The 54,113-nt window shown below is 72.8% G+C and carries 57 protein-coding genes (2 of these 57 cut by a window edge); 23 read left to right on the forward strand and 34 right to left on the reverse strand.

Annotated features, from left to right (window positions below):
- Positions 1-434: the beginning of a TadA family conjugal transfer-associated ATPase gene (locus AC3X7Z_RS02725; RefSeq protein ID WP_489974920.1), read on the reverse strand. It extends 832 nt beyond the left edge of the window; 434 of the gene's 1,266 nt are visible here — the first part of the coding sequence; its start codon is at positions 432-434; the stop codon falls past the left edge of the window.
- A 181-nt stretch (positions 435-615) separates the two neighbouring features.
- On the opposite strand from AC3X7Z_RS02725, the gene AC3X7Z_RS02730 reads away from it, so the two are divergent.
- Genes AC3X7Z_RS02730 through AC3X7Z_RS02740 form a run of 3 tightly spaced genes read left to right on the forward strand, consistent with a single transcriptional unit; the run spans position 616 to position 3,769 of the window.
- Entirely contained in the window at positions 616-1,926 is a 1,311-nt protein-coding gene (locus tag AC3X7Z_RS02730; protein ID WP_489974921.1) for a flavin-containing monooxygenase, read from the forward strand.
- Entirely contained in the window at positions 1,923-2,867 is a 945-nt protein-coding gene (locus AC3X7Z_RS02735) for a bile acid:sodium symporter family protein (protein ID WP_186340638.1), read from the forward strand. Before AC3X7Z_RS02730 ends, AC3X7Z_RS02735 begins: the two co-directional genes overlap by 4 nt.
- On the forward strand, positions 2,864-3,769 hold the full coding sequence (locus tag AC3X7Z_RS02740) for an NAD-dependent epimerase/dehydratase family protein (RefSeq protein WP_489974922.1): 906 nt from the start codon (positions 2,864-2,866) through the stop codon (positions 3,767-3,769). The genes AC3X7Z_RS02735 and AC3X7Z_RS02740 overlap by 4 nt, the downstream gene beginning before the upstream one ends.
- On the opposite strand, the gene AC3X7Z_RS02745 is transcribed toward AC3X7Z_RS02740, so the two are convergent.
- From AC3X7Z_RS02745 to AC3X7Z_RS02755, 3 genes are all read right to left on the reverse strand, one after another.
- Entirely contained in the window at positions 3,761-4,009 is a 249-nt protein-coding gene (locus AC3X7Z_RS02745; RefSeq protein WP_489975377.1) for a hypothetical protein, read from the reverse strand. The genes AC3X7Z_RS02740 and AC3X7Z_RS02745 overlap by 9 nt on opposite strands.
- A gap of 182 nt (positions 4,010-4,191) precedes the next feature.
- On the reverse strand, positions 4,192-5,445 hold the full coding sequence (locus AC3X7Z_RS02750; protein WP_489974923.1) for an RNA polymerase sigma factor: 1,254 nt from the start codon (positions 5,443-5,445) through the stop codon (positions 4,192-4,194).
- Positions 5,442-5,798: a YciI family protein gene (locus AC3X7Z_RS02755; protein ID WP_489974924.1), complete on the reverse strand. Its 357-nt coding sequence runs from the start codon at positions 5,796-5,798 to the stop codon at positions 5,442-5,444. The genes AC3X7Z_RS02750 and AC3X7Z_RS02755 overlap by 4 nt, the downstream gene beginning before the upstream one ends.
- A 194-nt stretch (positions 5,799-5,992) precedes the next feature.
- On the opposite strand from AC3X7Z_RS02755, the gene AC3X7Z_RS02760 reads away from it, so the two are divergent.
- The 4 genes from AC3X7Z_RS02760 to AC3X7Z_RS02775 all read left to right on the forward strand — a co-directional run bounded on the left by AC3X7Z_RS02760 (position 5,993) and on the right by AC3X7Z_RS02775 (position 7,883).
- The gene (locus AC3X7Z_RS02760; protein ID WP_206054407.1) at positions 5,993-6,136 is read left to right on the forward strand and encodes a hypothetical protein; all 144 of its coding nucleotides are present in this window, start codon (positions 5,993-5,995) and stop codon (positions 6,134-6,136) included.
- A 63-nt stretch (positions 6,137-6,199) separates the two neighbouring features.
- Complete coding sequence (locus AC3X7Z_RS02765; protein WP_186340633.1) at positions 6,200-6,607, forward strand: DUF3224 domain-containing protein; 408 nt, start codon at positions 6,200-6,202, stop codon at positions 6,605-6,607.
- A gap of 70 nt (positions 6,608-6,677) precedes the next feature.
- Positions 6,678-7,202 (forward strand): DUF3995 domain-containing protein, encoded by a 525-nt coding sequence (locus AC3X7Z_RS02770; protein WP_489974925.1) that lies wholly within the window; start codon positions 6,678-6,680, stop codon positions 7,200-7,202.
- A gap of 174 nt (positions 7,203-7,376) precedes the next feature.
- On the forward strand, positions 7,377-7,883 hold the full coding sequence (locus AC3X7Z_RS02775; RefSeq protein ID WP_186340631.1) for a DUF1269 domain-containing protein: 507 nt from the start codon (positions 7,377-7,379) through the stop codon (positions 7,881-7,883).
- A 27-nt stretch (positions 7,884-7,910) separates the two neighbouring features.
- On the opposite strand, the gene AC3X7Z_RS02780 is transcribed toward AC3X7Z_RS02775, so the two are convergent.
- The 4 genes from AC3X7Z_RS02780 to ligD (AC3X7Z_RS02795) all read right to left on the reverse strand — a co-directional run bounded on the left by AC3X7Z_RS02780 (position 7,911) and on the right by ligD (AC3X7Z_RS02795) (position 11,724).
- Positions 7,911-9,101 carry an NAD(P)/FAD-dependent oxidoreductase gene (locus AC3X7Z_RS02780; RefSeq protein ID WP_489974926.1) on the reverse strand — a complete coding sequence of 397 codons (1,191 nt, stop codon included), beginning with the start codon at positions 9,099-9,101 and terminating at the stop codon, positions 7,911-7,913.
- A gap of 22 nt (positions 9,102-9,123) precedes the next feature.
- Positions 9,124-9,816 (reverse strand): response regulator transcription factor, encoded by a 693-nt coding sequence (locus AC3X7Z_RS02785; RefSeq protein ID WP_186340629.1) that lies wholly within the window; start codon positions 9,814-9,816, stop codon positions 9,124-9,126.
- Positions 9,817-9,892: 76 nt separating this feature from the next.
- The gene (ligD, locus tag AC3X7Z_RS02790; RefSeq protein ID WP_489974927.1) at positions 9,893-10,795 is read right to left on the reverse strand and encodes a non-homologous end-joining DNA ligase; all 903 of its coding nucleotides are present in this window, start codon (positions 10,793-10,795) and stop codon (positions 9,893-9,895) included.
- Positions 10,792-11,724: a non-homologous end-joining DNA ligase gene (gene ligD / locus AC3X7Z_RS02795; protein WP_489975378.1), complete on the reverse strand. Its 933-nt coding sequence runs from the start codon at positions 11,722-11,724 to the stop codon at positions 10,792-10,794. Before ligD (AC3X7Z_RS02795) ends, ligD (AC3X7Z_RS02790) begins: the two co-directional genes overlap by 4 nt.
- 91 nt (positions 11,725-11,815) lie before the next feature.
- Here ligD (AC3X7Z_RS02795) and ku point away from each other — a divergent pair, with 91 nt between their 5' ends.
- Positions 11,816-12,802 (forward strand): non-homologous end joining protein Ku, encoded by a 987-nt coding sequence (gene ku / locus AC3X7Z_RS02800; protein ID WP_489974928.1) that lies wholly within the window; start codon positions 11,816-11,818, stop codon positions 12,800-12,802.
- A 44-nt stretch (positions 12,803-12,846) separates the two neighbouring features.
- Here the strand turns inward: ku and AC3X7Z_RS02805 are convergent, their stop codons facing one another.
- The 3 genes from AC3X7Z_RS02805 to AC3X7Z_RS02815 all read right to left on the reverse strand — a co-directional run bounded on the left by AC3X7Z_RS02805 (position 12,847) and on the right by AC3X7Z_RS02815 (position 16,427).
- Positions 12,847-13,746 (reverse strand): alpha/beta fold hydrolase, encoded by a 900-nt coding sequence (locus tag AC3X7Z_RS02805; RefSeq protein WP_489974929.1) that lies wholly within the window; start codon positions 13,744-13,746, stop codon positions 12,847-12,849.
- 156 nt (positions 13,747-13,902) lie between these two features.
- Entirely contained in the window at positions 13,903-15,099 is a 1,197-nt protein-coding gene (locus tag AC3X7Z_RS02810; protein ID WP_489974930.1) for a CaiB/BaiF CoA transferase family protein, read from the reverse strand.
- A gap of 8 nt (positions 15,100-15,107) precedes the next feature.
- The gene (locus AC3X7Z_RS02815; RefSeq protein ID WP_489974931.1) at positions 15,108-16,427 is read right to left on the reverse strand and encodes an SLC13 family permease; all 1,320 of its coding nucleotides are present in this window, start codon (positions 16,425-16,427) and stop codon (positions 15,108-15,110) included.
- Between the two features lie 122 nt (positions 16,428-16,549).
- Between AC3X7Z_RS02815 and AC3X7Z_RS02820 the strand changes: the two genes are divergently transcribed.
- Together AC3X7Z_RS02820 and AC3X7Z_RS02825 are read left to right on the forward strand one after the other, a co-directional pair.
- Complete coding sequence (locus AC3X7Z_RS02820) at positions 16,550-17,257, forward strand: FadR/GntR family transcriptional regulator (protein ID WP_186340623.1); 708 nt, start codon at positions 16,550-16,552, stop codon at positions 17,255-17,257.
- Positions 17,254-18,024 carry a sulfite exporter TauE/SafE family protein gene (locus tag AC3X7Z_RS02825; protein WP_186340622.1) on the forward strand — a complete coding sequence of 257 codons (771 nt, stop codon included), beginning with the start codon at positions 17,254-17,256 and terminating at the stop codon, positions 18,022-18,024. Before AC3X7Z_RS02820 ends, AC3X7Z_RS02825 begins: the two co-directional genes overlap by 4 nt.
- A 48-nt stretch (positions 18,025-18,072) precedes the next feature.
- On the opposite strand, the gene AC3X7Z_RS02830 is transcribed toward AC3X7Z_RS02825, so the two are convergent.
- Positions 18,073-22,944, reverse strand: coding sequence for an NAD-glutamate dehydrogenase (locus AC3X7Z_RS02830; RefSeq protein WP_489974932.1), 4,872 nt, complete (start codon positions 22,942-22,944; stop codon positions 18,073-18,075).
- A gap of 181 nt (positions 22,945-23,125) precedes the next feature.
- Between AC3X7Z_RS02830 and AC3X7Z_RS02835 the strand changes: the two genes are divergently transcribed.
- Together AC3X7Z_RS02835 and AC3X7Z_RS02840 are read left to right on the forward strand one after the other, a co-directional pair.
- Positions 23,126-23,599, forward strand: coding sequence for a DUF2505 domain-containing protein (locus AC3X7Z_RS02835; RefSeq protein WP_186340620.1), 474 nt, complete (start codon positions 23,126-23,128; stop codon positions 23,597-23,599).
- The gene (locus AC3X7Z_RS02840; RefSeq protein WP_489974933.1) at positions 23,596-24,237 is read left to right on the forward strand and encodes a maleylpyruvate isomerase N-terminal domain-containing protein; all 642 of its coding nucleotides are present in this window, start codon (positions 23,596-23,598) and stop codon (positions 24,235-24,237) included. The genes AC3X7Z_RS02835 and AC3X7Z_RS02840 overlap by 4 nt, the downstream gene beginning before the upstream one ends.
- Here AC3X7Z_RS02840 and AC3X7Z_RS02845 read toward each other — a convergent pair.
- The 4 genes from AC3X7Z_RS02845 to AC3X7Z_RS02860 are packed head-to-tail and all read right to left on the reverse strand — an operon-like array spanning position 24,230 to position 27,991.
- Positions 24,230-24,481 (reverse strand): hypothetical protein, encoded by a 252-nt coding sequence (locus AC3X7Z_RS02845; protein ID WP_186340619.1) that lies wholly within the window; start codon positions 24,479-24,481, stop codon positions 24,230-24,232. The genes AC3X7Z_RS02840 and AC3X7Z_RS02845 overlap by 8 nt on opposite strands.
- Positions 24,482-24,518: 37 nt before the next feature.
- Positions 24,519-26,147 (reverse strand): L-glutamate gamma-semialdehyde dehydrogenase, encoded by a 1,629-nt coding sequence (gene pruA, locus AC3X7Z_RS02850; protein WP_489974934.1) that lies wholly within the window; start codon positions 26,145-26,147, stop codon positions 24,519-24,521.
- Positions 26,148-26,189: 42 nt separating this feature from the next.
- Positions 26,190-26,534 (reverse strand): DUF6912 family protein, encoded by a 345-nt coding sequence (locus tag AC3X7Z_RS02855; protein ID WP_489974935.1) that lies wholly within the window; start codon positions 26,532-26,534, stop codon positions 26,190-26,192.
- Positions 26,531-27,991 carry a WS/DGAT/MGAT family O-acyltransferase gene (locus AC3X7Z_RS02860; RefSeq protein WP_186340616.1) on the reverse strand — a complete coding sequence of 487 codons (1,461 nt, stop codon included), beginning with the start codon at positions 27,989-27,991 and terminating at the stop codon, positions 26,531-26,533. Before AC3X7Z_RS02860 ends, AC3X7Z_RS02855 begins: the two co-directional genes overlap by 4 nt.
- Before the next feature lie 110 nt (positions 27,992-28,101).
- Between AC3X7Z_RS02860 and AC3X7Z_RS02865 the strand changes: the two genes are divergently transcribed.
- Positions 28,102-28,524, forward strand: coding sequence for a hypothetical protein (locus tag AC3X7Z_RS02865; RefSeq protein WP_241005174.1), 423 nt, complete (start codon positions 28,102-28,104; stop codon positions 28,522-28,524).
- Positions 28,521-29,864, forward strand: a complete 1,344-nt coding sequence (locus AC3X7Z_RS02870; protein WP_489974936.1) for a hypothetical protein — start codon at positions 28,521-28,523, stop codon at positions 29,862-29,864. The genes AC3X7Z_RS02865 and AC3X7Z_RS02870 overlap by 4 nt, the downstream gene beginning before the upstream one ends.
- On the opposite strand, the gene AC3X7Z_RS02875 is transcribed toward AC3X7Z_RS02870, so the two are convergent.
- From AC3X7Z_RS02875 to AC3X7Z_RS02885, 3 genes are read right to left on the reverse strand one after another with little or no spacing between them, the layout of a single operon-like run.
- Positions 29,827-30,726, reverse strand: coding sequence for a calcium-binding protein (locus tag AC3X7Z_RS02875; RefSeq protein ID WP_489974937.1), 900 nt, complete (start codon positions 30,724-30,726; stop codon positions 29,827-29,829). The genes AC3X7Z_RS02870 and AC3X7Z_RS02875 overlap by 38 nt on opposite strands.
- 58 nt (positions 30,727-30,784) lie before the next feature.
- A complete protein-coding gene (locus AC3X7Z_RS02880; RefSeq protein WP_489974938.1) occupies positions 30,785-32,098 on the reverse strand; it encodes a CpaE/TadZ family protein in 1,314 nt (437 codons plus the stop codon).
- 5 nt (positions 32,099-32,103) lie between these two features.
- Positions 32,104-32,832 carry a CpaB family protein gene (locus tag AC3X7Z_RS02885; RefSeq protein ID WP_489974939.1) on the reverse strand — a complete coding sequence of 243 codons (729 nt, stop codon included), beginning with the start codon at positions 32,830-32,832 and terminating at the stop codon, positions 32,104-32,106.
- Positions 32,833-32,932: 100 nt separating this feature from the next.
- Between AC3X7Z_RS02885 and AC3X7Z_RS02890 the strand changes: the two genes are divergently transcribed.
- Entirely contained in the window at positions 32,933-33,172 is a 240-nt protein-coding gene (locus tag AC3X7Z_RS02890) for a helix-turn-helix domain-containing protein (RefSeq protein ID WP_186340611.1), read from the forward strand.
- Positions 33,173-33,308: 136 nt separating this feature from the next.
- A complete protein-coding gene (locus AC3X7Z_RS02895; protein ID WP_186340610.1) occupies positions 33,309-33,974 on the forward strand; it encodes a hypothetical protein in 666 nt (221 codons plus the stop codon).
- 326 nt (positions 33,975-34,300) lie between these two features.
- Here the strand turns inward: AC3X7Z_RS02895 and AC3X7Z_RS02900 are convergent, their stop codons facing one another.
- Genes AC3X7Z_RS02900 through sigE form a run of 3 tightly spaced genes read right to left on the reverse strand, consistent with a single transcriptional unit; the run spans position 34,301 to position 37,049 of the window.
- Positions 34,301-35,929, reverse strand: coding sequence for a S1C family serine protease (locus AC3X7Z_RS02900; protein ID WP_489974940.1), 1,629 nt, complete (start codon positions 35,927-35,929; stop codon positions 34,301-34,303).
- Positions 35,926-36,450: an anti-sigma factor gene (locus AC3X7Z_RS02905; protein ID WP_489974941.1), complete on the reverse strand. Its 525-nt coding sequence runs from the start codon at positions 36,448-36,450 to the stop codon at positions 35,926-35,928. The genes AC3X7Z_RS02900 and AC3X7Z_RS02905 overlap by 4 nt, the downstream gene beginning before the upstream one ends.
- The gene (sigE, locus tag AC3X7Z_RS02910) at positions 36,450-37,049 is read right to left on the reverse strand and encodes an RNA polymerase sigma factor SigE (protein WP_241005176.1); all 600 of its coding nucleotides are present in this window, start codon (positions 37,047-37,049) and stop codon (positions 36,450-36,452) included. Before sigE ends, AC3X7Z_RS02905 begins: the two co-directional genes overlap by 1 nt.
- A 210-nt stretch (positions 37,050-37,259) precedes the next feature.
- Between sigE and AC3X7Z_RS02915 the strand changes: the two genes are divergently transcribed.
- On the forward strand, positions 37,260-37,919 hold the full coding sequence (locus AC3X7Z_RS02915) for an O-methyltransferase (protein WP_489974942.1): 660 nt from the start codon (positions 37,260-37,262) through the stop codon (positions 37,917-37,919).
- A 112-nt stretch (positions 37,920-38,031) separates the two neighbouring features.
- On the opposite strand, the gene AC3X7Z_RS02920 is transcribed toward AC3X7Z_RS02915, so the two are convergent.
- From AC3X7Z_RS02920 to AC3X7Z_RS02930, 3 genes are read right to left on the reverse strand one after another with little or no spacing between them, the layout of a single operon-like run.
- Complete coding sequence (locus tag AC3X7Z_RS02920) at positions 38,032-38,370, reverse strand: hypothetical protein (protein WP_489974943.1); 339 nt, start codon at positions 38,368-38,370, stop codon at positions 38,032-38,034.
- Positions 38,370-39,917, reverse strand: coding sequence for a leucyl aminopeptidase family protein (locus tag AC3X7Z_RS02925; protein WP_489974944.1), 1,548 nt, complete (start codon positions 39,915-39,917; stop codon positions 38,370-38,372). The genes AC3X7Z_RS02920 and AC3X7Z_RS02925 overlap by 1 nt, the downstream gene beginning before the upstream one ends.
- Positions 39,918-39,919: 2 nt before the next feature.
- Positions 39,920-40,087 (reverse strand): DUF3117 domain-containing protein, encoded by a 168-nt coding sequence (locus tag AC3X7Z_RS02930; RefSeq protein ID WP_121138412.1) that lies wholly within the window; start codon positions 40,085-40,087, stop codon positions 39,920-39,922.
- A gap of 177 nt (positions 40,088-40,264) precedes the next feature.
- Here AC3X7Z_RS02930 and AC3X7Z_RS02935 point away from each other — a divergent pair, with 177 nt between their 5' ends.
- A complete protein-coding gene (locus tag AC3X7Z_RS02935; protein ID WP_489974945.1) occupies positions 40,265-41,110 on the forward strand; it encodes an enoyl-CoA hydratase/isomerase family protein in 846 nt (281 codons plus the stop codon).
- A gap of 3 nt (positions 41,111-41,113) precedes the next feature.
- Here the strand turns inward: AC3X7Z_RS02935 and AC3X7Z_RS02940 are convergent, their stop codons facing one another.
- From AC3X7Z_RS02940 to ileS, 8 genes are all read right to left on the reverse strand, one after another.
- Positions 41,114-41,536 carry a hypothetical protein gene (locus AC3X7Z_RS02940; RefSeq protein WP_186340603.1) on the reverse strand — a complete coding sequence of 141 codons (423 nt, stop codon included), beginning with the start codon at positions 41,534-41,536 and terminating at the stop codon, positions 41,114-41,116.
- Between the two features lie 16 nt (positions 41,537-41,552).
- The gene (locus tag AC3X7Z_RS02945) at positions 41,553-41,852 is read right to left on the reverse strand and encodes a DivIVA domain-containing protein (protein ID WP_241005178.1); all 300 of its coding nucleotides are present in this window, start codon (positions 41,850-41,852) and stop codon (positions 41,553-41,555) included.
- Positions 41,849-42,640, reverse strand: coding sequence for an LOG family protein (locus tag AC3X7Z_RS02950; protein WP_186340602.1), 792 nt, complete (start codon positions 42,638-42,640; stop codon positions 41,849-41,851). Before AC3X7Z_RS02950 ends, AC3X7Z_RS02945 begins: the two co-directional genes overlap by 4 nt.
- The gene (dapE, locus tag AC3X7Z_RS02955) at positions 42,637-43,695 is read right to left on the reverse strand and encodes a succinyl-diaminopimelate desuccinylase (RefSeq protein ID WP_489974946.1); all 1,059 of its coding nucleotides are present in this window, start codon (positions 43,693-43,695) and stop codon (positions 42,637-42,639) included. The genes AC3X7Z_RS02950 and dapE overlap by 4 nt, the downstream gene beginning before the upstream one ends.
- Before the next feature lie 48 nt (positions 43,696-43,743).
- Positions 43,744-44,952 (reverse strand): hypothetical protein, encoded by a 1,209-nt coding sequence (locus AC3X7Z_RS02960; RefSeq protein ID WP_489974947.1) that lies wholly within the window; start codon positions 44,950-44,952, stop codon positions 43,744-43,746.
- A 4-nt stretch (positions 44,953-44,956) separates the two neighbouring features.
- A complete protein-coding gene (locus AC3X7Z_RS02965; RefSeq protein ID WP_489974948.1) occupies positions 44,957-45,643 on the reverse strand; it encodes a hypothetical protein in 687 nt (228 codons plus the stop codon).
- Positions 45,640-46,926, reverse strand: a complete 1,287-nt coding sequence (locus tag AC3X7Z_RS02970) for a hypothetical protein (RefSeq protein WP_489974949.1) — start codon at positions 46,924-46,926, stop codon at positions 45,640-45,642. Before AC3X7Z_RS02970 ends, AC3X7Z_RS02965 begins: the two co-directional genes overlap by 4 nt.
- A 68-nt stretch (positions 46,927-46,994) precedes the next feature.
- The gene (gene ileS / locus AC3X7Z_RS02975) at positions 46,995-50,210 is read right to left on the reverse strand and encodes an isoleucine--tRNA ligase (RefSeq protein ID WP_489974950.1); all 3,216 of its coding nucleotides are present in this window, start codon (positions 50,208-50,210) and stop codon (positions 46,995-46,997) included.
- A gap of 351 nt (positions 50,211-50,561) precedes the next feature.
- Here ileS and AC3X7Z_RS02980 point away from each other — a divergent pair, with 351 nt between their 5' ends.
- From AC3X7Z_RS02980 to AC3X7Z_RS02995, 4 genes are all read left to right on the forward strand, one after another.
- Positions 50,562-50,969: a hypothetical protein gene (locus tag AC3X7Z_RS02980; protein WP_186340593.1), complete on the forward strand. Its 408-nt coding sequence runs from the start codon at positions 50,562-50,564 to the stop codon at positions 50,967-50,969.
- Entirely contained in the window at positions 50,969-51,166 is a 198-nt protein-coding gene (locus AC3X7Z_RS02985) for a helix-turn-helix transcriptional regulator (protein WP_186340592.1), read from the forward strand. The genes AC3X7Z_RS02980 and AC3X7Z_RS02985 overlap by 1 nt, the downstream gene beginning before the upstream one ends.
- Before the next feature lie 106 nt (positions 51,167-51,272).
- The gene (locus tag AC3X7Z_RS02990) at positions 51,273-51,875 is read left to right on the forward strand and encodes a PepSY domain-containing protein (RefSeq protein ID WP_186340591.1); all 603 of its coding nucleotides are present in this window, start codon (positions 51,273-51,275) and stop codon (positions 51,873-51,875) included.
- Positions 51,876-51,929: 54 nt separating this feature from the next.
- A complete protein-coding gene (locus AC3X7Z_RS02995) occupies positions 51,930-52,502 on the forward strand; it encodes a mycothiol transferase (protein ID WP_489974951.1) in 573 nt (190 codons plus the stop codon).
- Here AC3X7Z_RS02995 and AC3X7Z_RS03000 read toward each other — a convergent pair.
- The gene (locus tag AC3X7Z_RS03000; protein ID WP_489974952.1) at positions 52,492-53,745 is read right to left on the reverse strand and encodes a hypothetical protein; all 1,254 of its coding nucleotides are present in this window, start codon (positions 53,743-53,745) and stop codon (positions 52,492-52,494) included. The genes AC3X7Z_RS02995 and AC3X7Z_RS03000 overlap by 11 nt on opposite strands.
- 126 nt (positions 53,746-53,871) lie before the next feature.
- On the opposite strand from AC3X7Z_RS03000, the gene dapD reads away from it, so the two are divergent.
- Positions 53,872-54,113, forward strand: the start of a protein-coding gene (gene dapD, locus AC3X7Z_RS03005) for a 2,3,4,5-tetrahydropyridine-2,6-dicarboxylate N-succinyltransferase (protein ID WP_489975379.1). It continues 697 nt past the right edge of the window; only the first 242 of its 939 coding nucleotides appear in the window; its start codon is at positions 53,872-53,874; its stop codon lies beyond the right edge, outside the window.

Below are 54,113 nucleotides of genomic sequence, written 5' to 3' on the forward strand. Positions count from 1 at the left end.
TCGACGAAGGGGGTGGAGATGTCCAGGCGGCGCCCGCTCGACTTCAGCATCCGCTCGACGAGCTCGTCGACCTGCGCGGCGTCGAGGCGCAGGTTGGTGAGCTCGTGGCGGCCGCGGCGGGCGATGAAGACCCGGCTGGGGTCGTTGATCCACACCTCCTCCACCTCGGGGTCGTCGAGATAGGGCTGGAGCGGGCCGAAGCCGGAGAGCCGGGCGACCAGCTCGCCGACCACCGCACCGTCGTCGGCGATCGGGGCCACCGCTCCGGTGAGGCTGAGCTCGTCGTGGGCGCGCACCACGTCCTCGGCGATGCGGCGCACGACGGCCGGCTCGCGCTGCGGGTCGACACCCTCGCGCCGCACCTGCTCGCGCACGCGGGCGTCGAGGGCCTCGACCATGCTGTTGTCTGCGGTGTCTGGACGCGCCAGCGTCATGGTGGTGCCCCCATCCCGAGAAGGTTGCCGGCACTCGGAAACTACCCGCACCGAGCGGGCGCAAAACAGAGGTCTGGACCAATCTGTGGAGAGCAGCCCCTCACGCGGGCTGTCGGCGTGGAGGGTGCGCGTGTCGCCCCGGAGTGGCGAGCACGGGGCGCATGCCGACATCATGCCCGGCGTGACCCACGACACCCGCGACACCTACGCCGTGATCGGGGCCGGCCCCTCGGGCCTGGCCGCCGCCCGTAACCTCCAGAAGGCCGGCATCCCCTGGTCGGGCTACGAGCTGGCGTCCGGCGTCGGCGGACTCTGGGACATCGGCGGGCCGCGGAGCACCGTCTACGAGTCCGCGCACCTGATCTCGTCGAAGACCACCACGCAGTTCGCCGAGCACCCGATGCGCGCCGACGTCGCCGACTACCCCTCGCACCGCGAGCTGCTCGGCTACTTCCGCAACTTCGCCGAGACCTACTCGCTGACCGACGGCTTCGCGTTCGGCACCGAGGTCGTCTCCGCGCGGCCGACCGGCGACGGCTCCTGGACGGTGGTCTCCACGGGTCCGGCGGGGACCGTCGAACGCCGCCACGCCGGCGTGATCGCCGCCAACGGGACGCTCAGCGAGCCGTCGGTGCCGGCGTTCGCGGGATCCTTCGACGGCGAGATGTTCCACACCAGCGCCTACAAGTCGCCCACGGTGCTCGCGGGCAAGCGGGTGCTGATCATCGGCGCCGGCAACTCCGGGTGCGACATCGCCGTCGACGCGGTCCACCACGCGGCCTCGGTGGACATGTCGGTGCGGCGCGGCTACTACTTCGTCCCGAAGTACCTGTTCGGCAAGCCCGCGGACACCCTCAACCAGGGCAGGCCGCTGCCGCCGCGGATCAAGCAGGCGATCGACTCCCGCGTGCTCAAGCTGTTCACCGGCGACCCGGTGAAGTTCGGCTTCCCCAGGCCCGACTACAAGATCTACGAGTCGCACCCGATCGTGAACTCGCTGGTGCTGCACCACCTCGGCCACGGCGACCTGGCCGTCCGACCGGACGTCCGCCGGTTCGCCGGAGGGGAGGTCGAGTTCGTCGACGGCAGCACGAGCGCGTACGACGTGATCGTGCTGGCCACCGGCTACCACCTGCACTACCCGTTCCTGGACCCCGCGCTGCTGCGCTGGAAGGGCCGAGGGAGCGCGCCGGACCTCTACCTCAACATCTTCACGCAGGAGGACCCCGACCTCTTCGTGCTCGGCATGATCGAGGCCTCCGGCATCGGCTGGCAGGGACGCTACGAGCAGGCCGAGCTCGTGGCGGCGTACCTGCGCGCGCGCAGCGACAACCCGGCCGCCGCACGCGACTTCGAGGCCCGCGTCGGCGGGCCCCGGCCGGACCTCTCGGGCGGATACCGCTACCTCGGACTGGAGCGGATGTCCTACTACGTCAACAAGGACGCCTACCGCTCCGCGGTGCGCGCCGAGATCGAGAGGCTCCAGGCATGACCCCCATGGCCACCGACGTCGACACCATCAGGATCGTCTTCGAGGAGGGCTCGCTGACGACGTTGAAGATCGTCATCGGCGCGATCCTCTTCGGTATCGCGCTGGACACGAGGCTCGAGGACTTCGCGGTCGCGCTCAGGCGCCCGTTCGCTATCACCGTCGGCGTGCTCGTCCAGTTCCTCGCCCTGCCGGCGATCACCTTCCTGCTCACGCTGGTGCTCGACCTGCGTGCCTCACTCGCACTCGGGCTGATCCTCGTGGCCTGCTGCCCGCCGGGGAACGTCTCGAACATCCTCACCCACCGCTCCGGCGGCGACGTCGCGCTGTCGGTGTCGATGACCGCGGTCGGCAACGTGCTCGCGATCTTCCTGATGCCGCTCAACGTCGCGTTCTGGGGCGGCCTGCACCCCACGGGCAAGGCGATCCTCGAGGACATCTCGCTCTCGGCGAGCGACATGCTCGTCGAGGTGGGGCTGGTCATCGGGGTCCCCTTCGCCCTCGGCATCACCATCGCCCGGCTGTGGCCCCGGATCGCGGCGGTCGGGCACCGCATCGTCGGACCGCTGTCCTACGTCGCGCTCGCCGGGATCATCGTCATCGGCGTCGCCAACAACTGGGACGTCTTCGTCGACTACATCGGGGTCGTGCTGATCGCGGTGTTCCTGCACGACGCGCTCGCCCTGGCGCTCGGGTACGCCGTCGGCAAGGGCGCCCGCCTGCCCGACGGCAGCGTCCGGGCGATGACCTTCGAGGTCGGCATCCGCAACGCCGGGCTCGGTCTGCTGCTGGTGTTCACCTACTTCGACGGCCTCGGGGGCATGGCGCTGGTCGCGGCCTGGTGGGGCATCTGGGACATCATCGCCGGGCTCACCGTCGCCGTCGCCTGGCGGCGGGTCCGCGGCACGGCACCCGCCACGACCTCGGCGGAGGTGACCGCATGAAGGTCCTGGTCACCGGAGGCGGCGGGTTCCTCGGCTCGTCGGTCGTGCGCGGGCTGGCCGCGGCCGGACACGAGGTGGTGAGCACCGACCTGCGGCCACCGAGCGTGGTCATGGACGTGACCTCGGCGGAGCAGGTCTCGCAGGTCATCTCGGCCGAGCGGCCGGAGGTGGTCGTCCACCTCGCGTCGATCGTCACCCCCGGCCCGGGCTCCACCCGCGAGCTCGAGCACGCCGTCGACGTCACCGGGACGCGCCACGTCCTCGACGCCTGTGTCGCCGCCGGGGTGCGGCGCGTGGTCGTCTCCTCCAGCGGGGCCGCGTACGGCTACCACGCGGACAACCCGGCCTGGATCACCGAGGACCAGCCCGTCCGCGGCAACGAGGAGTTCGCCTACAGCCACCACAAGCGGCTGGTCGAGGAGATGCTCGCGTCCTACCCCTCCCTGGAGCAGGTCGTGCTGCGCATCGGCACCATCCTCGGGCGGTCGGTCGACAACCAGATCACCGCGCTGTTCGAGCGCAGGCGGCTGCTGCGGATCCGCGGGTCGGAGTCGCCGTTCGTGTTCATCTGGGACGAGGACGTCGTCGCGATCATCCAGCGGGCCGTGACCGGGTCGGTCACCGGCGTCTTCAACGTCGCGGGCGACGGCGCGCTGACGATCACCGAGATCGCCGGACTGCTCGGCAAGCCGGTGCTGACCGTCCCCGAGCCGGTCCTGCGGGGCGCGCTCGCCGTGGCGTCGCGAATCGGCCTCTCCCCGTACGGACCGGAGCAGACGCGGTTCCTGCAGTATCGCCCGGTGCTCGACAACACGCGCCTGAAGGCGGTGTTCGGGTACACCCCGACCAGGACGTCGCGCGAGGCGTTCGACGAATGGAGGGCCGCTCGGCGGTCATCCTGACCACCCGGTCCGCACAGCGTCCCCGGCTGCGTACGAGCAGAGGGCCGTGCCAGTCAGGTGCGACGGTCGCATCGCACCCGGCGCTCGGCGTCGCAGGTGTCGCGCCCGCCGCGGCCGTTTGGTGGCGTCGCGGCCGCGGTCGCCGTCCAGGTGGTCGTCCCCCGGGGTGCCCTTGATCGTGTCGTCGCCCCGGCCGCCGTTCACGACCGCGCGGTACGTGCCGCACTCCGGGGTGCCCATCTCAGCGCCGTCGCGGTCGCCGGACTCGGCCTCGGCGATGACGAGGTCGTTGCCCGGTCCGGCGTTCACCGACGCCTTGCACGCCACGACCAGGATCGGCTCGCCGCTGTGGAACTCATCGGCGTCTGCTGACGAACCCTAGGACTTGACCGCGGCCCGAAAGGTCGTCGCGGACCGGGTCGTCACCGGTCCTGCGCGGTCGTGGGGCCGTGCCGCGCCTCCTCGAGCCGCCCGGCGAGGAATCGACGCTCCGCCTCGTTGTCGGTGAGCGCCAACGCCTCCTCGTACGCCTCGAGCGCCTTTCGGTGGCTGCCGAGGCTCAGGAGGAAGTGGGCCCGCGCGGCGCTGAGGTATCCGCCGTACGTCGCCAGTGCCGGCTCGTCCATCAGCGGCCGGAGCGCCTCGAGCCCGGCTCGCGGGCCGTCCCGGAGGCCGACGGCCACGGCACGGTTCAGCGCGACGACGGCGGAGGGGAAGCGGCGGATCATGACGTCGTAGAGGTCGACGATCTCCCCCCAGTCCGTCGCCTCCCACGTCGGCGCATCGGCGTGGACCGCCGCCACGGCTGCCTCCAGGGCGTAGCGGGACGGGGGGCCGCTCCGCAGCGCCGCGCTCAGCAGGCGCGTGCCCTCCGCGATCGCGGCCCGGTCCCACTGCGACCGATCCTGCTCGGACAGGACGCGGGGCCGGCCATCGGGGCCCACCCGTGTCGCACGCCGCGCGTCGTTGATGAGGAAGAGGGCGAGCAGGGCGGCGGCGTCCGGGTCGTTCGGCATGAGCGTGCGCAGCAACCTGGCGAGACCGATGGCGTTGTCGACCAGGTCGTGACGCACGAGCTGGGTCCCGACGGGTGCTGTGTGCCCGGTGGTGAAGATCAGGTGCACCACCTCGAGGACGGCTCCGACGCGTTCGGGCAGGTGGTCGGGGGTCGGCACCCGGTAGGGGATCGCGGCCACCGCGATCTTCTTCTTCGCCCGGGTGATCCGCGCGGCCATCGTCGACTCCTGCACGAGGAAGGCACGGGCCACCTCGACGGTGGACATCCCACAGACCAGCCGCAGCGTCAGCGCGACCTGCGCCTCGCGAGCGAGCGCAGGGTGGCAGCAGGTGAAGATGAGCCGCAGCCGGTCGTCGTCGAGACCGTCCTCCGGGCCCGGCACCGACGCGCTCTGCACCAGCTGCGGCAGCGAACGCCGCCACACGGAGTCGCGCCGCACGATGTCGAGCGCCCGGTTGCGGGCGACCTGCGTCAGCCAGGCGGCCGGCCGCGACGGAACGCCCGACTGCGACCACGTCTCCAGCGCGCGGGCGTAGGCGTCCTGCGTGCACTCCTCCGCGAGGCCGAGGTCCCCCGTCACCCGGGCCGTGGTCGCGAGGATCCGGGCCCAGTCGGTGCGGTGCGCGTCAGCGAGCGCAGCGAGGACCTCACCGCTCATCCGTGGTCCACCAGCGGGCGGATCTCGACGCCGCTGTGGTGGGCATGCACCTCCTGCAGCCCGGGGACCAGCGCGAGCACCTCGTCGAGGTCGGCGGCCTCGAGGACGTAGTAGCCGCCGAGGACCTCCTTGGTCTCGAGGAAGGGCCCGTCCGTCGTGACGATCCGACCGCCGGCATCCGAGCGCACCGTCGTCGACATGGGTGGGGGCTGGAGCTCGGCACTGTCGAGGATCCGGGGCCCCGCTGACGCCGCGAAGGCCGCGTGCGCCGCGTAGAGAGCCTCTTGCTCCTCGGGCGTCATCTCGTCCCACTGCTGCTGGTCGCCGTAGATCAGGATCATGTACTTCGCCATCGCGCGCGTCCTCTCGTGCTCTCTCCGGGGTCTGTCTACTCCTACGACGAACCGCCGGCGCCACGATCGACAGGACCCGGGTGGGATCGGCAGGTCGTCGACCGGTCTGTCGATGGTGGCGCCTCGGTCCTCGTCGGACGAGTAGACCCGGTTCCGGCGACAGCGGATCCGGACGACCCGAAGGAGTACCCCTGATGCCGCCGTTCCGAGATGCCTATCCCGAGATGTTCCTCGCCATCGCGCAGGACCACATCCGCGCAGCCGAGCACGCCGAACGAACGAGGCTCGCCCGTCGCCGGTGGTGGCGTGTCGTCCAGCGGGGCGCCGCATCGCGGTGACCCGTCGCACCAGCCCCCGGAAAGCAGGTGCGTGCCCGGCAGCCACGGCACTAGTCTCGCGCGATGCGTGCCGAAGCGACCTTCACGGTGGCGGAGTTCCAGCCCGCCTCGATCAGTCCGGAGCCGGCGATCACCGCGCGGCTGCCCATCGGTGTGGCGGTGATGCTGAAGGAGTTCGCCGGTGAGCTCTCCGGCCGCTCCGCCACCGTCTTCACCTCGGTGTTCGACGACACGACCGGTGTCGGCACCTACGTCGCGGTCGAGGCGTTCGAGGGATCGCTGGGCGAGCGGAGCGGGGCCTTCAACTTCGTCCACTCCGCCAGCACCTCCGGCACCGACCGCACCGCCGAGCACCTCGCCATCGTGCCGTCCAGCGGCTCGGGCGAGCTCAGCGCGATCTCGGGGACCGGCGGGATCACCGTGGACGACACCGGGGTGCACCGCATCTGGCTGTCCTACGATCTGGGCTAGCGACGCCGCCCCCGACCCCGCGGCTGCAATATCGATGGTCTGCGAGCACCCCCGTCGCGATCATGGTCGAGTGACGAGGAAGCCCATCGCGACACCGGCCGGGTCCGGCGCCGCCCCGCAGCCGGTCGACGAGCGGGCCGCCCGCACGGCCCACGGCGCGCTGGCGCTGTGGGCGCTGCTGTTCGCCGCGCCGCACCTCTACTGGGCGTTCGGGGGCCGTGGCGGTCTCGGCGCCGAGAGCGGGGCCGCCGACGCCGCGCTCGGGACGACCTGGTTCTCCGCCTACAACTGGGGCGTCACCGTCGCCTCGGTGCTCGGCGCCCTCCTGTGCGGCTGGCTCGCGCTGCGACCTCGTACGCACGTCCCCGGCTGGCGCCGCGTCCTGCAGGTCACGGCCGTCCTGCTGCTCGTCCGAGGCGCGATCGGGCTGCTGTCCCTGCTCCTGCTGGTGCCCGACGGGCCCATGCCGCCCTACCTCCTGGTCGCCGTCGAGCCGTGGTTCGTCATCGGCGGCCTGCTGTGCGCGCACGCCGCTCGCACCGCGGGCCCGGCCCGTGTCGGGCGCCGGCCGCGCCCGGCCACCGACACCGACTGAGACCGGCCCGACCAGCCCCCGGGACGCGTACGCCACCCGACCGGCACCGCCTCCGCACGAGCGCGCGGGGACCCGTGTCGTTGGCCCCTGTTCCCCCCCGTCGGCCGCACATAGCGTCGGGATCGCGACCACGACCCGTGGCCGACTCACTGGACCGAACTCGGAGGAGCAGACATGGCCACCTTGACCGTGTGGAAGTTCGACACCCCGGAAGGCGCCGAGCAGGCGGAGAAGGCGTTGTTCAAGCTCCAACGCCAGGAGCTCATCACGGTGCTCGACGCCGCCACCGTGTCGTGGCCCGAGGGGAAGAAGCGCCCCCGCACGCGCCAGGCCAACGACCTCTGGGGCCCGGGACTGTTGGGCGGGATGTTCTGGGGCCTGCTCTTCGGGATCATCTTCTTCATCCCGCTGATCGGCCTCGCCGTCGGCGCCGCCACCGGCGCCCTCATCGGCGCCCTGACCGACATCGGCATCGACGACAAGTTCATCAAGGACGTCCGCTCCAAGGTCACGCCGGGCACCTCGGCGCTCTTCGTGCTCAGCTCGGACGCCGTGATCGACCGCGTCCACAGCTCCCTGCGCGAGGAGGGCATCCGCGGCGAGCTGATCGAGACCAACCTGTCCGCCGAGGAGGAGGCCAAGCTCCGCGCGGCGGTCGAGGACGACCACCAGGACGCCTGAGCGACCCGGGCACGCGGCCGCGTCGCCTCAGACGCGGCCGCGCAGGATGCGGCGCCAGTAGACCTGCGGAAGGGCGTACCGGTCCACCCACCAGGTCACCGCCCGCGGCACGGTGAGGTCGGGGAACGGCACGCTCGGCCGCGGTCGGCCGTCGCGGTCCACCTCGACGAGCATGAGCCGGCGCCGCGCGGTCGTGATCGGCATGACGGTGTAGCCGTCGTAGTGCGCCATCGGCCCCCCGGTGCGGGCGGCGAGGAGGTTGGGCGCCAGCACGGCGACCTGCTTGCGCAGGGCTCCCCCCGAGGGCCGGGTGCGCAGGTCGGCGACATCGCCGAGCGACCACACGTCGGGGAAGCGGCGGTGCCGCATCGTCAGCGGGTCGACGTCGACCAGGCCCGCGGGGTGGCCCCCGGCGAGGCCGGAGTCGGCCACCCAGCCGGGCGCCCGGTAGTGCGGCACGACGTGCGCGAACGCGACGTCGTCGAGCCGGTCGGGCCCGGTCGGCGTGACCAGCGTGACCCGGCCGTCGTGGAGCCCGGTGACCAGCGACTCGCGGTGGACCGTGACGCCGTACGACGCCAGCGCCGCCTCGAGGCTGGCGTCCGGCCCGTCGAGGCCCAGCGGCGTGCGGCCGGGGAGCACCAGGTGGACGTCGACGTCGTGCAGCACGCCGGCACGGCGCCAGTGGTCGCAGGCCATGAAGAGCGGCTTGAGCGCGGTCGCGCCACACGGCGCCGGCTCGGGCGGGACCGTGAACACGACGCGCCCCGACCGCACCCCGCGCAGCGCCGGCCAGACACCCGCGGCGGTGTCGTCGTCGAACGTCGAGGCCGCCCACCCGCTGGCGTACGCCTCGCGCAGGCCCGGGGTCGCGTCCCAGTCCTCGTCGAGACCGGGGCACACCACCAGCGTCGTGCCGGTGAGGCGGCGACCCGAGCGGGTCTCCACCGACGGCCCGGACGGGTCGACCGCGACGACCTCGTCGCGCAGCGCCGTGCAACCCTCGGGCACGACCCGATCCGCCGGGCGGGAGAGCGACGCCATGGTCGCCTCGCCACCGCCGACGTAGTTGAGGAGCGGGCGGTAGCGGTGCACCGGGCGGGACTCGACCACGGCGACGTCGGGGGCCCCGTCACGCAGCAGGCGGGCGGCGAGCGAGATGCCGGCGTTGCCGCCGCCGACGATCAGGACGTCGTGGTGCTGGGGGGTGTCGGGCACCCTGCCACGCTAGCCCGCGGTGTCAGGTGCCGGTCTCGAGGCGGAAGCCGACCCCGCGGATCGCGACGACCTTCTCGCCGGCCGCGGCGGCCTCCAGCTTGCTGCGCAGGCGCCCGATCGTGACGTCGAGGGTCTTGGTCGAGCCGTACCAGTTCTGGTCCCACACCTCGGTCATCAGCGTCTCCCGCGACACGACCTTGTCGTGGTGGGTGGCGAGGACGGCGAGGACGTCGAACTCCTTGGCGGTCAGCGCGATCTCGCGCTCGCCCAGGTGCACGCGGCGCGAGCCCGCGTCGATGCGCAGGCCCGAGGACGTGGTGACGGTCGTGGCGTCGTGCGCCGGCGCGCCGCCGCTGCGGCGCAGCAGGGCCCGCACCCGCGCGAGGAGCTCGGCGAGGCCGAACGGCTTGGCGAGGTAGTCGTCGGCACCGACGTCGAGCCCGACGACGCGGTCGAGCTCGCCGGCGCGGGCGGTCACCATGATGATGCCGCCGAGGTAGCCGCCCGAGCGCATCTGGCGGCACACGTCGATGCCGTCCATGTCGGGCAGGCCCAGGTCGAGGATCACGAGCGCCGGCCCCGCGCCCACCGCGAACGACACGGCCTCGGAGCCCACGGACACCCGGTTGACCTCGTAGCCCTCACGCTCGAGCGTGCGCATGAGGGGGACGGCGATGTCTTCCTCGTCCTCCACCACCAGCACGTCGTGAGCCATGGCGAGAGCATAGAGGCGCTTCCAGCAAACGGTGGGGCGAATCGGACGGCCGTGGTCCGCCTCACCCCTGGGGGTGTCAGGCCTCGAAGACGTCGCCCAGCTCGGCGACCCGGCGGAGCACCTCGTCCATCGAGAGCTGCTCGAGCGCGAGGTCGTCGGCGGCCCCCTCCTCGACCTCCGCCCAGGTCAGCGGCGCCGCGACGGTGGGTCGCTCCCGGCCGCGCAGCGAGTAGGGGGAGATGGTCGTCTTGGAGCCGGAGTTCTGCGACCAGTCGAGGAACACCTTGCCCGGCCGCTTGGCCTTGGTCATCACGCTCGTGACCTGCTCGGGGTGCTCCCTCATCAGCTCCTCGGCGACCTCCTTGGCCAGGGCCGTCGTGCCGTCGCTGTCGAGACTGCCGCGCCCGGTGGGCAGCGGGGCGTAGAGGTGCAGCCCCTTGCTCCCGCTGAGGACGGGCGTGCAGCCGAGGTCGCGCTCGACCAGCGCGTCGCGCACCAGCAGCGCCACCTGCGCGCACTCGTGAAGCCCTGCGGGCTCGCCGGGGTCGAGGTCGATGACGAGCCGGTCGGGGTTGCGCGGCCGGCCCTTCGCGTCGACGGTCCACTGGTGGACGTGCAGCTCGAGGGCGGCGAGGTTGGCCAGCCAGGTGAGGGTGGCGAGGTCGTCGCAGATCGGGAAGCGGATGGTGCCGTCGCCCTTGCCCGAGCGCGAGCCCGTGGTCGGCACCTCGTGCGTGCGCACCCACGACGGCGTGCGGGAGGGCGCGTTCTTCTCGAAGAAGCTCGATCCCTCGACGCCGTGCGGCCAGCGGATGCGGGTGACGGCGCGGTCGCGCAGGTGCGGCAGCAGGACCGGGGAGACCTGCGCGTAGTAGTTGAGCACCTCCCCCTTCGTCGTGCCGGTGCGCGGGTAGAGCACCTTGTCGAGGTTGCTGATGGTGAGCGTGCGGCCCTCCACGTCGACCTGCACCTCGCTCACGCCTTCCGCTCCCCTCGGGAGAGGTCCTCGGGCGTCACGTCGTCCCGCACGCCCTGGAACGACGGCTGGCGCAGCCGGTCGTAGCCCAGCCCGTGGGTGTCGACGTCCACCACGACCCGCGGCTCCACCCAGAACGTGCCGGCCGCGTCGACCCGCGGCACCTCGTCGGCGAACGGCGACGTCCCGGTCGCGAGCGGGGCGAGCAGGCCGGCGAGCCGCGCGCTGGTGGCGCCGGCGATGCCGCTGCCCACCCGTCCGCGGTAGAGCAGGCCGTCGGGCGTCTGCTCGCCGACGAGCAGGGCCGCGAGTCGGTCGGTCGTGCCGACCTGGGGGCGCCAGCCACCGACGACGAACGAGCCACGGTGGCGGTGGGCGAGCTTGCGCCAGTCCTCGCTGCGGGCGCCGAAGCGGTAGCGCGACGAGCGGCGCTTGCTCACCACCCCCTCCAGGCCCTGCTGCAGGGTGGCCTCGAAGAGCATGTCGCCGTCGTCGTACGACGCCGGGACCTGCCACGTCGAGTCGGCCAGCGGCAGCCCTTCGAGCAGTGCCCGCCTCTCCTCCAGCGGTCGGGAGGTGAGGTCGTCGCCGTCGAGGCGCAGGAGGTCGAAGACCATCAGCGTGGCCGGCACCGCCGTGACGAGGCGGGCCACCTCCCGGCTGTTGCGCACGTGCATGCGGTGCTGGAGCACCCGGAAGTCGGGGACGCCGCGCTCGTTGAGGGCGATCACCTCGCCGTCGACGAGGACGTCGCGGTCGCCGAGCGGCGAGACGGCCAGGTCGGGCCAGGCCGGGGTGACGTCGTTGTCGTTGCGGCTGGTCATCCGCACGCCGCCGTCGCGGACGTCGACGAGCACGCGTACGCCGTCCCACTTGACCTCGTGCAGCCACTCGGCCCCCGCGGGCACGCGGTCGGTCTTGCTGGCGAGCATCGGGCGCACGGGGTGCAGTCTGGCACCAGGGCGCGCGGGCGGCACCCCGCGAGGGGAGACGACCGTCCGTGGCGGCGGCTATCGTCGGTGCATGCGTGCGATCTGGAAGGGTGCCGTCTCCTTCGGCCTGGTCAGTGTCCCGGTCAAGCTCTACGCCGCCACGGAGAGCCACGACGTGTCCTTCCGGCAGGTGCACGCCAAGGACGGCGGCCGGATCAAGTACCAGCGGGTCTGCTCCCTCGACGGCGAGGAGGTGGCCTACGCCGACATCGCCAAGGGCTACGAGACCGAGGACGGCGAGATGGTCATCCTCACCGACGACGACATGGCCGAGCTGCCCTCGACGTCGTCGCGGGAGATCGCGGTGGAGAAGTTCGTGCCTCGCGAGCAGATCGACCCACTGCTGTTCGAGAAGTCCTACTACCTCGAGCCCGAGGGCGCCGGCGCCAAGCCCTACGCCCTGCTGCGCCAGGCCCTCAAGGACGCCGACCGGATGGCGGTGGTGACCGTCGCGCTGCGCCAGCGCACCACCATCGCGGTGCTGCGGGTGCGCGAGACCGAGGCCGGGGAGGTCATCGTGCTCCAGACGATGATGTGGCCCGACGAGGTGCGCACCCCCGACTTCAAGGTCGAGGTCGACGACGCCAAGCCGCAGGAGGTCAAGATGGCCCACATGCTCGTCGAGACGCTGTCGGGCGACTTCGACGCCACCGAGTTCGAGGACGACTACGCCGGCGCCGTCGAGGCGCTCGTGAAGTCGAAGATCGAGGGTGGGGAGATCAAGCGCACCGAGACCTCCACCAAGACCTCCGGCGAGGTCGTCGACCTCCTGGCCGCGCTGCAGAAGTCGGTCGCCGCCGCCAAGAGCGCCCGCGGCGAGGACGCCGCCTCGTCCGACGACTCCGACTCCTCTGACGCCGATTCCGACGAGGACGAGAAGCCGGCGAGGAAGAGCGCCGCGAAGAAGCCCTCGGCCAAGAAGGCGCCCGCCAAGAAGGCGGCGGCGAAGAAGTCGAGCGCCACGAAGAGCACGACCAAGAAGACCGCGGCGAAGAAGCAGGCCAGGAAGGCCAGCTGACCCTCCCCTCAGGCCGAGGGCCGGGCCGTCAGGGGCCGGGGCCGTCAGGCGCTCGCGAGGTCGCGCAGGTCGGCGAGGATCTCCTCGAACCTCGCGACCAGCGAGATGTGTCCCTCGTCGTCGAACAGGTGCGCCCGTGCGCCGGGGATCGCGGCCGCGAGCCAGCGACCGTGCTCGAAGGGCACCATCTTGTCGTGGGCGCCCTGCCAGACCGAGGTGGGCACGGTGACCTCGGCGACGTCGAAGCCCCACGGCCGCACGATCTGCAGGGTGTCCTCCACCATGCCACCGGGTCCCTGCGCCATGGCGTGGCGGAAGGATGCGGCGACGTACCCGGCGAACCCGCCCGTCAGGGCAGCGGCGTCGACCTCGTCGACCAGGCCACCGAAGGCGGCGACGATGTCGTCGGCCGTCACGGCGCCCAGCTCGGCGGCCTGCTCGGTCGCGATCGGGAGGTAGGCCTCGCGACCGGACGCCGCGGCCGCGAAGTCGCGGACGTTCTCCGGACCCATGCCGGCGCTCCAGTCGAGCCCGGCGGCGTCGAACGGGGCGACGCCCGCGAGGAGGGCCACCGACCGGCACCGCTGCGGCATGGTCGCCGCGCACGCCAGGGCGCGCGGCCCGCCGCCGGAGTGGCCGAGCGTGACGAACTCGTCGATCCCGAGGTGGTCGAGCAGGGCCGCGGTGTCGTCGGCGTCGGCGACGAGCGGCACCGGCCATCCCTCCGGCGCGGGCCGGGGGGTGGAGGCGCCGTATCCCGGGCGTGAGCACGTGACCAGCCGGAGGCCGGCTCGCCCGGCGGCGTCGCACAGGGACGGGTCGACGACCGCGGCACTCGGGGTGCCGGAGTGGTGGACGAGCGCGAGGCCGTCGGGGGCGCCGCCGGTGAGGTACTCCAGCCGTCGTCCGTCGGGCAGGGTCAGCAGCTCAGCCGGGGAGGTCATGCCGGATCGTCGCACAGGTGCTCCGCGGTCAGGACGCGCCCACTCGACCCCGATGCGCGGTCAGGACGCGCCCACTCGGCCCCGATGCGTGGTCAGGACGCGCCCACTCGACCCCGATGCGCGGTCAGGACGCGCCCACTCGGCCCCTTCGCGCGGTCACGCGCCGCCCCCGCCGATCCACGAGCGGATCTCGTCGGCGTGCTGGTCGAGCAGCGGAGGGGCGACGTGGTCGCGCCGGGTGACCTCGGTGCCCTCGGCGTCGAAGAACCGCAGCGGCGGGCCGGGCAGGGTGATGTCGCCGAGCGTGGGGTGCTCGACGTCGACGAGCAGTCCCTGGCTGGCGACCTGGTCCCACACATAGACCTCGTCGAGCGTGCGCACCTTGCCCGCCGGCACGCCGACCTCGGCGAGGCGGGCGAGCAGGGGCTCGGCGTCCCAGTCGGCGAAGGCCCGCTCGACCACCTCGATGACCTCCTCGCGGCGGGCGACCCGCTCGCCGTTGGTGGCCATCCCCTCGGCCTCGGGGTCGAGCCCGAAGCCCTCGCAGAACCGCTTCCACAGCCCCTCGCTGCCCAGCGCGATCTGCACCGCGCCGTCGCGGCAGTGGAACAGGCCGTAGGGGGCGATCGAGGGGTGGTGGTTGCCCTGGGCGCGCCCGACCTCGCCGGCCACGGTCCAGCGGGTGCCCTGGAAGGCGTGCACCCCGACGACCGACGCGAGCAGCGACGTACGCACGACCGTGCCCTTGCCGGTGCGCTCGCGCTCGTGGAGCGCGGCGAGCACGCCGTAGGCGCCGTACATCCCCGACAGCAGGTCGGCGATGGGCACGCCGACGCGCTGCGGGTCGTCGGGACCCGACCCGGTGAGCGACATCAGGCCCGCCTCACCCTGGGCGATCTGGTCGTAGCCGGCGCGACCTCCCTCGGGACCGTCGTGGCCGAAGCCGGTGATGGAGAGCACCACGAGCCGCGGGTTGCGGCGCATCAGCTCCTCGATGCCGAGGCCGAGGCGCTCCAGCACGCCGGTGCGGAAGTTCTCGACCAGCACGTCGGCGCGCTCGACGAGGCCGACCAGCACGTCCTTGTCGACGTCGTCCTTGAGGTCGAGCGCGATCGACTCCTTGTTGCGGTTGGTGCAGAGGAAGTAGGTCGACTGGCGCGCGTCGGGCTCGCCGACGAACGGCGGTCCCCAGCCGCGGGTGTCGTCGCCGCTGCCGGGCGCCTCGACCTTGATCACCCGCGCGCCGAGGTCACCGAGCATCTGGGTGGCGTGCGGGCCGGCGAGCGCGCGGGTGAGGTCGACGACCAGGAGGTCGGAGAGCGGGCCGGTCGGGGATGCGGTCGCGTCGGTCATGTCGGGGTTCACCATCCGGGGAGGACGAGGGCGGCCCAGACGAGCAGCGGCCCGGCCAGGGTGACGATCAAGGCGTAGGTCAGGATCTGCTTGTAGTAGACCGGCTCCTCGATCGTGTCGGGCTTGTTGGCCAGCATGAGCGCACCGTTGGTCGAGAACGGGCTGACGTCGACGATGGTCGAGGCGACGGCGAGGGCCGCGACGAACATCGCCGCGTTGATGCCGCCGTCGGCGATGAGGGGCACGGCGATCGGGATGATGACCGGCAGCAGCGCGGTCGAGGAGGCGAACGCCGACACGACGCCGCCGACGTAGCAGAGGACGAGGGCACCGATGGCGGCCGCACCGAGGCCGGCGGCCCAGCTGCCGACGAACTCCGGCGAGCCGGCGGTGGTGAGGATCGTGGCGTAGGTGCTGACGCCGGCGACGAGGAGCACGGTGGGCCAGGCCACCTGGCGGATGGCGTCCTTGTGCTCGTTGGGCGAGAGCATCGCGAGGATGACCGCGGCCGTGATGGCGACGAAGCCGATGTTCTTGTCGAAGACGAGGGCGACCAGAGCCACCCCGACGAACGCGACCAGGGTGAGCACCTGGTCGCGGCGCACGCCCTGGGCCTGGGTGCCGACCGGGGCGGTCGCGCCCATCCCCCGCGCCGGCACCGTGACTCCGCCGCGGTGCAGGTCGTCGTCGAGCGTGTCGTCGTCGTCCGGGTCGATCCGCAGCGCCATCAGCTTGCGGCCGCCGAGGACCACGAAGAGGATCGCGGCCATCACCGTGTTGACGACCAGGCTGGCGAGGAAGACGGTGATCTCGCTCGAGGGCAGGCCGGCGTCCTCCATCACCGAGTTGGTGATGACGCCGTAGATGCTGATCGGCGAGAAGCCGCCGGCCTGGGCGCCGTGCACGACGAACATGCCCATCATCAGCGGGCTGATGCCGTAGCGCCCGGCGAAGCCCAGCGCGATCGGGCCGATGATCGCGCACGCGGCGGGGCTGACCGCGCCGATGCCGGTGAGGACGCCGGTGACGGCGAACATCACCCACGGGATCAGCGCCACGCGTCCGCCGACGGCGCGCACGGCCGTGCGCACGATCAGGTCGACGGTGCCGTTGTTGCGGGCGATGGCGAACAGGTAGGTGACGCCGATCAGCGTCAGGATCAGGTCGCCGCTGACGCCGGCCAGGATCTCCTTCTCGTCGAGGTCGAGGGCGTACATGCCGACGAACCACGCGGCCACGTAGGCCAGCGCGCCCATGTTGATCGGCAGCACCGTGCCGACCACGAACAACGCGACCAGCGCGATGATCGCAATCCATTCCGGACCCATTGCGGTCCCCTTCCGAGTAGAGGGCCGGCACGGCGGGGCCTCGGGGGGTGGGCCCTGGTCACAGCGCGGCGCAGTGGCCTAGCCAATAGGACAATGAGCCGGATCGTCAATAGGCTGGAGACATGTCCGAGTCGTCCTCCTTCCCCCAGCGCCTGCTCCGTACGCGGCTCTACGAGCAGGTCGCCGGGCAGATCTCGGCCTGGATCGACGACAACGGGCTGACGGCGGGCGACCGGCTGCCCCCCGAGCGCGAGCTGGCCCAGCGCCTCGGCGTCAGCCGCGCCACGCTCAGCCAGGCGCTCGTCGCGCTGGAGGTGATCGGCGTGGTCGAGGTGCGCCACGGCGACGGCACCGTCGTCACCGCCGGGCACCGCACGACGCGCCGCATCGTCGACGCGATCCGCAGCCACGCCGACCGGCTGCCCGAGATCATCGAGACCCGCGACGCCCTCGAGACCAAGATCGCCGCGCTCGCCGCCGTGCGTCGCACCGACGACGACCTCGCGCGCATCGACGACGCCCTCGACGCGATGGCCGCCGACATCGAGGCCGGCGGGCGCGGCGTGGAGGGCGACGAGCGCTTCCACGGCGCGGTCACCGCCGCGTCGCACTCCCTGCTCCTGGCCCGGCTGATGGACGAGATCGGCGACCTGGTCGAGGAGACGCGGCTGGAGTCGCTCGGCCAGCCGGGCCGCCCCCAGGACTCGCTGGCCGGCCACCGCGCGATCGCCGAGGCGATCCGTGCGCAGGACGCGGCCGGCGCGGCCGAGGCGATGCACGCGCACGTGGCGCTGGTCAGCGACGTCGCGCTCCTCCGCGAGCAGCAGTGAGTCCCGCGGAGCTGGTCCTGGTCGTGGCGACCGGGCTCGCCGCCGGCGTCCTGTCGTCCACCGTCGGGGTGGCGTCGCTGCTCAGCTTCCCCGTCCTCGTCGGCCTCGGGCTGCCCCCGGTCGTCGCCAACGTCTCCAACACCATGGGTCTCATCCCCGGAGGGCTCGGCGGGGTCGTCGGCTACCGGCAGGAGGTGCGCGAGGCGGGTCGTGTGGCGTACGTGATCATGGTCGTCTGCGGCCTCGGCGCGATCCTCGGCGCCGCGCTCCTGATCGGACTGCCACCCGGCGTCTTCGAGGCGATCGTGCCCTACCTGATCCTCTTCACCTGCCTGCTCGTCGGCATCCAGCCACGGATCGCCGCCTGGCTGCGGGCGCGCCACGAGACACGCCACGGCGTCGCCCTGGCCGAGCGCCGCCACATGTCGCCCCTGACCACCGTCTTCGCCACGATCACGGGCGTCTACGGCGGATACTTCGGCGCCGGCGCGGGGGTGATGATGGTCGCGGTGCTCGGCATCGGCACCGACCTCGAGCTGCGCGTCGTCAACGGGCTGAAGACCCTGTCGCTGATGGTCGGCAACATCGTCGCGGGCGCCATCTTCGCCGTCGTGGCCGACCCGCGCTGGGACGTCGTGGTGCTGCTCGCGGCCGGCTCGCTGGTCGGCGGCTACGTCGGCGCGCGCATCGGTCGCAAGCTGCCCGACGCGGTCTTCCGTGGTGCCGTCGTCGCGGCGGGCGTGGTGGCGGCGCTCCTGCTGTTCTGAGTCCTGGCCGGCCCGGGCCCGGCGCACAGCCGGGCCCGGGACCGCCCCTCAGGACAGCAGGCTCCGCACCACCCGCAGGCCGACGGACAGGCGCGCCAGCTCGGCGCTCTCCTCACGGCAGATCTCCTCGAGCGTCTTGGCCGCCCGCCCGACCAGCTGCGCGTCGGCCTCCTCCCACGCCGCCACCCGGGCCGGCGCCGGGTCGGCGGCGTCGGTCGACTCCAGCACCTGCGCCGTGAGCTGCTGGTGCACGCCGTAGAGGTCGTCGCGCACCGCGGCCCGCGCCATCGTCTGCCACCGGTCGTCGCGGGGCAGGCCGAAGATCCGCTCCACCATGGCCGGCAGCCCCAGTCGCTCGCCCAGGGCGAAGTGCACCCGGGCCACCTCGACGGGGTCGAGGTCGAGCCGGTCGGCGGTCTCCACGATGCCGAGCAGCGCGTAGGCCGAGGCCAGCACCGCCACCCGGGACGCCAGGTCGGCGGGGACGCCCTGGTCGGTCAGCCGCTTCTCCCGGGCCTGGTAGTCGTCGAGCTCGCGCCCGCTCATGATCTCCGGCAGCGCGGCCATGACCGTCTGCACGCGCTCGCGGAAGAACTCGACCGTGGCCCTCGAGTCGAGCGGGGGCCGCCGGTTGGTGACCAGCCAGCGCGACGCGCGCTCGACGAGGGTGCGCATCTCGATGCGCATCCGGGTCTGCCGCTCGGCGGGCACCTGGTTGTCGAGCGCCGCGATCTCCTGGCGCAGCGGCAGCGAGCCGAAGATCTCGCGCGCGACGAAGTTGGCACGGGTCAGGTCGGCCGGGCTCGCGCCGGTCTCGCCCTGGAGCCGCGGCCAGAACGTCATGCCGGCGCCGTTGACCAGGTCGTTGACCACCTGGGTCACGATGATCTCGCGCCGCAGGGGGTGGTCCTCGATGGCCGCCTCGAGGTCGGGCAGCATCTGCCTCGGGAAGTAGCCCAGCAGGTCCTCGCGCAGGTAGGGGTCGTCGGGCAGGTCGGAGTCGATGAGCTCCTCGGCCAGCACGATCTTCGTCCACGCCAGCAGCACCGAGAGCTCGGGCGTCGACAGCGCCTGCTTGCGGTCGAGGCGGCGGCGGACCTGACGAGTGCTGGGCAGCCCCTCGAGCTCGCGGTTGAGCACGCCGCGGCGCTCGAGCGCGCGCATCCACTCCTCGTGCACGTGCAGCAGCGACGGCGCGTGCGCCTGGGCGTTGGCGAGCGCGAGGTTCTGCTCGTAGTTGTCGCGCAGGACCAGCTCGCCGACCTCGTCGGTCATCGCGGCGAGGAGCGTGTTGCGCGCGTCCTCGTCCATCGCACCCGCGCGCACCACGCGGTCGAGCAGGATCTTGATGTTGACCTCGTGGTCGGAGGTGTCGACGCCGGCGGAGTTGTCGATGAAGTCGGTGTTGATCCGCCCGCCGTCGCCGTTGACGCCGAACCGGGCGTACTCCACGCGACCGAGCTGGGTGAAGCCGAGGTTGCCGCCCTCCCCCACGCAGCGGGCCCGCAGGTCCTCGCCGTTGACGCGGATCGCGTCGTTGGCCTTGTCGCCGGCGTCGGCGTTGGTCTCCTCCGAGGACTTCACGTAGGTGCCGATGCCGCCGTTCCAGAGCAGGTCGACCGGCGCGAGCAGGATCGCCTTCATCAGCTCGGCGGGGGTGAGCGCGGTGACGTCGGCGCCCAGCCCGAGCACCTGGCGCACCTGCGCCGACACCGGGATCGACTTGGCCGAGCGGGGCCACACCCCGCCGCCCTCGGAGATGAGGGAGGTGTCGTAGTCGCGCCAGCTCGACCGCGGCAGCTCGAAGAGCCGGCGCCGCTCGGCGTACGACGTCGCGGCGTCGGGCGAGGGGTCGATGAAGATGTCGCGGTGGTCGAACGCCGCCACCAGCCGGGTGTGCTCGGAGCAGAGCATGCCGTTGCCGAAGACGTCACCGGACATGTCGCCGATGCCCACCGCGGTGAAGTCCTCGGTCTGGCAGTCGACGCCCATCTCGCGGAAGTGGCGCTGGACCGAGACCCACGCGCCGCGGGCGGTGATGCCCATCGCCTTGTGGTCGTAGCCCACCGACCCGCCGGAGGCGAAGGCGTCGCCCAGCCAGAAGCCGTAGTCCTTGGCCACGCCGTTGGCGATGTCGGAGAACGTCGCGGTGCCCTTGTCAGCCGCGACGACGAGGTAGGAGTCGTCGCCGTCGTGGCGCACCACCTCGCGGGGCGGCACGGGCCGGCCGTCGACGAGGTTGTCGGTGATGTCGAGCAGGCCCGAGATGAACATGCGGTAGCAGGCCACGCCCTCGGCCAGCCACGCGTCGCGGTCGGAGGGGTCGGGGAGCTGCTTGCAGAAGAACGCGCCCTTGGCCCCCACCGGGACGATCACGGTGTTCTTCACCATCTGCGCCTTGACCAGGCCCAGCACCTCGGTGCGGAAGTCGTCGCGACGGTCCGACCAGCGCAGGCCGCCGCGCGCGACGGCGCCGAAGCGTAGGTGGGATCCCTCGACGCGCGGGCTGTAGACGAAGATCTCGAAGCGCGGTCGCGGCTCGGGCAGCTCGGGGATGGCCGACGGCTCGAGCTTGAACGAGATGTAGGGGTGCACGTCGCCGTCGGCGGAGCGCTGGAAGAAGTTGGTGCGCAGCGTCGCGCGGATCAGCGTGCGGTAGGAGCGCAGGATGCGGTCGTGGTCGAGGCTGACGACGTCGTCGAGGGCCCTGGCCAGCCGCTCCTCCACCGCCTCCACCTTCGCCACGCGCGCCTCCGCGTCGTGCTCGAGCGCCCGGCCGTCGCGGCCGGGGTCGAAGCGCGCCTCGAAGAGCTCGACGAGCAGGCGGGTGATGTCGACGTTGCTGCGCAGCGCCTCTTCGATGTAGTCGAGCGCGAAGGGCGAGTTGCCCTGCTTGAGGTACTTCGCGTAGGCGCGCAGCACGGTGGCCTGGCGCCAGGTCAGCCCGGCCGCGAGCACGAGCCGGTTGAAGCCGTCGATCTCGTTGTAGCCGTCCCACACCGCGCGCAGCGCCTCCGCGAACAGCGCTCGCTCGCGGGGGGCCAGCACCCGGCCGTGGCGCAGGCCGAACTCGTAGATGAACGACGGGCGCGCGAGCCCGCTGAGCTCGTAGGGCCGCTCGTCGACGACCTCGACGCCCATCGAGGTGAGCATCGGCAGCATCGCGCTCAGCGACAGGGGCTCGCCCACGCGGAAGACCTTGAGCCGCGACTCGCCTCGCCGGTAGGTGCCGCGGACCTCGTCCTGGTCGAAGAGCGCGAGGTCGATGCCCTCCTCGCCCTGGATGGCCTCGATGCGCCCGAGGTCGGCCGAGGCGCGCTGGGGCTGGTAGTCCTCCTTGTAGGCCTCGGGGAACGCCTCGGACCACGCCCGCGCCAGCGTCGACCCCTCGTCGACGCCGTACTCGGCGACCACGGCCGCCACGAAGTCGTCGCGCCACGAGCGCGAGGCCTCCATCAGCCGCCGCTCGAGGTCGGGCACGTCGATCTCGGGCACCTGCGCGCCCTTGGGCGGGTGCACCACGAAGTGCACCCGCGCGGTCGTCGACTCGTTGACCCGGGCGGTGAACTCGACGTGCTCGCCGCCGAGCTGCTCGCGCAGGATCTCGGAGAACCGCTCCCGCACGGCCGTGTTGTAGCGGTCGCGCGGGAGGTAGACGAGGACCGACACGTAGCGCCCGTAGGTGTCGCGGCGCACGAACGCGCGCAGCTGGCGGCGCTCGCGGGCGCTCATCACGTCCTGCGCGACCGGGGCCAGCTCGTCGGGCGAGGTGTGGAAGAGCTCGTCGCGGGGGTAGTTCTCCAAGGTGTCCATCAGCGCCTTGCCGGCGTGGCTGCGCGGGTCGAAGCCGGCGTGGCGCATCACCTCGGTGACCTTCTCGCGAAGCACCGGGATGCGGGTGACCGACTCGGTGTAGGCGGCGCTGGAGAACAGGCCGAGGAAGCGGCGCTCGCCGACCACCTCGCCGTCGGGGCCGAACGTCTTCACCCCGACGTAGTCGAGGTAGGCCGGACGGTGCACGGTGGCGCGCGAGTTGGCCTTCGCCAGCACCAGCAGCCTCTTCTCCCGAGCCTTGGCCTTGACCAGCGGGGGCAGCTTGGCGAACGACGTCGACAGGTCCTGGTCGTGGCGCAGGATGCCCAGCCCGGAGCCCGGCACGGCCCGGAGCCCGCATTCCTCGGGCGCGCCCTCCTCGGCCTCGAGCCGATACTCCCGGTAGCCCAGGAAGGTGAAGTGGTCGTCGGCCAGCCAGGTGAGGAAGTCGCGGCCCTGACGCAGCTCCTCCGCGGGCAGCGGCGGCGGCGCCTGGTCGAGCTCGGTGACCACGGCGAGGGCCTGGGCGTGCATCTTCTGCCAGTCCTCGACCGACTCGCGCACGTCGCGGAGGACCCGCTGCAGCGCCTCGGTGATCTCGGCGGCCTCCTCGTCGTCGGTGCGGTCGATCTCGAGGTGCATCCACGACTCGGTGGCCTCGGGAGCCTCCGTGGTGTCGCTGGTCGCGGCCCGGGGCTCGTGGGCGTGCATGTGCTGGAGCGCGCCGGTGATGTCGCGCTCGACGGCCAGCTGGGGGTGGACCACCGCGTACACGGTGTGCCCGAGGCGGTTGAGCTCCATCGTCACGGAGTCCACGAGGAAGGGCATGTCGTCGGTGACCACCTCGACGACGGAGCGGCCCGACGCCGACCAGCCGGAGCCGGCGATCGTGGGGGTCACCACGCGCACGGCGGCGGTGCCCTGCGGTCGCGCCGAGGCGAGCTCGCGGTGCGACGCCACGGCGCCGAGCAGGTCGTCCGGGGACCGCTCGGCGACCTCCTCCGGAGCGACGTGGCGGTAGTAGGCCCGGAGCAGGTCGCCCCACTCCGGACGGTCCGCCGTCGCCGCTTTGAGCTGCTGGTCCTTGGTCTCCTCAGGCGTGGCCACGCATCGACCCTAGGACGCGCGATGTGACCGTCACAACACGGGTCCGTGGCGCCGCACTCGCGAGCCTTCCACGGGCACGGACGTCACCGTCCTCGCCGCGTCGCGACTGGTCGGCCATGATGGGTCACCGGTCGGGACGCCCGTCCCGACCGCCCGCACGAACACTCCGGAGGACCCCCAGATGGGCAAGCGCGTGGTCAAGGACATCACCTACGACGCCCCGCTCGACGAGGTGTGGGCGATGCTCACCGACCCGGCGTTCCGCGAGCGGGTGCTCGAGCGGATGAAGGTCGTGCGGGGCAGCGTCGTGGTCGAGGGAGGGGTGGTGACCCTCGACCAGGTGCAGTCCGCCTCCGGCCTGCCGTCGTTCGCCACCAAGCTGGTCGGCGACGAGATCCGCATCGTGCAGGTGGAGACCTGGCGCTCCCCCGAGCGCGCCGACATCGAGGTCACGATCCCGGGCAAGCCGGGCGAGATGTCCGGCACGGCGACGCTCACCGAGTCGGGCGGCCGCACCACCCAGCGGGTCGACCTCGAGGTCACCGTGCGCCTGCCGCTGGTCGGCGGCAAGATCGAGGGGCTCGTCGGCGACCTGCTCCTCAAGGCGCTCGACGCCGAGCACCGCACGGGCGTCGAGTGGCTCGCGTCCCGGTGAACGACCTGCTCGCCGAGTCGTACGACGCCCTGGCCGGCGTCGTCGGCGGGTTGGGCGAGGAGGACGGCTGGGCGCCGACCGGATGCCGGGGATGGGCCGTGCGCGACCTGGTGTGGCACCTGCACGCCGACGCCGTGCGTGGCCTCGTCGCGGCCCACACACCGGCGGGACGCGCGCCCGACTGCGACGCGGTCGGCTACTGGCGGTCGTGGGGAGCCGACCCGGAGGCCGACGAGCGCAGCCGGCGCGCCACGCGGGTCGAGGCCGGCCTGGACGGCTTCGCCGACCTGCGCGGGCGCTACCTCGAGGCCGCGGCCGCAGCCCGGCGCGCCGTCGGCTCCCTGCCGGTCGCGACGGTGCTGGCGACGCAGGGGCACGCGCTGCGCGCCGACGACCTCGCGAGCACCCTGGCGGTCGAGGCGACGCTGCACCACGCCGACCTGGTCGCGCACCTCGACGCCGCCGGTCCCACCGACGCGGGCCTCGCGGAGGTGCGACGGGTGGTCGAGGCTCTCCTGGGCCGAGCGCTCCCGGACTGGTCGGACCGGCGGGTGGCCCTGGTGGGCACCGGGCGCGCCGAGCCGAGCGACGCCGAGCACCGGGACCTGGCGGGACTGGCCGTCCCGGTCTTCAGCTGAGTCGCTCGTCCGCCGCGGCGGTGGTCGACTCGGGGTGAGCGGGGGCCTCGGGCCCAGGACCCTCGGCGTCGACCCCCTCGGACCTCCGGGCGCTCGCCCGGTCGTCCTCGCGGCGCCGCCGCCACACCACCAGGCCGAGCAGCAGGAACGGGCCGAACGCCAGCAGCAGCGTCAGCGCCTGCTCGTAGGGGTGGAGCGCCCCCATGTGCCACAGGGGACGGAGCGGGAGGACGGGGACGAGCACGCCCCCATCCTCCCCCATCCGGCCGAGGGCCGGGACGTCAGCCCTGGTGGGGGTAGCGGTGGTCGGTCGGAGGCACGAAGGTCTCCTTGATCGAGCGCGGTGAGGTCCAGCGCAGCAGGTTGACCGCGGCACCCGCCTTGTCGTTGGTGCCCGACGCCCGACCGCCGCCGAACGGCTGTTGGCCGACCACGGCACCGGTGGGCTTGTCGTTGACGTAGAAGTTGCCGGCCGCGAACCGCAGCGTCTTGCGCGCCCACGCGATCGCCGAGCGGTCCTGGGCGATGATCGCGCCGGTCAGCGCGTACGGGGCGAACGACTCCATCTGCGCCACCACCGACTCGAAGTCGGCGTCGTCGTAGACGTGCACGGCCAGAATCGGCCCGAAGTACTCCTCGGAGAACATCTGGTCGGTCGGGTCGCTCGACTCGACGATCGTGGGCCGCACGAACCAGCCCACCGAGTCGTCGGTCTGCCCGCCGGCGAGCAGGGTGAGGTGGTCGGTGCCCTCGACCCGCGCGATGGCCAAGCGGTGCTTGGCGAACGCCCGGTCGTCGATGACCGCGCCCATGAAGTGGGACAGGTCGGTCACGTCGCCCATGGTGAGCGCCTCGGTGTCGGCGATGAGCTGGTCCTTGATCTTCGCCCACACCGAGCGCGGGACGTAGGCGCGCGAGGCCGCCGAGCACTTCTGGCCCTGGTACTCGAACGCGCCCCGGATCATCGCGACCCGCAGCACGTCGGGGTCGGCGCTGGGGTGGGCGACGATGAAGTCCTTGCCACCGGTCTCGCCCACGATGCGCGGGTAGGAGCGGTAGCCGGCGATGTTCTCCCCCACTGTGCGCCACAGGTGCTGGAACGTCGGGGTGGAGCCGGTGAAGTGGATGCCGGCCAGGTCGCGGTGCGCCAGCGTCACCGTGGAGACGTCGAGGCCGTCGCCGGGGAGCATGTTGATCACGCCCGGCGGCATCCCGGCCTCCTCGAGCAGCTCCATCGTCAGCGACGCGGCCAGCTGCTGGGTCGGCGACGGCTTCCAGATCACCGTGTTGCCCATCAGCGCCGGGGCGGTCGGCAGGTTGCCCGCGATCGCGGTGAAGTTGAACGGCGTGATCGCGTAGACGAAGCCCTCGAGGGGGCGGTGGTCGGTGCGGTTCCAGATGCCGGGGCTGTTGGCGATCGGCTGGTCGGTGAGGATCTGCTTGGCGTAGTGGACGTTGAAGCGCCAGAAGTCGATCAGCTCGCACGCCGCGTCGATCTCGGCCTGCACCGCCGTCTTCGACTGCCCCAGCATCGTCGCGGCGTTGAGCCGCTGCCGCCACGGTCCGGCCAGCAGGTCGGCGGCCTTGAGGATGATCGCGCACCGCTCGTCGAACGGCATCCCCCGCCAGCCCGGCGCGGCCTCGGCGGCCGCCGCGATCGCGTCCTCAGCGTCCTTCGTGGTCGCGTTGCGCAGCGTGCCCAGCACGTGGGCGTGGTCGTGCGGCTGCACGACCTCGATCTCGGCGCCGCCGCCGTCACGGCGCTCGCCGCCGATCACGGCCGGGAGGGAACGCTGCTGCGTCTCCAGCCGCGCCAGCTCCGTCACGAGGGTCTCTCGCTCCGCGGTGCCGGGCGCGTAGGTCAGGTTGGGCTCGTTGGTGGGAGCCGGCGGAAAGGTGATCGCGTCCATGCCGTGATCGTGTCAGAGAGGCCAGCGGGCACCAAGCGGCCGTCAGCGCGAGGCGAGCAGGTCGCCGATCTCCTGGGTCGCCCACCAGGCGAGGTCGTCGTCGGCGTCGGCGTCGTCGTCGGTGTCGACGTGCGCGGCGACCACGTCGCGCCACCGGACCGGTCCGTCGTCCGCCGCCGTCTCGACGACCACCACGACCCGCCGGCGACAGCCGTCGGGCAGCCCGGCCACCAGCTCGGCCGAGGCGTCCGCTGCGCGCATCAGGGCGACGTACTCGCTCTCCTCGCCGTCGTCGGCGGCCACGACCGCGCCGGTCGTGCGCGGTCCGTCCGCCTCCCAGTCCTCGGCCAGCCGCGGGAGCGTCGACGGGAGGTAGCGCCGGGTCACGTCGTCGCCTTCCGCGGCGTCCTCGGTGTCGCCTTCCGGCGACCCCGCGGGGCGCGGGGTCGGGTGTCGGAGGCGGAGTCCTTGAGCTCGTCGAGGGCGTCGCAGACGCTCTGGGCGAGCACGTCGGCGTCGGGCACGGCGTCGCGGTCGGTGGTGATGCCGTAGAACACCCCGCCGTCGTAGGACGTCACCCCGATGGCGATCGGGTGGTCCGGCAGCAGCGGGTGCACGGGATAGGACTCGAGCATCCGGGCGCCGTCGGCGTAGAGCGGGAACTGCGGTCCGGGGACGTTGGTGACCGAGATGTGGAAGCCGCGCCGCATCTCGGCGGCGGCGAGTCGCGAGCCGAGCGCATGGAAGGTCGTCGGCGCGAACCCGGCGATCCCGGAGAGCCGCCGCGCCGAGACGTTGCGGCCGTTGTCGCGGTGGGCGCGCAGGTCGTAGCTGACCTGGTGGAGCCGCACCACCGGGCTGGGCTCGCCGATCGGCAGGTGCACGAGGTGGCCGGTGATCTGGGTGCCGAGCGAGGTGGGCTCGAGCTCGTCGTCGATGACCGACATCGGCACGATCGCCTTGATCGTCCGCAGCCCGCCCAGCGACTCGTTGCGCGCCATCAGCCAGCTGCGGAGGCCGCCGGCCAGCGTGGCGAGGATGACGTCGTTGACCGTGCCGCCGTGCACCTCGCGGACCGCCCGGTAGTCGGAGAGCTCGGTGCGCACCGTCACGAAGCGGCGCTGCTGGGACAGCCGCCGGTGCACCGGGGTGGCATGGACCGGCCCGCGACCGGCGAGCGCGTTGGCCACCTGCACCATCCGGGCGCCCGACGCGGACGCCGCGCGGCCCAGCGAGTCGGCGTTGGCACGGGTCGTCAGCCAGAGGGTGCGCGGGCTCTCGAGGGTGTCGGTGACGGCGTCGAACGCCGCGGACACCGGGCCGGGGGGCCGGCGCGGGCGCCAGTCGTCGTGGCCCAGCGGCGATCGGTCGGGCGAGGTGTCGAGCAGCACCTGGCCGATGTCGACGGTCTCGCGTCCGTCGACCAGGATCTGGTGGCTCTTGGTCAGCAGGGCGACCCGGCCGTGCTCGAGGCCCTCCACGACGTAGCACTCCCAGAGCGGCCGGTTGCGGTCGAGGGGACGCGAGGCGATGCGCGCGACGAGGTCGCGGAGCTGGTCCATCGAGCCCGGGCGCGGCAGCGCCGAGCGGCGCACGTGGTAGCCGAGGTCGAAGCCCTCGTCGTCGACCCAGGCCGGATTGGCCAGACGTGCGGGCACCATCTGGAGGCGCTGGCGGTAGCGCGGGACGAACGCGATCCGGTCGCCGATCAGCCGGACCAGCCGGTCGTGGTCGAAGCCGGAGTCACCCGGGTCGAAGATCTCGACCGTGGCGTTGTGCATGGGCGTCGTGGGGGACTCGGCGGCCAGGATGGCCAGGTCCCGCGGCCGGAGCCGCTCACTCATGTGCTGCCCTCTCGTCGATGATCTTGTCCCGCATGGGATTCTGACAGAGGCTGCGAGCCGGCGTCCGCGCCGGCCGCTGCCCGTCCCTCACCCCGCCGAAGGAGATGTCCGTGTCCGGTCGCGTCCTCGCGCGCCTCACCCCTGTCGTGCTCGTCCTGGCCGTCTCGCTCACCGCGTGCGGCGACGACGACACCTCGTCGCCGTCCGGGTCCTCGTCCCCGTCGTCCTCCTCGTCCTCCCCGTCCTCCTCGTCGGGGTCCTCGGAGTCGGGCTCCGCGACCGTGTCGGTGACGCGGGAGGGCGACACCTTCACCCCCAACGGGGAGCGCGTCGAGCTGGCGGTGGGCCAGACCCTGGTCCTGACGATCGACTCCGACGAGCCTGGTGAGCTGCACGTCCACAGCACCCCCGAGCAGGAGATCTCCTACGACGAGGGCACCTCGGAGCACGAGATCACCATCGACCGGCCCGGCGTGGTCGAGGTCGAGAGCCACGACCCGGACATCGTCCTGCTCCAGCTCGAAGTCCGGTGAGCGCGGGGGCCTCCGGCGTGGGCGGAGCGATCTCGGCGCACGGCCTGGGCGGCGCCAAGGACCTGCCGATCCCCTCCGAGCTGGCGATCGCCGGCGCCGTCGCCGCACTCGTCGTCTCCTTCACCGTGCTCGCGGTGGCCTGGCGCGAGCCGCGCTACGACGCCGCCACCAGCGGCCGGCCGGCGCCGGCATGGCTCGACCGACTGGTGTCCTCGCGTGCGCTGGCGGTGACCGCCCGCGTGCTGGGCATGGCGTTCTTCCTCTACGTCGCCGCCGCGGCGGTGTTCGGCCAGGACTCCCTGATCAACCCGTTCCTGGGCACCTTCTACGTGCTGCTGTGGGTGGGCATCGTGCCGGCGTCGCTGCTCCTCGGCCCGGTCTTCAAGGCGGTCAGCCCGGCGCGGACCATCAGCATGGCCTTCGCGAAGGTGTCCGGCGTGCCCGAGGGTCAGGGGCTCTACGCCTATCCCGCCCGGCTCGGCTACTGGCCGGCGGCCGCCGGGCTCTTCGCCTTCGTCTGGCTCGAGCTGGTCTACCCCTACTCGACCGACGTGGGCCCCGCCCGGCTGTGGTGCGCGGCCTACCTCGGCATCATGTTCATCGGCTCGGCGCTGTGGGGCACCACGTTCCTCGAGCGTGCCGACCCCTTCGAGGTCTACTCCTCGCTGGTCGCCAAGCTGTCGATCTGGGGACGCCGCGACGGCGTGCTGGTGCTGCGCAGCCCGCTCGCCAACCTCGACACTGTGGTGCCCCGGCCGGGCCTGGTCGCCGTGGTCGGCGTGCTCTTCGGCAGCACCGCCTTCGACTCCTTCCGCGAGTCGACGCCCTGGCTCCAGCTCGTGCAGTCGCTGTCGGGCTCGCGGGTGTGGCCCGACACGCTGGCGCTCATCGCGTTCTCCGCCGGGGTCGCCCTCGTCCTGACGATCGCGACGATGGCCACGGGGGTCACCAGCGACACGCCCCGGCGGGCCCTGCCCGACCTGTTCGCGCACTCCGTGGTGCCCATCATCGTGGGCTACATCGTGGCCCACTACCTGACCTACTTCGTCGAGTACGGCCAGCAGACGCTGATCCAGCTGAGCGATCCCTTCAGCCGCGGCGACAACTACCTCGGCACGGCCGACCTTCAGGTCGACTACTGGCTCTCGTCGCACCCGACGTTCCTCGCAGTCACCAAGGTGCTCGCGGTCGCGCTCGGCCACGTCGTCGGCGTGGTGGCGGCCCACGATCGCGCGATCAAGCTGCTGCCGCCGCGGCACCAGCTGACCGGTCAGCTGCCGTTGCTGGCAGCGATGGTCTGCTTCACCGTGGGAGGTCTGTACCTGCTGTTCGCGGCATGACGGCCCGCTGCGGCGGCACCGGCCCGTAGGGCCAGCCCTCGGGCAGGACGTCGGTGACCGTGACGATCTCGCACGACCCGCGGTAGTCGATCACGTCGGCCGGGTCGCGCCAGCCGACGAAGACCACCCGGTCGGCGTCGCCGTTGTCGCCCTGCGTCGGGTCGTCGCAGTGGATCTTGTCGCGCTGGCCGTCGGGCAGGACGTAGATCGTGTCGTTGCCCTGCTCGGTGAACACCTTGTCGGCGCCGGGGCCGAGGAAGACGACGTCGTCGCCCTCGTCGCCCTTGATCTTGACGTCGTCGCCCGCGCCGTCGATCAGCACGTCGTCGCCGGGGCCCCCCTGGATCGCGCCGTCGTCGCCGGGGCCGGCGTCGATCCAGTCGTTGCCGTCGTTGCCGATGTGCTTGTCGATGCCGTCGCCGCCGTGGAGGCGGTCGTCGCCGGGGCCGCCGCCGACGAGGTCGTTGCCCGCCTCGCCGTGGACCACGTCGTTGCCGGGCCCGGCGGTGAGCTTGTCGTTGCCCTCGCCGCCGTAGATCTCGTCGTCGCCCTGCCCGCCGTCGATCGAGTCGTCGCCGAGCCCGCCGGCACCCCAGTCGTCGCCGGGCTGCAGGGTGATCCAGTCGTTGCCGTCGTCACCGGTCACGGTGTCGTGGCCCTTGCCGGCGAAGATGGTGTCGTGCCCGCCGCGGCCCTTCACCTTGTCCGCGCCACCGAGCGACATGATCCGATCGGCGCGGTTCTTGCCGCGGATGACGTCGTCGCTGGTGGTGCCCATGGTGAGCTTGGCCGACCAGGCCGGGCCGGCCGCCAGGACGACGACCAGGCTCGTGAGGATGGTGAGTCGCAGTTGAGGTGGCATACGAACAAAATAGGTCAAATCTTGATCTTTTACAGAGTCTTGGCCCACCTGGGACGCCTCATCCGGCCGCCGCCGCCCGTCTGCCGCGCCCCGGCCCGCGGGCTCGCCGGAAAGGCCAGCGACGGGGGCCCGAGCGGTCGCCGGTGGTCCGGTCGCCGGGGACCGCGTGCTCGGGGAACACCGCGTCGGCCAACGCACCGACGCCCTGGGCCAGCGCCGAGTCGCCGAGGTCGACGACCGCACGGCCGCTGACCAGCGCGCGGTCGAGCCCGGCGCGGTCGTCGGGGAGGAAGTGCAGGCCCGCGACCCTGCTGAAGCCCTCGACCATGCCGGCGATCTCCTTCTCCGACCACCCGATCGAGGAGCGCATGCGGTTGACGACCACGCGCACCGGCGTGGGCGCCCCACGCTCGCGCAGATCGACCAGCGCCCGAGCGAGCCGGGTCAGGCCGACCGGATCGGCCGATCCCACGACCACGACCTCGTCGGCCTGCTCCAGCGCCGCCAGGGTCAGTGCGTTGCGCCCCGGCCGTCCGCTCAGGTCGGAGCCGGCCTCGTCCTCGAGGCTGAACCCGGTGTCGACCACGACGTCCCCGTGGGCGCGGGCACGCTGGAGCAGCCGGTCGACCTGAGCCCCCCTGACCTCGCGCCACCGGTCGGCGCGTGGCAGCCCGGTGACCACCGCGAGGTGCTCGCCGACGCCCCGGCACACCGACGCGAACCGCTCGTCGAGCTGGCCGGCGGCCGCGAGCCGGGAGGCGGAGAGGAGCCCGGAGACCTCGTCGAGGATCCCCAGCTGCTGCGCCACGGCGCCGCCGTAGGGGTCGAGGTCGGCGAGCACGACGGGCACGCCACGACGGGCCACCTCGGACGCCAGGCTGGTCGCGACCGTCGTTCGGCCCGGAGCGCCGGCCGGACCCCACACCGCCACGACCCGGCCCCAGACGGGGGCGGCACCGGGCTCGGCGTCGGGCGGGTCGGGCACGGGCGCGCCCTCGTGCCCGGCCCGGGTGTCGACGTCGTCGAGCGTGGTGACGACCCGCGGCAGGGTCGCCAGCTCGCCACGGCCGACGAGCGCGCTGATGCCCAGGCGTCCGGCGTGCTCACGCGCGTCGAGGTCCTCCGGGAGGGCCGAGGTGACGGCGACGGGGCGCACCGCGTGGCGGTGCAGGTGCGCGATGCTCGCCGGGTCGAGCCCCGGGGCGTCGAGCGAGACCACGGCGACGTCGGCCTGCCCGCTGGCGACGGCCGCGAGCAGGTCGTCGACGTCGACGCAGCGCTTCAGCACGACCACCCCCGGATGGGCCTCGAGGTCGGCCAGCGCCGGCGACTCCCACGGCTCGCCCGCTGCGAGCAGCAGCACGCAGATCACGGCGATCAGCCCCGGCCGACCACGCGGAGCCGGTCGTCGCCGACGGCCGCCAGCACCGTGCCGAGGGCCTCGTCGTCGGCCTCGGGCACCGCCAGCACCAGCTGGCGGGCGGTCGCGGAGGCGAACGCGTCGGACACCACGGGCGCGTCGAGGACCACCACGTCGGCCAGCACCAGCTCCGCGGGCGGCCCGGAACGCCGCTGCGCCAGGCCGGGCTCGGGCACCACCCAGACGTCGACCCGCGACCCCCGGACCAGGCCGGTGGGCACGTGCTCGGCCGCGACCGCGATCGAGAGCGACACCGTGTCGCCCGCCGCCTCCTCCCCCAGCGCCGAGGCGGGCACCAGCTCCCCGGCCGTCAGCGCCCGGGTCAGGGTCAGCGCCGCGGGCAGCTCGTCGTCCACGGCGAGGTAGCGGGCGTGGTCGGCGGAGTCGTCGAAGCGCACCAGCGTCGCCTCGAGGTCGTCGGCGGTCAGCGTCTGCCCCGCCACCAGGTCGGCCGAGGCCGACCACACCGGGGTCATGTCGTCGGCCCCGGAGAGCAGCCGCGCGCCGGCCACCACCGAGCCCGTCACGAGCACGACCCCGATCCAGAGCCGGGGATCGCGCCACCCCGGCGTGGTGGCGCGGATGGCCGCCGGCACCACGCCCGCCCCGTCACCCGCCGGCGTGGTGGCGAGTGGGCCGTGGCGGCTGATGCTGCGGGAGGTGGTCCGAGACGTGGTCCGAGGCACGACGCCATCATTGCCCCGGGGGGCGGACTTCACACCTGGCTCTCCACAGCCCACGGCCGGGCGGCGCCGGGCGCCGGACGTGCGGTGGCACGATGGTCCCATGGCCGACGACCCCCGCTTCCTGACGCTCGCCGACGTCGCCGAGGTGCTCAACACCTCCGGAGCGCAGGTCTACGCGCTGGTCCGCCGCGGCGAGCTCCCCGCGATCAAGATCGGCGGACGCGGCCAGTGGCGCGTCGAGCGGGCGCAGCTCGAGGAGTTCATCCAGCGCATGTACGACGAGACCCGCACGTTCGTCGACCAGCACCCCTTCGTCGACGTCGAGGCCGACACCGACTGAGTGAAGGGGCTGCGGCGTGTCGTGATCAGACCGCTGCGCGGCGGTGCGAGTGGGCCGACGACACCACCGCCCGGCTGACCGGGCGCGGTAGCGACAGGGCCTCGCCAAGCCCCTCGGGCGGTGCTAGCGTCGATCGATGCTGCCTCGCCGCGTGTCCTCGCGTCTGCCTCTCACCGCTGTCACGGCGCTGCTGCTCGCCGTGGTCGCGCTCCCGCCGGCGCCCGCGGCCGAGGTCGCCCTGCCTGGGCAGGTCACCGTCCACGACAGCCGGACCTCGAGCCCGTCCGTGGACATCTCGCGAGTCGTGGTGGCAGGCGCCCCCAAGATGTCGGAAACTCAGTCCGTGCGCGTCGCGGTGCCCGGCGGGTTCCGACCCGGGCACCACCTCACGATCTGGTTCGACGTCGACGGGGACGCCGAGCCCGAGGGCCGCTTCGACGTGCGCTTGAGAACGCCCGGACCGAGGCACCCCCGCCGCCTTCGCGTCGACCAGCAGTTCCGGATCGGCGGCGGCTGGGACGGCCCCGGGACCCGGGTCTACTGCCGAGAGGATCAGGACTTCCTGCCTGTCTACAAGGTGCGTCCCGGTCAGCCCCTCGTCTGGGTCAGCCTCACCCTGTGGGAATGCCTCCAGCTCCCGTACCCCTTCGAGTCCGGCGATGATGACAGCGGTGCCTGGCGCACGGCGGTACGGGTGGCCAAGGACGGCCGAAGCGACACGGCGCCCAGCGGACGCGGATGGAGCCCACGGGTGCTGGGCTTCGGTGCGGGGCCGGACCCAGAGCCCAAAGTCCTGTCGTGACTCTCGTGGACTTCCCCTCCTGTGGGGGCATCGTGATGATGAGTCGCGCCGGGCGTTTGCCGGGAGTCTTCGCCGGCCGTCTCGCGGATGGGCGACCGCCGGGTCCTCGCCGTTGGCGGCGGCCTGTGACCAGGTGGCGTACTCCTGTGCGCTCATGTGGGGCTCGGCGGGAACCGCAGGACCTCCAAGGCCTCGAGGGAGTCGGCGCGCGCAGGGGTTGCGCGAGCTCGGCTCATCGGCCGGTGCGCTTCGAGCACATCCCCAGGTGCTGGGCTGGGGCGCTAGGTGCTGGGCTGGGGCGCTGACGGGGCCGGGCCCGGGCTGCGTCAGCCGACCTTCCCGTCGAGCTCGACCTCGACGACCCGCTCCTCGTCGCCGCGGACCACCGACATCTCGACCGTCTCGCCGGGCCGGTGGGTGCGGATCGCCACGATCAGCGCGATGCCGTCGCTCACGGGCTGGTCGTCGACCGCGACGATCACGTCGTCCTTCTCCAGACCCGCGCGCGCGGCGGGCGTGTCAGGCATGACCTCGGTGATGGTGGCGCCGTTCGACTGCGACTCGCCGCCGGTGCGCACCTGGGCGCCGATGACGGGGTACTCCGCGCGGCCGGTGCGCAGGATCTGGTCGACGGTCGTGCGGACCTGCTCGATCGGGATCGCGAAGCCCACGCCGATGTTGCCCGACTCGCGCGACAGGCCGCCGGTCGTGGCGATGGCGGAGTTGACGCCGACCACCTCGCCGGTCAGGTTGACGAGCGGGCCGCCGGAGTTGCCCGGGTTGATCGCGGCGTCGGTCTGCACGGCGTTGATGTAGGACGAGTCGTCCTCCGACTGTCCCGTCGTCACCGGTCGGTTGAGGGCGCTGACGATGCCCGACGTCACCGTCTGGCTCAGGCCCAGGGGCGCGCCGAAGGCGACCACGGGGTCGCCGACGCGCAGCACCTGCGAGGCGCCCAGCGCCGCCGGCTCGAGGGTGTCGGCGGCCTCGACGAGCAGCACCGCGAGGTCGTAGACCGAGCTGCGGCCGACGACGGTCGCGTCGAGGCGTTCGCCGTTGGTGTCGATGACGACGATGGTGCCGTCGTCCTCGGCGGCTGAGGCGACGACGTGGTTGTTGGTCACGACGTGGCCCTCGCGGTCGAGGACGAAGCCGGAGCCGGTGGCGCCGCCGGCCTCCCCGTCGAGCTCCGCGACGATCTGCACGGTGCTGGGAAGCAGCGCCTGGGCCACGGCGGCGACCGAGCCGTTCTCGGCCTCCAGCGGCGCGGCGGTCTGGGTGCGGACCCCGCTCAGCCCGTTGTCGTTCGTGCCGGGCCGGGACGACAGCTCGTCCTGGATCGCGGCACCGGCGAGGCCGCCGAGGATCCCGACCACCAGCGCCAGCGAGGCGACCGCAGGCCACACCCACAGCGGGATCCTGCGGGCGACGGCCGAGGGGCCGGCGTACGGACGCGGCTGCGGCCCGGGGCCGACGTAGGGCTGGCCCGGCTGCGCGGGCTGCTGGCCCCAGCCGCTCGGGAAGGGCACCGTGGGGGCCGCCGGGTCGTGGCCCTGGGCGTGCCGCGGCAACGCGGGCTCACCGAAGGGCGTGTGGTGCGGCGGCGGGCCGCCGAGCATCGCGTCGCCGGAGGACTCGTCCGATGCCTGGCCGGCAACCGGCTCGCCGGTCGACTCGGGGGTCGGCTCGGGGGTCGGGTCGGCGCCGTAGGGCCGTCCCTCCGGGTGGGCGGCCTGGGCGGCCGGCGCGCTCGGCGCGAGCTGGTCGCCTCCGCGTGCGGGCTCGGGCTCGGGCTCCCGCGACCGCCAGCCGGCCAGCGGCTGGGTCGGCTCCTCGTCGGTCGCAGCCATCTCGTCGGGGTCGGGAGCCGCGGGCTCGGGGTGCCGGGCGCGCGCCTGCTCGGCCGGGACCTGGTCGTCGTGGTCCCGCTCGTCGGGCCTGTGCTCGTCGTTCACGGGACGATCTTCTCCCGGATCGCCACGAGGCGCTCGGCCAGGGGCGTCCGGGAGGGCGTGGCCGGACCGCGGGTGGCGCGGTCGTCGACCATGGCGGCCGGGCTCACCGGGCCGGTGGGGCGGCTCAGGTCGGTGACCGGCGGACGCGGCTCGACGCGGGGACCGCCGGCGACGCCGAGGGCGAGCACGCCCACGACGCAGGCGCCCGCCGCACCACCGCCGATCGCGACGAGGGCGCGGCGCGGGCGCGGCCGGGAGGTGGGGAACGGCGCGGCGCCCACGCCGAGGCCCGGGCCCGGCTCGAGCGCGGAGCAGCGGCCCACCAGGGCGGACTTGAAGTCGTGCGAGGTCTGCCCGGGCCCGAACGACAGCTGGGCGAGCTGGGTCTTGACCCACCCCTCCTGCTCGACGAGGTCACGGCAGGCATGGCAGACGTGGACGTGGTCCCAGCAGCGCTCCTCCTCCTCTGCCGTGAGTCGGCCGTCGAGGAGGGCGCTGACCCGCGATCCGAGGTGGCTCATCACGACACCCGCGGCTGGGCGCCGAGCGGCCCCGAGTAGCGCGAGCGGCCCGCGGCCGGCTCGCGGTGCGCCAGGGCCTTGCGGAGCATGGTGCGACCGCGGTGGATGCGCGAGCGTACGGTGCCGAGCTTGGCGTCCATGATCTCCGCGATCTCCTCATAGCTGAGGCCCTCGACGTCGCAGAGCACCACGGCGGCGCGGAAGTCGGGGGGCAGCGTGGCGAGCGCGGTCTCGATGTCGTCGTCGAACGTCCGGTCGGCCACCGCCAGCTCCGGCGCGGGCGCGGTGCTGGTCAGGCGCGCGGCGCGCTCGTCGGAGAGCGCGTCGAAGCGGATGCGCTGCTTGCGGCGCGCCCCGTCGAGGAACAGGTTGGTGGTGATGCGGTGGAGCCACCCCTCGAACGTGCCGGGGGTGTAGCCGTCGAGCGACCGGAAGACCCGGACGAAGACCTCCTGGGTGAGGTCCTCGGCGTCGGGCCGGTTGCCGGTGAGGCGGTAGGCGAGGCGGAAGACGCGGTCGGAGTGCTGCTCCACGACCTCGTCCCAGGTGGGTACGTCGACCGCGTCGACGTCGGGTGTGGCGTCGACGTGATCACCCACGAGGGCTCCCTTGTTCGTCCTTCTCGACCGCAGCTGCACCGGTTCGCTGTCCTTCCCTGACGCTAGGCATGCCGACTGAGAGTTCCCTGTGAGCCACATGCGCTCCGGCCAAGAAACCTGAGCGGCCCGTCGGATCACAGCGTCCAACGACCGGAGGGCCGCATGTGTTCCCGGCCACGCCCGCCGACGACCGCGCGATAGGGTCGGCGGGTGCCGACCCACACCCCGCCGATCAAGTCCGCGAGCTGGTCCTACGCCGAGTCGTTCGTGGCCGAGGACGAGGTCCTCGCCGCCGCTCGCAGCCGCGCGGAGGAGGTGGGCGTGGCCCCCGTCGGCGCCGGCGTCGGGGCCGCGCTGCGCTTCCTCGCCTCCGTGCTCGACGCGCGGGCCGTGGTCGAGATCGGCACCGGCACCGGCGTCTCGGGGCTGTGGCTGCTGCGCGGCATGCGCGCCGACGGCGTGCTCACCACGGTCGACATCGAGGCCGAGCACCAACGCCTGGCCAAGGAGACCTTCACCGAGGCCGGGATCCCGGGCAACCGGGCCCGCACCATCGCCGGCGCGGGTCTCGACGTGCTGCCCCGCCTCACCGACGGCCACTACGACCTGGTGTTCTGCGACGGCGACAAGCGCGAGTACGCCGCCTACCTCAAGGAGGCGCTGCGCCTGCTCCGCCCCGGGGGGATCGTGGCGTTCGACAACGCCCTGTGGCACGACCGGGTCGCCGACCCCGCCCAGCGCGACGAGGAGACGGTGACGATCCGCGACCTCGGCCGGGCGGTCCTCGAGCACGAGGCCCTGGTGCCGGTGCTGCTGCCCGTCGGTGACGGCCTGCTGGCCGCCAAGAAGGAGTGGGCCCCCGAGACCTGAGCGCTGCCGGGGGCGAGCGTGGTCAGGACGCGCCGACTCGACGGGATCTGGCGGTCAGGACGCGCCGACTCGACGGGATCTGGCGGTCAGGACGCGCCCACTCGACGAGATGTCAGAGGCGCGCGGCGGCGGTGAAGCCGTCCCAGCCCTCGGCGACGGCGACGACGTCGCACGCCTCGACCAGCACCGGCGGGCTGCCGACGATCTGCGAGCCCGGCGCCTCGGCGGCGCCGGCCACGAAGGCGCGCTGGAAGTCCTCGCGCGCCTGGCTGCTGGCGAAGACGTAGCAGCCCTCGAACCACTCCCCCGGCACCTGGCGCCAGGTCTTGAAGCGCAGGCCGTCCATGCCGGTGAACCGCGCGTGGGAGGTCTCGGCGACGTAGGCCGCCAGCCGGTCCTCGACGCCCTCCGGCGCGCCGGCCAGCGACCACCGCACGGTGAGTCCGAGCATCAGGCGATGCCGGCGAGGGGGTCGTCGGAGCCCAGCCAGGACAGCAGCAGCCGCGGCCCCCAGCCGCTGGGGCCGGCGGTCCACTCGTGGCGGTCGACCGGTGACTCGGCGGCCGAGGCGAAGTCGATGTGGGCCCAGGGCACGTCGCCGGCGAAGTGCTGCAGGAAGAGCGCGGCCGTGATCGCACCGGCGCCACCCGCGGCGTTGTCGCCGTCGGCGATGTCGGAGTTGACCTTGTCCTCGTAGTCGGCGACCAGGGGCATCCGCCAGGCGTTCTCACCGGAGGCGGCCGCGGCGGCCGCGACGTGCTTGGCGAGTCCCTCGTGGTTGGCGAAGTAGCCGCCGGTCCACTGGCCCAGCGAGACCTTCATCGCGCCGGTCAGCGTGGCGATGTCGACCAGCACCGCCGGGTCGAGCTCGCTGACGGCGTAGGCCATCGCGTCGGCCAGCACGAGGCGGCCCTCGGCGTCGGTGTTGTTGACCTCCGAGGTGCGCCCGCCGTAGTGGGTGATGACGTCGCCGGGGCGCATCGCGGAGCCGCTGACGGAGTTCTCGGCCGCCGGCACCAGGCCGACGACGCGGACCGGGCAGTCGACGTCGGCGAGGGCGGCCATCGTCGCGATCACCGCTCCGCCGCCGCTCATGTCGCGCTTCATGGTCAGCATGCCCTCGCTGGGCTTGATGTCGAGGCCGCCGGAGTCGAAGGTGATGCCCTTGCCGACCAGCACGACGGTGGGCACCCGCTTGGTGGCACCGCGCGGGGTGTAGTCCATCCGGATGAGCCGCGGCTCGTTGACCGACCCGCCGCCGACGGCACGGATGCCGCCGAAGCCCTCCGCCTCCAGACGGGCGTCGTCCCAGACCTCCACGTCGAGGCCCGCGGCCGCACCCACCGCGACGGCCTGGTCGGCCAGCCAGGCGGGTGTCTTGAGGTTGGACGGGACGGTCGCCAGCACGCGCGAGCGCCAGCCGGCGCCACCGAGGGCGAGCGCCCGGGCGAGCGCCTCGTCGGCGCCGTCGTCGCTCACGCCGGCCAGCACGATCCGGGCGACCGGCCGCTCCTTGGGCCCGGTCGAGCGCCAGTGGAAGGCGAACGAGGCCAGCATGGCGCCGACGACGAGGTCGCCGAGGCCGTCGGCAGGTGCGATCGCCGGCAGCGAGGTGATCACGCTGGAGCGGTCCTTGGTCGCGCGGGCCAGCGCGGCGCCGGCGCGGCGGAGGTCGGTCGCCGTGGCCTCGCCGACACCCACGAGCAGCACCGTGCCGAGGCTGTCGGTCGCCCCCTCGAGGTCGGGCGGAGCGGCGACGGGGACCGTCGTCACCTCGCCCGTGCGACCCGTGGCCCGCGAGGACTCGAGCGCGGCGAGGAGGTCGACGCCGAGGACCTGCGCGGCCTCGTCGGCGCCGGGGCCCAGCAGCGGGGCGTCGTCGTCGCCGGGGAGCACCGGGAACGCCCACACCTCCGCGCCGCCGATCTGGTGCGGCAGCGCGGGGCTGAGGGCGAACTCGGGGGGCGAGACCTGGGTCGGCAGTGCGGTGATGGGCACGATCAGCCGACGACGTCCTTGAGGGCGTCTCCGAGAGCCGCGGCCTCCTCGGCGTTGAGCTCGACCACCAGCCGGCCACCGCCCTCGAGCGGGACGCGCATCACGATGCCGCGTCCCTCCTTGGTGACCTCGAGCGGTCCGTCGCCCGTGCGGGGCTTCATGGCGGCCATCGGCGCACCTCTTCCTTGTTCAGCCATCACTGGATGCGGCTCTTCACATGCGAATCGAGGCGGCTGAGCGTGCTGGCCGCCCCGATCGGCGTCGTACGGCGCCCATTATCCCTCATGACGCGCGTGATCGGCACCACAGGGCCGCAACACCTCCTCCACGTCGGGCAGACTTCGCCCATGACGACCTCCCGACCCGACCCCGCCGCCGACCCCGCCGCCGACGCCGCCGCCGATCCCGACCCCGTGCTGCTCCACGTCGAGGACGCCGTCGCGACGATCACGCTCAACCGGCCCGAGGCGATGAACGGGCTCGACGTCGCGACCAAGGAGCTGCTGCGCGACACCGTCCACCGCGTCGCCACGGACCCGGAGGTGCGGTGCGTGGTGCTGACCGGCAGCGGCCGGGCCTTCTGCGTGGGACAGGACCTCAAGGAGCACCTCGCCGGCCTCAAGGGCGAGGCAGAGGTGCCCCTGTCGGAGACCGTGACGATGCACTACAACCCGATCGTGCTCGCCCTGGCGACGATGCCGAAGCCGGTGATCGCCGCGGTCAACGGCGTCGCGGCGGGCGCCGGCGCCAGCCTGGCCTTCGCCGCCGACTTCCGGATCGTCGTCGACACGGCCGGGTTCAACACCTCCTTCGCGGGCGTCGCGCTCTCCTGCGACACCGGGGCGAGCTGGACGCTGCCCCGCCTCGTCGGGCGGGCCAAGGCGATGGAGCTTCTCTACTTCCCGCGCACCGTGACGGCGCAGGAGGCGCTCGAGCTCGGGCTGGCCACCCAGGTCGTCAGCGCGGAGGAGCTTCCGCAGGCCGTGGGCGAGCTGGCCGCCCGGCTCGCCGCGGGCCCGACCGTCGCCCTCGGGTCGATCCGCCAGGCGGTCGTCCACGCCGCCGCCCACCCGCTGGAGGAGTCGCTGGCCTTCGAGGCCGAGAAGATGGCGCTCACCGGGGGCACCGACGACCACCTCGCCGCCGTCGACGCCTTCATGTCCAAGCAGAAGCCGGTCTTCCGGGGACGGTGAGCCTCAGACCGCCGCGGTGAGATAGGCGTAGGTGAAGACCAGCACGCCGACCACCATGCCGAGGTGGGCAAGCAGCGAGAGTCCCGGCCCGTCGCTCCACGAGTCGCCGGCCGCCGCCGGGGCATGACGTCCCCTGGCAGGCAGCCAGCGAGCGAGGATGAGGAGACCGCAGATGGCGGTCACCCACCAGCAGGCGATCGCGAGGATCCCGACCAGTGGTCCGCCGACGGGCGAGTCCTCCGGCGCGACGAGCACGCCCAGCCAGAGGACGAGTGCCACGACGCCCGACCCGAAGTGCACCCAGGGGACCCGCCTGCTGATGGACAGCCGGCCCGCCGCGCTCTCGCCGCGGAGGCGGAGCCGGGTCAGCACGATCGCCACGGCCGCCAGGGCCGTGAGGATCCAGACGACGATCGGGAACGACATGACGCGGGAGTCTGCCCTAGTCGCTCAGCGGCTCGCCAGACGAGGGTCCCGGGCCCGGCTCGCGGCGCCGCCGCTCCTCCATCTCGGTGGCCAGGCGGGCCAGCAGGGCGTCGACCTCGGACATCCGGTAGCCGCGCAGCGCGAGCGGGAACCGCACCCTGCGCAGGTCGTCGGCCCCGATGGGGCGCCCCTCGGGCAGGTCGAGGTCGGGACGGTCGTCGTAGGCCGGGGGCATCGAGCCGCCGCGGCCCGAGGCGATCACCGCGACCCCGCCCATGGCGAGGACGATGAGGACGGCGAAGAACCACATCATCATTCGGGCCGCTCCGGAGCCGGGGTGGGCCAGCGATCCGCCCGCGCGGCGACCATCAGCTCGACCGCCTCGTCGACGTCGTCGGTGACCACCATCATGTCGAGGTCGGCGGCGTTGATCTTGCCCTCGGCGAGCACCGTCTCGCGCAGCCAGTCGACCAGGCCGGACCAGTAGGACGTGCCGATGAGCACGATGGGGAACGAGGTGACCTTGCGGGTCTGGACCAGGGTCAGCGCCTCGAAGAGCTCGTCGAGGGTGCCCACGCCGCCGGGCAGCACGACGAAGCCCTGGGAGTACTTGACGAACATGGTCTTGCGGGCGAAGAAGTAGCGGAAGTTGATGCCCTTGTCGACCCATTGGTTGAGCCCGGACTCGAAGGGCAGCTCGATGCCCAGCCCGACGCTGACCCCGCCGGCCTCGCACGCACCCTTGTTGGCCGCCTCCATCGCGCCGGGACCGCCGCCGGTGACGACGGCGAAGCCGGCCTCGACGAGCCGCCGGCCGACCTCCTCGCCGACGGCGTACGCCGGGGCGTCGACCGCGGTCCGGGCGGAGCCGAACACCGCGATGGCCGGGCCGAGCTCGGCGAGCGCGCCGAAGCCCTCGACGAACTCCGCCTGGATCCGCAGCACCCGCCACGGGTCGGTGTGCACCCAGTCGGTCGGGCCACGGGAGTCGAGGAGGCGCTGGTCGGTGGTGCTGCCCTCGTGGACCTGGCCGCGCCGCTCGATCACCGGGCCCGCCATGCGGCCCCCCTGGCGATCGCCGGGCAGGTCGGTGCGCTCGCTCATGCCAGCCACTCCTTGAGGATGCGCTCGCACCGCTCGACGTGCTCGGCGGGGACGTGCTCGTCCTGCTTGTGGGCGAACATCGGGTCGCCGGGGCCGAAGTTGACGGCCGGGACACCGAGCCTGGTGAACTGGGCGACGTCGGTCCAGCCGAACTTGGGGGCGACGTCGCCTCCCACCGCGTCGACGAAGGCCCGCGCCGCGGGACGGTCGAGGCCGGGCATCGCGCCCGCGGCCATGTCGGTGACGGTGAGGTCGTAGCCCTCGAAGTAGTCGCGGACGAACGCCTCGGCGTCGGCCTCGCTGCGGTCGGGGGCGAAGCGGAAGTTGATCTCGACGACGCACTCGTCCGGGACCACGTTGCCGGCCACGCCACCGCGGATGCCGGTGGCGTTGAGGCCCTCGTGGTAGGTCAGGCCGTCGATCACGGGCTGGCGCGCGACGTAGGCGTCGAGCCGGGCGAGCACCGGGGCGACGAGGTGGATCGCGTTGACGCCCTTCCAGCTGCGCGCGCTGTGCGCCCGCTCGCCGGTGGTGCGCAGGTCGACGCGCATGGTGCCCTGGCAGCCGGCCTCGACCGCGGCGTTGCTGGGCTCCATGAGGATCGCGAAGTCACCCTGCACGAGGTCGGGGTCGCTCTCGGTGAGCTTGCGCAGCCCGTTGTGCACCGAGTCGACCTCCTCGGCCTCGTAGAAGATGAACGTCAGGTCGCGGTTGGGCTCGGTGAGGTCGGCGGCCAGCTTGAGCATCACCGCGTCGCCCCCCTTCATGTCGCAGCTGCCGAGGCCGTGGAGGATCCCGTCCTCGAGGCGACCGGGCAGGTTGTCGTTGCGCGGCACGGTGTCGAGGTGCCCGGCGAGGACGACGCGCTCGTCGCGGCCGAGGTCGGTGCGGGCCACGACCGTGTGGCCGCGGCGGGTCACCGTGAGGTGCGGCAGCGCGGTCAGCGCCGCCTCGACGGCGTCGGCGATCTCCTGCTCCTCGTGGCTGACGGAGGGGATGTCGACGAGCTGCCGGGTCAGGGTGACGACGTCGGCGGAGAGATCGAGGTGGGGCATGGGTCGATTCAACCAGCCGGACCCCTCGTCCGGTGCGGTGCGCGCACGTCACCGCTGCGCGAGGTCGCGCCCGCCTCGTCCGCGCCTGGGCGAACGCCTGTCCGGCTCCCGCAGGGCGCCGAGCAGGTCGTGCTCGAGCGCGCCGTAGCCGGTGCGGCTCCACGCGCCGAGGTCGAGCCGGAAGTAGTGCACGGTGCGGTCGCCCTGGATGAAGTCGAGGACGTCGTCGGGCTCGCGGCCGGCCCGGACGTCGCCGGCGCAGGCCGCGCAGGCGGGCACGTCGACCGCGCGGTCGTCGTCGCGCCACACGACCTCCGCCGTGGGCCCGGTGTGCAGCGGGTTGAACCAGCAGTGCACCGGCGGCTCCCACGCGGTGGATCCGCGCTCCTCCGCGCTCGCCCGGGCGTCCTCGCCGCGGCGCGCGAGCACGAGGGCACCCACGACGTCGGCGGGCGCGGCGTCCTGCGCCAGGATCGAGCGGGCGGCGGCGTAGTGGTCGAGCGCCTGCTGCCAGGCCTCGAGCGCGGCGGCGGTGCCGCCGGAGTCGCCGCGCCCGATGGCCTCGCCCAGCGCCAGCACCTCGGCCTCGGCCTGCTGGCGCAGGCGCCGGTCCTCCGCGGAGCGGACCGTGTGCAGGACGGTGGCGGGGAGGGTGAACCCCGACGGGCGCAGGCGGCGACGCCTGCGCCAGACCACCAGCGCGCGCACGACGGCGACCAGCGCGGCGAGCACGCCGATGCCGACGACGACCTCCGAGGTCTGCAGGCCCTCGTCGGCGGTCCAGGAGTACCTCTCGTCGGAGGGGACCTCGTGCCAGAGGTCCTCGGCGTTGCCGTCGTCGAGGAGCTCGGCGACGCGCACGACCTGGTCGACCACCGCGTCGGGGTGCTCGTGGTTGGCCACGTTGGCGACATAGATCGCCTCGGGCTGGTCGCCGAACTCCTGCAGGCTGAGGCTGGGCTCGCTCCACTCCTCCCACCCGACGTAGGTCGCGTCGGGCTCGGCGGCGCTGTCCTGCAGCCAGGCGCTCAGGCTGGTGAAGCTGCCCTGGAAGCGCTCGTCCTCGATGTCGACCTCGATGAGGACGACCTTGAGGTTGCTGTCCTGCGCCGTGGCGACAGCATCCTCGATGCGTGCCTCGTCGGCGGCGGAGATGTCGTGGCTGCGGGCGAACGCGGGGTCGATCCAGACCCCGTCACCGGCGAGCTCCTGCTCGATCTCGGCGATCGTGGCGTCACTGATCTGCTCGCTGCTCATGTCCTCACCCAACCTTCCGTCGTCGGGTCCCGACCCACCAGCGCAGCACGCCGAACGCGGGCAGCACGCCGAACGCACCGAACAGGACGGCCGCGCCGAGGCCGCCCCACAGGCCCCCCCAGTAGTCGAAGTCGCTCGGCGGGGCGGGCTCGGTCGGGAGGGGCTGGGCCTCCCAGGTGGCCATCTCCTCGGCGAGCCGCACGAGGGCCGGGCCGGGCTGGCCCTTGGTGCGGGACTCGACGTAGTGCTCCTCGAGCCCGACGGCGCCGGGGTCGGTGCTGCCGGTGTCCCACAGCACGACGTAGTGGCCCTCCTCACCGACGGCCGTCCACCACTGCGGCCCCACGCCCGACGCGGTGTAGCCGACGTCGTTGGTGTCGGGATAGGGCAGGTAGGCGATCCTGGCCGGCACCCGCGAGCCGGCCAGCACCGCCTCGGCCTCGGCCAGGTCGTCCGGCGGGATGCGGCCGCTGAGCATCGGGTCGACGGCCACCCGGCTGTCCTGGCGCAGCAGCTCCTGGACGGTGTCCACCGGTCCGGGCACGACGTCCTGGCGGCCGAAGACCTCTGCGCGCAGCGCGATGTCGTCCTCCTCCCGGGACTCCTGCCACGACTGCGTCCAGAGCCCCAGGGCGGTGCCTGCGACGACGCCCACGAGCGCGCCGATCGCCCAACCGAAGCGCCGGATCACGGCTCACCCACTCGCTCGGCGAGCACGTCGCCGGCCAGGTCGTCGGTGATGGCGCCGAAGCCGGTGCGCGCCCACACGTCGTCGCGCTCCCAGTAGGGCACGGTGCCGCGACGGTGCGGCAGCCGGTGGGGCAGGCGGAGGTGACGGGGCGTCGCGCCCTGGCCCACCGCGGTGGCGCACGCGGGACAGCACGGCACCTCGACCGTGCCGTCGCCCAGGCGCCACGAGGCGGTGGCGGTGCCGTCGGGGTGGCGCGGGTCGAAGAAGCACGGCACCAGCGCCGCGCCGCTCCCGCGGCGGCCCCGTCCGAGGTCGTGCGCGCCCATCTGGGCGATCGTGCGGGCGCCGATCACGTCGCCGATGTCTCCGGAGGCCAGCAGCGGCTCGACGGCGTCGCGCGCCGTGAGGGCGCGGGCCGCCACGTCGCGGTCGCGCAGGGTCTCCCAGTCGGTCTTCTCCAGCGACCGCGTCAGCGCGTCGGCGAGGCGCACGGCGCGCTTGCGCTCGTCCTCGAGGTCCGGGGGCGCCACGGCGTACGTCGCCGCCTTCTCCGCCGTCGGCGCGACGGCGCGACGCGGGGCGCCCCGACGCGGCCACCCCCGCAGTGACTGGCCCACGAGCAGCGCCACGACCAGTCCCCCGAGACCTCCGACGAGCGCGGAGAGGCCCGACGCCGCCGTGCGGACCGAGACGTACTCCTCGGACGTGGGGCGCCAGTCCGCGGTGGCCGCGACCCGCACCGCGTAGCGCGCCAGGTCCTCGACCTCGGTCTCTTCCAGGGTCACCGGGTAGTCGTCACCGGACGGCTCGCGGGCCATCTCCACCAGGTCCTCGGCGGCCAGCACCTGCGCCTCCGCCTCGGCGACCGCCGGCGGGTAGAGGTAGTCCTCGGTGCCGATCCGGTAGCCGCCCACCTCCTGCATCGCCTCGTCGAGCGCGTCGTCGTTGCGCCCGGCACCGAGGCTCAGGCGGGAGGGATTGGTGTCCAGGCCGTAGGCGAAGACCTGCTGGATGCCCTCCGTGGTGTCGAGGACGTAGAGGCCGTCGCCGAGGCGGCGGTTGAGCAGGCCGGCGAGCGCCTCGGTCGCATCGATGGCGTCGTCCGGCAGACCCTTCGGCTGCTCCACGAGCGCGACGTAGACCGGGAACGGCGTCTCCCGCACCAGTGCCGCGATGCGGTCGTGCGACTCCTGCGCCGCCCCCGATCCCATCACCCGGTCGACGACCACGCCGTCCTGGCGCAGCGCCTCGGCAAGCGAGTCGACATCGGTCGGTCCATCCATGCAGCTTCTCCCCCGTCAGTGCAGGCGCGTGTGCGCGCCGGCTCCCCTCTTTCCCCGCAACCGGTGGTTCACACCCGAGCGACCTGTACGCCCACCTCCGCTGCGTCCGCGTAGGACACCGACGTGGCCAGGGTCTCCTCGGCGATGAGTCCCTCGTGGGTCCGGGCCGCGGCAAGGGTGGCCTCGGGGCCGCTGATCGTCACGCCGATCCGGTCGCTCACCTGCAGGCCGGCGTCCTTGCGGGCCTGCTGGACGGCGCGCACCAGGTCGCGGGCGGTGCCCTCGGCCTCGAGCTCGGGCGTCACCGCGGTGTCGAGGACGACGAAGCCGCCGCGCGGCAGCATGCCGATCGCGCGGTCGTCGTCCGACGTGCCGGCCACCGTCTCGAGGGCGTACTCCCCCTCCACCAGCGCCAGGCCACCGGACGTGACGGTGCCGTCGTCGGCGACCGACCAGTCACCGGACTTCGAGCCCTTGATCGCGAGCTGGACGTCCTTGCCGAGTCGCGGCCCGGCTGCGCGGGCGTTGACCGTGAGCCGCTGCGAGACGCCGTACGACGCCGCCTCGGGCGCGTCAGCCGCCAGCACGTCGACCGCCTTGAGGTTGAGCTCGTCGGCGACCAGCTGCTCGAAGCCGGCCAGGTCGGTCTCGGTGACCACGGTCAGCCGGGCGAGCGGGAGCCGGTTGCGCAGGTTGGCGGCCTTGCGCAGCGCCGAGCCGGCCGAGCAGACGTCGCGGACGGTGTCCATCGAGGCCACGAGCGCGTCGTCGGCGGGCAGGCTCTCGGCGGCCGGCCAGTCGGTGAGGTGCACCGACCGCTCGCCGGTCAGGCCACGCCAGACCTCCTCGGTCGTCAGCGGCATGAGCGGCGCCGTGACCCGGCAGACGACCTCGAGCACGGTGTAGAGGGTGTCGAAGGCGTCGGCGTCCTCGTCCCAGAAGCGCTCGCGCGAACGGCGGATGTACCAGTTGGTCAGCACGTCGAGGAAGCCGCGCGTGGAGTCGCACGCCGCCGCCACCTCGTAGTCGTCGAGCTGGTCGGTCATCGCGGACACGTAGTCGCGCAGCTTGGCCAGGATGTAGCGGTCCATCGGGTGCGCGCTGTCGGTGCGCCAGGTCGCGTCGTGCCCCTCGTCGCCGCCGGCGGCGTTGGCGTAGAGGCTGAAGAACGACCAGCTGTTCCACAGCGGGATCAGCACCTGCCGCACCGAGTCGCGGATGCCCTGCTCGGTGACGATCAGGTTGCCGCCGCGCAGGATCGGGCTCGACATGAGGAACCAGCGCATCGCGTCGGCGCCGTCGCGGTCGAAGACCTCGCGCACGTCGGGGTAGTTGCGCAGGGACTTCGACATCTTCTGGCCGTCGTTGCCCAGCACGATGCCGTGGCTCAGGCAGGTCGAGAACGCCGGCCGGTCGAAGATCGCGCCGGCGAGGACGTGCATCGTGTAGAACCAGCCGCGCGTCTGCCCGATGTACTCGACGATGAAGTCGCCCGGGAAGTGGTGCTCGAACCAGTCCTTGTTCTCGAACGGGTAGTGCACCTGCGCGAACGACATCGAGCCGGAGTCGAACCACACGTCGAGCACGTCGGTGACGCGCCGCATCGTCGACCGGCCGGTCGGGTCGTCGGGGTTGGGCCGCGTCAGCTCGTCGACGTAGGGCCGGTGCAGGTCGGGGTTGCCGTCCTTGTCGCGCGGCAGCGTGCCGAAGTCGCGCTCGATCTCCTCGAAGGACCCGTAGACGTCGATGCGGGGGTAGTGCTCGTCGTCGGACTTCCACACCGGCACCGGGCTGCCCCAGAAGCGGTTGCGGGTGATCGACCAGTCGCGGGCGTTCTCCAGCCACTTGCCGAACTGGCCGTCCTTGATGTGCTCGGGCACCCAGCGGATGTCCTGGTTGAGCGCCATCAGGCGCTCCTTGACCTTGGTCACCTCGACGAACCACGACGAGACGCCCTTGTAGATCAGCGGCTGCCGGCAGCGCCAGCAGTGCGGGTAGGAGTGGTCGTAGGTCTCGCGGCGCACCAGGACGGTGCCGGGCGTGACCGAGCCCGCGGGCTCGCCCCTCGTCGCCGCCTTGAGGTGGTCGATGATCTGCAGGTTGGCGTCGAAGACCTGCATGCCCTCGTAGTCGGTGACGGGGAACGTGAAGCGGCCGTCCTTGCCGACCGGCATCACCGCCTCGATGCCCTCGCGGTCGGTGACGACCTTGTCGTCCTCACCGAAGGCGCCGGCGGTGTGCACCAGCCCGGTGCCGTCGGTGGTGGTGACGAACTCGGCGGGCACGAGGCGGAAGGCGTGCTCGTGGCCCGCGTAGTAAGAGAACGGCGGGGCGTACTCGAGGCCGACGAGGTCGGCGCCCGTGCCGCGCCAGGTGACCTCCGGGTCGCTCTGCCCATCACGAGGGGCCAGCTCGCGAGCGTACGACGCCAGCCGGGCCTCGGCGAGCAGGTAGCGCTCGGGGCTGCCGGTGGGGCCGTCGGAGGTGACGACGACGTAGTCGATGTCCTCGCCGACCATGACGGCGAGGTTGGCCGGCAGGGTCCACGGCGTGGTCGTCCAGACGAGCACCTTGACGCCCTTGAACGGCCCGTCGGTGGTGACGTCGTAGCCGACGGTGACGGCCGGGTCCTGGCGCATCTGGTAGACGTCGTCGTCCATGCGCAGCTCGTGGTTGGACAGCGGCGTCTCGTCCTGCCAGCAGTAGGGCAGGACGCGGAACCCCTCGTAGACCAGGCCCTTGTCGTGGAGCTGCTTGAAGGCCCAGATCACCGACTCCATGTAGTCGGGGTTCATCGTGCGGTAGTCGTGGTCGAAGTCGACCCAGCGCGCCTGGCGGGTGACGTAGTCGCGCCACTCGCCGGTGTACTTCATCACCGACGCGCGGCAGGCCTCGTTGAACTTCTCGATGCCCAGCTCGGCGATCTCGTCGGTGGTCTTGATGCCGTTGAGGCGCATCGCCTCGAGCTCGGCGGGAAGGCCGTGGGTGTCCCAGCCGAAGCGGCGCTCCACCTTGCGCCCGCGCATCGTCTGGTAGCGCGGGATCAGGTCCTTGACGTAGCCCGTCAGCAGGTGGCCGTAGTGGGGCAGGCCGTTGGCGAAGGGCGGTCCGTCGTAGAAGACGAACTCGTTGGCGCCGTCCTCGCCGGCCTCGCGCTGCTCGACGCTCGCCCGGAAGGTGTCGTCGGACTCCCAGTAGGCGAGCACCGCCTCCTCGATGTCCGGGAAGCGCGGGCTGCTGGGGACCGTGGTCGCATCGGTGTGCGACACCTTCGGGTAGGTCATGGGCGGCACTCCTGCGGTGGCGTCGTACGTCTCGGTCTGATGACACGAGGACGACAGGGCTGCCGCGGTACCACCTCGCTTGCTCCCCACCGTCGGGGAACCGCTCGTTCGTCGGCTGTGTCGGGCCGCACCCGCCGGGTTCTAGTGAGGTGGCGGCCGGCTCGCCGCACCCGTTCTTCCCGAGGCTCGCCGCTGATGACGGCTCAGACGCCTGCGGCGATCGTACGACCGGCGCGCCCGGCCGCGCCAATCGGCTCCACGAACGGTGTCAAAGAAACTTGACATCCGGGCGAGAGTCCGGCATCGTCGCTGATGTCAAAGAACTCTAACACCTACCGAGGAGCGACCCCGATGACCACGACCGCACGCACCCCCCTGTCCCCCTGGCTGAAGGCCGCCGTCCCCGCGGTCGTCGTGGCACTGGCCGTCGGCGCCGGCGCCGCAGCAGTGCGCACCGACGCACCCGACGGCCTCACCTTCGCCGTGTTCGCCGCGATGACGTTCCCGTTCGTCCTCGCGCTCGGCGCCCTCCTGCTCGACCGGAGCGAGCATCCCGAGCAGCACGAGGACTCCGTCGAGAGGCAGTGGACGACCCGCGCCAGCAGCGGCGCCTTCTTCGACACCGTGACCGCCATGGGACTGACGGTCTTCGCCACCGCGGTGCTCGACACCCGCAGCGCGCCGCTGTGGATCTTCGTGATTCTCGCGCTGGCCGACTTCACCGCCCGGCTCGCCGTCCTCCGTCGCCGGGAGTCCTGATGCACAACACGCTCCGGTCCCTGCGCGAGGCGGCAGGCATGTCGCAGGGCGAGTGCGCCACCGCCCTCGGCGTCTCACGCCAGACGGTGATCTCCATCGAGAAGGGCCACTTCGATCCACGCCTCTCGCTCGCCTTCCGGATCAGCCGGCTCTTCGAGGTCCGGGTCGACGAGGTCTTCGTCCCCGACCCCGAGTGAGGTGACCACCGGCTTTGCCTGCCGTTGAGGAACGGTTGGCCCGGCCTTAGCACCCAGCGGCGCACCGTGGAGACGTACCGCTCACCGACTCGAGGAGACGCTTCCCATGAACGTTCGTCGCACCGCGCTCGCCGCCCTCGCCCTCCCTCTGTCGATCGCGCTCGTCGCGTGCGGCGACGACAGCGCCGACGACGCGTCGGACGACCAGTCGGCCTCGTCGAGCCCCGCCAGCCCGTCGGACTCGTCCAGCTCCGCCGACACCGAGACCGACGCCCCGTCCGATGCCGACGCCCCCGTGCTCGCGGCCGTGCTGACGGCCGTCGAGGCGGTGCCGGGCGGCACGCTCTTCAGCCTCGACCAGGAGGTCGACGGCTGGGAGGCCGAGGTCGTCGACGCCGACGCGAAGGCGTTCGACCTCACGGTCTCCGCCGACGGCGCCACCGTGACCCGCGACCCGGTCGAGGACACCGACGCTGAGGACCGTGCCGAGCGCGAGCGGCTGCTCGCCGACGTCGACCTCGACCCCGAGGAGGCGCTCGCCGCCGCACGGGGCGCCGTGACGACCGGGACGATCACCGGGCTCGACCTCGACGTCGACAAGGGCACGCCGGTGTGGGACGTCAAGTTCGACGAGGACTCGGCCGTCGAGCAGACCGTCGTCGTCGACGCCGCCACCGGCGACGTGCTTCGGACCATCAAGGGCGACTGAGGCCGCACGCCTATCGACTGGACGCCCGGGAGCGGGCTGCGGTTGGCTGGGCGGATGGCTCACCCCGGATACGACGGCATGTGGCTCCCGACCGACCAGGATCCCCGGATGCAGGCGGGGCCGACGAGGGGCGAGCGCGAGTGCCTCGTCGGCTATCTCGAGCACTACCGCCAGACGCTGGCGCTGAAGTGCGACGGCCTCACCGCCGAGCAGCTCGCCAGCAAGGCGGTGCCGCCGTCCAACATCTCGCTGCTGGGTCTCGTGCGCCACATGGCGCGCGTCGAGCAGAGCTGGTTCCGCCGGGTGCTCGAGGCCCGGACGGACATCCCGCGGCTGTTCTCCGGTGACGACGAGGACGCTGGCTTCGACTTCCCCGACGCCGACGACGAGCTGGTGCGCGCCAGCCACGAGCTGTGGCAGTCGGAGGTCTCCTACGCCCGCGAGGTGCTCGACCGCACCGACCTCGACACCGTCGTGGACGTCCACGGCGACCCGGTCGAGGTGCGACATCGTGGTCCACATGATCGAGGAGTACGCCCGCCACTGCGGGCACGCCGACCTGGTGCGCGAGTGCATCGACGGCCGCGCGGGTCAGTGACGGGCACCCGCGACCGGGTCAGCGCCTGAGCCTGGCGGTGAACCTCTCGATGGCGGTGCACCGCGCCGGGCCGTAGTAGGAGAACCTCCCGACCGCCTTGGTGCGGCTGACGAACTCCAGATCGAGGTAGGCCGCGTAGGCGGCGCTGCTCTCCTGGTCGTTGCGCTCCGTGCCGACCACCTCGTTGTTGCGCGGGATCGTGGTGGTGACGAAGCTGTAGGTGTTGTTGGTCGTCGTGGGCATGTCGGGGTAGCCGCCGCAGGTCGTCCGGGCGTTGATCCGGAAGCCGCGCACCTTGCTACCGCGGACCGTGAAGCTCACTCCGCCGGCCGACCAGCTGCCCGCCTTGGGAGGCGCAGGAGCCGGGCGTCGCCGGAGCTTCACCGTCGCCCGACCGAGCGCCTGGCCCTTCTCGCTGACGGTGAGCCGCAACGTGCCCTTCGGCCGCGTCAGCCGGGCCCAGACATGGCCGTCGATGTCGTCCTGCCCCTGCAGCGAACCCAGCGCGAGAGGTCGCACCTTGACGCCCTTGCCCGCGCCGGTGACCGCGACGTCGCGGGCGCCGATCCCCTCCGGCGAGGCGTTGGACACCGTGACCGGGATCCGGGTCCACACGCCCTTCACGAGCCGGTCCTTCCTCGGCGCCCGCACCGCGAGCTCGGGCGTGGCCGCGACGACGTCGAGGACGCTGACGAAGGCGTCGTAGGGCGGCGTGCCGGGCCCGGAGTCCACGAGCAGCACCGCGCAGTCCCACCCGGCAGCGCTCGCGAGGTCGGGAGTCTCCTTGTCGTCGTAGAGCAGGACGTCGGGGATGTAGCGGTAGAGCCAGGCGACGCTCATCTCCTCGACGGTGCAGCTGGTGCCCTGGCGGCTGCCGAAGCCGAGCACCGTCCGGGTGCTGGCGTCGGGATCTCCGGCCCCCATCGCGGTGTCGAGGCTGTAGTCGTAGATCAGGGAGTCGTCTTGCCAGTGGTAGCCGTAGTCCACCGTCACGGAGAGGCTTCCGCCGGGCATCACGAACTGGTGGTGCGGAGCGGTGCTGGTGGGCATGCCGGCCACCCGGTTGGCGGCGGTGAAGGTCGCCGTCGCGCTGATCAGCTGCTCGGCGCCGGCTCGGCGCTGCCGAGGGCCCTTCTCCCCGATCTCGAACGACTGGCCGACGAGCGCGCCGCCGGGGGCGCTCGGCTCGGTCCCGCCGGCCGGCGCTGTCACGCCGACCAGCAGCCCTCCGCCCAGTCCGATGGCGGTCGCGATCGCGATCGTCCTGCGCATGCGTCTTCCTCCCCCGTGGCACCGACCCCGTCGGCTGCGGTCAGTCTGCCCGGGCCATGTGGGTCTGGGAAGATCCTTCGGCATCCGATCAGGCCGTCCGACTCGCCGTGGGGCGCCTTCCGTAGGCTGAGCCGCGTGACTGCTGCCTCCGGCTACGGCCTGCTGACCCTGCACGGCGAGACCGTGCTCGACGCCTGGTTCCCCTCCCCCGCGCTCGGTGCGACCGAGGGCGACGCGCCGCCGGAGCTGGCCGCGCTCGAGGGCGACGACGAGGTCCGGGGCGTACGGCGCGAGGTGCGGCTGGTGGAGATCGCCGACCTCGACGAGGCGCCGTCGTCGACCGAGGACGTCTGGCTGCGGCTGCACCT

The sequence above is a fragment of the Nocardioides sp. Z24_21 genome (genome assembly GCF_058134345.1).

Excerpts from the sequence above, each read along its gene's own strand:
- AC3X7Z_RS02775 (WP_186340631.1), top strand. The coding sequence starts at position 7,377 with ATGGCCACCTTGACCGTGTGGAAGTTCGACACCCCGGAAGGCGCCGAG.
- ligD (WP_489975378.1), bottom strand. The coding sequence starts at position 11,724 with ATGCTCGCCAGCAAGACCGACCGCGTGCCCGCGGGGGCCGAGTGGCTG.
- AC3X7Z_RS02905 (WP_489974941.1), bottom strand. The coding sequence starts at position 36,450 with ATGAGCCACCTCGGATCGCGGGTCAGCGCCCTCCTCGACGGCCGACTC.
- AC3X7Z_RS02930 (WP_121138412.1), bottom strand. The coding sequence starts at position 40,087 with ATGGCCGCCATGAAGCCCCGCACGGGCGACGGACCGCTCGAGGTCACC.
- AC3X7Z_RS02735 (WP_186340638.1), top strand. The coding sequence starts at position 1,923 with ATGACCCCCATGGCCACCGACGTCGACACCATCAGGATCGTCTTCGAG.
- dapE (WP_489974946.1), bottom strand. The coding sequence starts at position 43,695 with ATGCCCCACCTCGATCTCTCCGCCGACGTCGTCACCCTGACCCGGCAG.
- AC3X7Z_RS02745 (WP_489975377.1), bottom strand. The coding sequence starts at position 4,009 with ATGGGCACCCCGGAGTGCGGCACGTACCGCGCGGTCGTGAACGGCGGC.
- AC3X7Z_RS02740 (WP_489974922.1), top strand. The coding sequence starts at position 2,864 with ATGAAGGTCCTGGTCACCGGAGGCGGCGGGTTCCTCGGCTCGTCGGTC.
- AC3X7Z_RS02875 (WP_489974937.1), bottom strand. The coding sequence starts at position 30,726 with ATGCCACCTCAACTGCGACTCACCATCCTCACGAGCCTGGTCGTCGTC.
- AC3X7Z_RS02860 (WP_186340616.1), bottom strand. The coding sequence starts at position 27,991 with ATGAGTGAGCGGCTCCGGCCGCGGGACCTGGCCATCCTGGCCGCCGAG.
- AC3X7Z_RS02835 (WP_186340620.1), top strand. The coding sequence starts at position 23,126 with ATGGGCAAGCGCGTGGTCAAGGACATCACCTACGACGCCCCGCTCGAC.
- AC3X7Z_RS02960 (WP_489974947.1), bottom strand. The coding sequence starts at position 44,952 with ATGAGCAGCGAGCAGATCAGTGACGCCACGATCGCCGAGATCGAGCAG.
- AC3X7Z_RS02895 (WP_186340610.1), top strand. The coding sequence starts at position 33,309 with ATGCTGCCTCGCCGCGTGTCCTCGCGTCTGCCTCTCACCGCTGTCACG.
- AC3X7Z_RS02805 (WP_489974929.1), bottom strand. The coding sequence starts at position 13,746 with ATGACCTCCCCGGCTGAGCTGCTGACCCTGCCCGACGGACGACGGCTG.
- AC3X7Z_RS02945 (WP_241005178.1), bottom strand. The coding sequence starts at position 41,852 with ATGATGATGTGGTTCTTCGCCGTCCTCATCGTCCTCGCCATGGGCGGG.
- AC3X7Z_RS03000 (WP_489974952.1), bottom strand. The coding sequence starts at position 53,745 with ATGCGCAGGACGATCGCGATCGCGACCGCCATCGGACTGGGCGGAGGG.
- ku (WP_489974928.1), top strand. The coding sequence starts at position 11,816 with ATGCGTGCGATCTGGAAGGGTGCCGTCTCCTTCGGCCTGGTCAGTGTC.
- AC3X7Z_RS02940 (WP_186340603.1), bottom strand. The coding sequence starts at position 41,536 with ATGTCGTTCCCGATCGTCGTCTGGATCCTCACGGCCCTGGCGGCCGTG.
- AC3X7Z_RS02995 (WP_489974951.1), top strand. The coding sequence starts at position 51,930 with ATGGCTCACCCCGGATACGACGGCATGTGGCTCCCGACCGACCAGGAT.
- AC3X7Z_RS02815 (WP_489974931.1), bottom strand. The coding sequence starts at position 16,427 with ATGGGTCCGGAATGGATTGCGATCATCGCGCTGGTCGCGTTGTTCGTG.
- AC3X7Z_RS02920 (WP_489974943.1), bottom strand. The coding sequence starts at position 38,370 with ATGCTCGGACTCACCGTGCGGTGGTCGCTGGCCGGCGCGCCGGAGGGC.
- AC3X7Z_RS02935 (WP_489974945.1), top strand. The coding sequence starts at position 40,265 with ATGACGACCTCCCGACCCGACCCCGCCGCCGACCCCGCCGCCGACGCC.
- AC3X7Z_RS02890 (WP_186340611.1), top strand. The coding sequence starts at position 32,933 with ATGGCCGACGACCCCCGCTTCCTGACGCTCGCCGACGTCGCCGAGGTG.
- AC3X7Z_RS02980 (WP_186340593.1), top strand. The coding sequence starts at position 50,562 with ATGACCACGACCGCACGCACCCCCCTGTCCCCCTGGCTGAAGGCCGCC.
- ileS (WP_489974950.1), bottom strand. The coding sequence starts at position 50,210 with ATGACCTACCCGAAGGTGTCGCACACCGATGCGACCACGGTCCCCAGC.
- AC3X7Z_RS02950 (WP_186340602.1), bottom strand. The coding sequence starts at position 42,640 with ATGAGCGAGCGCACCGACCTGCCCGGCGATCGCCAGGGGGGCCGCATG.
- AC3X7Z_RS02820 (WP_186340623.1), top strand. The coding sequence starts at position 16,550 with ATGTCCGAGTCGTCCTCCTTCCCCCAGCGCCTGCTCCGTACGCGGCTC.
- AC3X7Z_RS02810 (WP_489974930.1), bottom strand. The coding sequence starts at position 15,099 with ATGACCGACGCGACCGCATCCCCGACCGGCCCGCTCTCCGACCTCCTG.
- AC3X7Z_RS02990 (WP_186340591.1), top strand. The coding sequence starts at position 51,273 with ATGAACGTTCGTCGCACCGCGCTCGCCGCCCTCGCCCTCCCTCTGTCG.
- AC3X7Z_RS02760 (WP_206054407.1), top strand. The coding sequence starts at position 5,993 with ATGCCGCCGTTCCGAGATGCCTATCCCGAGATGTTCCTCGCCATCGCG.
- AC3X7Z_RS02785 (WP_186340629.1), bottom strand. The coding sequence starts at position 9,816 with ATGGCTCACGACGTGCTGGTGGTGGAGGACGAGGAAGACATCGCCGTC.
- AC3X7Z_RS02985 (WP_186340592.1), top strand. The coding sequence starts at position 50,969 with ATGCACAACACGCTCCGGTCCCTGCGCGAGGCGGCAGGCATGTCGCAG.
- AC3X7Z_RS02765 (WP_186340633.1), top strand. The coding sequence starts at position 6,200 with ATGCGTGCCGAAGCGACCTTCACGGTGGCGGAGTTCCAGCCCGCCTCG.
- AC3X7Z_RS02970 (WP_489974949.1), bottom strand. The coding sequence starts at position 46,926 with ATGGATGGACCGACCGATGTCGACTCGCTTGCCGAGGCGCTGCGCCAG.
- AC3X7Z_RS02750 (WP_489974923.1), bottom strand. The coding sequence starts at position 5,445 with ATGAGCGGTGAGGTCCTCGCTGCGCTCGCTGACGCGCACCGCACCGAC.
- pruA (WP_489974934.1), bottom strand. The coding sequence starts at position 26,147 with ATGGACGCGATCACCTTTCCGCCGGCTCCCACCAACGAGCCCAACCTG.
- AC3X7Z_RS02755 (WP_489974924.1), bottom strand. The coding sequence starts at position 5,798 with ATGGCGAAGTACATGATCCTGATCTACGGCGACCAGCAGCAGTGGGAC.